This is a genomic window from Streptomyces sp. NPDC047061 (assembly GCF_040643955.1).
GTDB lineage: Bacteria > Actinomycetota > Actinomycetes > Streptomycetales > Streptomycetaceae > Streptomyces.
This window is the reverse complement of record NZ_JBEYVI010000051.1, coordinates 1-57,671: the sequence shown is the minus strand read 5'-3', so window position 1 is coordinate 57,671 and position 57,671 is coordinate 1. Positions and strand designations below refer to the sequence as shown.

General features: G+C 71.8%; 44 protein-coding genes and 1 riboswitch. Of the genes, 14 read left to right on the top strand and 30 right to left on the bottom strand.

The features are described from left to right. Positions 1-236 precede the first annotated feature (236 nt). From ABZ887_RS44245 to ABZ887_RS44235, 3 genes are all read right to left on the bottom strand, one after another. Positions 237-992, bottom strand: coding sequence for a M23 family metallopeptidase (locus ABZ887_RS44245; RefSeq protein ID WP_361303765.1), 756 nt, complete (start codon positions 990-992; stop codon positions 237-239). Positions 993-1,004: 12 nt separating this feature from the next. Further along, positions 1,005-1,168, bottom strand: a riboswitch (cyclic di-AMP (ydaO/yuaA leader). Positions 1,169-1,359: 191 nt separating this feature from the next. Continuing rightward, positions 1,360-2,748 carry a pitrilysin family protein gene (locus ABZ887_RS44240; RefSeq protein ID WP_361303762.1) on the bottom strand — a complete coding sequence of 463 codons (1,389 nt, stop codon included), beginning with the start codon at positions 2,746-2,748 and terminating at the stop codon, positions 1,360-1,362. After that, entirely contained in the window at positions 2,745-4,148 is a 1,404-nt protein-coding gene (locus tag ABZ887_RS44235) for a pitrilysin family protein (RefSeq protein ID WP_361303759.1), read from the bottom strand. Before ABZ887_RS44235 ends, ABZ887_RS44240 begins: the two co-directional genes overlap by 4 nt. A 279-nt stretch (positions 4,149-4,427) precedes the next feature. Between ABZ887_RS44235 and ABZ887_RS44230 the strand changes: the two genes are divergently transcribed. Further along, entirely contained in the window at positions 4,428-6,884 is a 2,457-nt protein-coding gene (locus ABZ887_RS44230; RefSeq protein WP_361303756.1) for a DNA topoisomerase IV subunit A, read from the top strand. Here the strand turns inward: ABZ887_RS44230 and ABZ887_RS44225 are convergent. From ABZ887_RS44225 to ABZ887_RS44185, 9 genes are all read right to left on the bottom strand, one after another. Next, the gene (locus ABZ887_RS44225) at positions 6,881-7,990 is read right to left on the bottom strand and encodes a GTP-binding protein (protein WP_361303753.1); all 1,110 of its coding nucleotides are present in this window, start codon (positions 7,988-7,990) and stop codon (positions 6,881-6,883) included. The two genes, ABZ887_RS44230 and ABZ887_RS44225, sit on opposite strands and share 4 nt — an antisense overlap. 83 nt (positions 7,991-8,073) lie before the next feature. Further along, positions 8,074-9,243: a citrate synthase gene (locus tag ABZ887_RS44220; protein WP_361303750.1), complete on the bottom strand. Its 1,170-nt coding sequence runs from the start codon at positions 9,241-9,243 to the stop codon at positions 8,074-8,076. 81 nt (positions 9,244-9,324) lie between these two features. Further along, complete coding sequence (locus ABZ887_RS44215) at positions 9,325-10,533, bottom strand: lactonase family protein (RefSeq protein ID WP_361303747.1); 1,209 nt, start codon at positions 10,531-10,533, stop codon at positions 9,325-9,327. Continuing rightward, complete coding sequence (locus ABZ887_RS44210) at positions 10,530-11,654, bottom strand: hypothetical protein (RefSeq protein ID WP_361303744.1); 1,125 nt, start codon at positions 11,652-11,654, stop codon at positions 10,530-10,532. The genes ABZ887_RS44215 and ABZ887_RS44210 overlap by 4 nt, the downstream gene beginning before the upstream one ends. Further along, the gene (locus tag ABZ887_RS44205) at positions 11,651-12,139 is read right to left on the bottom strand and encodes a DUF6379 domain-containing protein (RefSeq protein ID WP_361303741.1); all 489 of its coding nucleotides are present in this window, start codon (positions 12,137-12,139) and stop codon (positions 11,651-11,653) included. The genes ABZ887_RS44210 and ABZ887_RS44205 overlap by 4 nt, the downstream gene beginning before the upstream one ends. Before the next feature lie 58 nt (positions 12,140-12,197). After that, entirely contained in the window at positions 12,198-13,898 is a 1,701-nt protein-coding gene (locus ABZ887_RS44200) for a GMC family oxidoreductase (protein WP_361303738.1), read from the bottom strand. 384 nt (positions 13,899-14,282) lie between these two features. Next, on the bottom strand, positions 14,283-15,575 hold the full coding sequence (locus tag ABZ887_RS44195; RefSeq protein WP_361303735.1) for an MFS transporter: 1,293 nt from the start codon (positions 15,573-15,575) through the stop codon (positions 14,283-14,285). Positions 15,576-15,841: 266 nt separating this feature from the next. After that, complete coding sequence (locus ABZ887_RS44190) at positions 15,842-17,164, bottom strand: ROK family transcriptional regulator (RefSeq protein WP_361303732.1); 1,323 nt, start codon at positions 17,162-17,164, stop codon at positions 15,842-15,844. Positions 17,165-17,244: 80 nt separating this feature from the next. Then, complete coding sequence (locus ABZ887_RS44185; protein WP_361303729.1) at positions 17,245-18,282, bottom strand: sugar phosphate isomerase/epimerase family protein; 1,038 nt, start codon at positions 18,280-18,282, stop codon at positions 17,245-17,247. Positions 18,283-18,420: 138 nt separating this feature from the next. On the opposite strand from ABZ887_RS44185, the gene ABZ887_RS44180 reads away from it, so the two are divergent. Next, positions 18,421-19,533, top strand: a complete 1,113-nt coding sequence (locus tag ABZ887_RS44180) for a Gfo/Idh/MocA family oxidoreductase (protein WP_361303726.1) — start codon at positions 18,421-18,423, stop codon at positions 19,531-19,533. Between the two features lie 4 nt (positions 19,534-19,537). On the opposite strand, the gene ABZ887_RS44175 is transcribed toward ABZ887_RS44180, so the two are convergent. Further along, positions 19,538-20,827: an ROK family protein gene (locus ABZ887_RS44175; protein WP_361303723.1), complete on the bottom strand. Its 1,290-nt coding sequence runs from the start codon at positions 20,825-20,827 to the stop codon at positions 19,538-19,540. 91 nt (positions 20,828-20,918) lie between these two features. Between ABZ887_RS44175 and ABZ887_RS44170 the strand changes: the two genes are divergently transcribed. The 8 genes from ABZ887_RS44170 (at position 20,919) to ABZ887_RS44135 (ending at position 30,194) form a co-directional block, all read left to right on the top strand. Next, the gene (locus ABZ887_RS44170; protein ID WP_361303720.1) at positions 20,919-21,737 is read left to right on the top strand and encodes an IclR family transcriptional regulator; all 819 of its coding nucleotides are present in this window, start codon (positions 20,919-20,921) and stop codon (positions 21,735-21,737) included. Between the two features lie 379 nt (positions 21,738-22,116). Further along, positions 22,117-23,481, top strand: a complete 1,365-nt coding sequence (locus ABZ887_RS44165) for an aminomethyl transferase family protein (protein WP_361303717.1) — start codon at positions 22,117-22,119, stop codon at positions 23,479-23,481. Between the two features lie 100 nt (positions 23,482-23,581). Continuing rightward, positions 23,582-24,457, top strand: coding sequence for a methylenetetrahydrofolate reductase (locus tag ABZ887_RS44160; protein ID WP_361303827.1), 876 nt, complete (start codon positions 23,582-23,584; stop codon positions 24,455-24,457). Beyond that, a complete protein-coding gene (purU, locus tag ABZ887_RS44155; protein ID WP_361303714.1) occupies positions 24,454-25,356 on the top strand; it encodes a formyltetrahydrofolate deformylase in 903 nt (300 codons plus the stop codon). The genes ABZ887_RS44160 and purU overlap by 4 nt, the downstream gene beginning before the upstream one ends. A gap of 100 nt (positions 25,357-25,456) precedes the next feature. After that, positions 25,457-26,710 (top strand): citrate synthase, encoded by a 1,254-nt coding sequence (locus tag ABZ887_RS44150; protein ID WP_361303711.1) that lies wholly within the window; start codon positions 25,457-25,459, stop codon positions 26,708-26,710. Positions 26,711-26,805: 95 nt separating this feature from the next. Next, positions 26,806-27,750: a sucrase ferredoxin gene (locus tag ABZ887_RS44145; protein WP_361303708.1), complete on the top strand. Its 945-nt coding sequence runs from the start codon at positions 26,806-26,808 to the stop codon at positions 27,748-27,750. Between the two features lie 105 nt (positions 27,751-27,855). Continuing rightward, complete coding sequence (locus ABZ887_RS44140; RefSeq protein WP_361303705.1) at positions 27,856-29,517, top strand: sensor histidine kinase; 1,662 nt, start codon at positions 27,856-27,858, stop codon at positions 29,515-29,517. Beyond that, positions 29,514-30,194 (top strand): response regulator, encoded by a 681-nt coding sequence (locus tag ABZ887_RS44135; RefSeq protein ID WP_361303702.1) that lies wholly within the window; start codon positions 29,514-29,516, stop codon positions 30,192-30,194. Before ABZ887_RS44140 ends, ABZ887_RS44135 begins: the two co-directional genes overlap by 4 nt. A gap of 18 nt (positions 30,195-30,212) precedes the next feature. Here the strand turns inward: ABZ887_RS44135 and ABZ887_RS44130 are convergent, their stop codons facing one another. The 3 genes from ABZ887_RS44130 to ABZ887_RS44120 are packed head-to-tail and all read right to left on the bottom strand — an operon-like array spanning position 30,213 to position 32,987. Beyond that, complete coding sequence (locus ABZ887_RS44130) at positions 30,213-31,256, bottom strand: ABC transporter substrate-binding protein (protein ID WP_361303699.1); 1,044 nt, start codon at positions 31,254-31,256, stop codon at positions 30,213-30,215. Positions 31,257-31,315: 59 nt separating this feature from the next. Then, positions 31,316-32,182 carry an ABC transporter permease gene (locus ABZ887_RS44125; protein ID WP_361303696.1) on the bottom strand — a complete coding sequence of 289 codons (867 nt, stop codon included), beginning with the start codon at positions 32,180-32,182 and terminating at the stop codon, positions 31,316-31,318. Further along, positions 32,172-32,987, bottom strand: coding sequence for an ABC transporter ATP-binding protein (locus tag ABZ887_RS44120; protein ID WP_361303693.1), 816 nt, complete (start codon positions 32,985-32,987; stop codon positions 32,172-32,174). The genes ABZ887_RS44125 and ABZ887_RS44120 overlap by 11 nt, the downstream gene beginning before the upstream one ends. Positions 32,988-33,145: 158 nt before the next feature. Here ABZ887_RS44120 and ABZ887_RS44115 point away from each other — a divergent pair, with 158 nt between their 5' ends. Continuing rightward, a complete protein-coding gene (locus ABZ887_RS44115) occupies positions 33,146-33,838 on the top strand; it encodes a response regulator (RefSeq protein WP_361303690.1) in 693 nt (230 codons plus the stop codon). Between the two features lie 15 nt (positions 33,839-33,853). Here the strand turns inward: ABZ887_RS44115 and ABZ887_RS44110 are convergent, their stop codons facing one another. The 6 genes from ABZ887_RS44110 to ABZ887_RS44085 all read right to left on the bottom strand — a co-directional run bounded on the left by ABZ887_RS44110 (position 33,854) and on the right by ABZ887_RS44085 (position 41,070). Continuing rightward, the gene (locus tag ABZ887_RS44110) at positions 33,854-35,446 is read right to left on the bottom strand and encodes a cation acetate symporter (protein WP_361303687.1); all 1,593 of its coding nucleotides are present in this window, start codon (positions 35,444-35,446) and stop codon (positions 33,854-33,856) included. Then, the gene (locus ABZ887_RS44105; protein WP_361303684.1) at positions 35,443-36,009 is read right to left on the bottom strand and encodes a DUF485 domain-containing protein; all 567 of its coding nucleotides are present in this window, start codon (positions 36,007-36,009) and stop codon (positions 35,443-35,445) included. Before ABZ887_RS44105 ends, ABZ887_RS44110 begins: the two co-directional genes overlap by 4 nt. 69 nt (positions 36,010-36,078) lie before the next feature. Continuing rightward, complete coding sequence (locus ABZ887_RS44100) at positions 36,079-36,756, bottom strand: response regulator transcription factor (protein ID WP_361303681.1); 678 nt, start codon at positions 36,754-36,756, stop codon at positions 36,079-36,081. Continuing rightward, complete coding sequence (locus tag ABZ887_RS44095) at positions 36,753-37,904, bottom strand: histidine kinase (RefSeq protein WP_361303679.1); 1,152 nt, start codon at positions 37,902-37,904, stop codon at positions 36,753-36,755. Before ABZ887_RS44095 ends, ABZ887_RS44100 begins: the two co-directional genes overlap by 4 nt. Continuing rightward, positions 37,901-38,434, bottom strand: coding sequence for a DUF1453 domain-containing protein (locus tag ABZ887_RS44090; protein ID WP_361303676.1), 534 nt, complete (start codon positions 38,432-38,434; stop codon positions 37,901-37,903). The genes ABZ887_RS44095 and ABZ887_RS44090 overlap by 4 nt, the downstream gene beginning before the upstream one ends. 512 nt (positions 38,435-38,946) lie before the next feature. Next, positions 38,947-41,070, bottom strand: a complete 2,124-nt coding sequence (locus tag ABZ887_RS44085; RefSeq protein ID WP_361303673.1) for a DNA topoisomerase IV subunit B — start codon at positions 41,068-41,070, stop codon at positions 38,947-38,949. Positions 41,071-41,511: 441 nt separating this feature from the next. Between ABZ887_RS44085 and ABZ887_RS44080 the strand changes: the two genes are divergently transcribed. Next, positions 41,512-41,742, top strand: coding sequence for a hypothetical protein (locus ABZ887_RS44080; RefSeq protein WP_361303670.1), 231 nt, complete (start codon positions 41,512-41,514; stop codon positions 41,740-41,742). 100 nt (positions 41,743-41,842) lie between these two features. On the opposite strand, the gene ABZ887_RS44075 is transcribed toward ABZ887_RS44080, so the two are convergent. From ABZ887_RS44075 to ABZ887_RS44045, 7 genes are all read right to left on the bottom strand, one after another. Further along, positions 41,843-42,709 (bottom strand): serine protease, encoded by an 867-nt coding sequence (locus ABZ887_RS44075; RefSeq protein ID WP_361303667.1) that lies wholly within the window; start codon positions 42,707-42,709, stop codon positions 41,843-41,845. A 123-nt stretch (positions 42,710-42,832) separates the two neighbouring features. Then, positions 42,833-44,392, bottom strand: a complete 1,560-nt coding sequence (locus ABZ887_RS44070; RefSeq protein WP_361303664.1) for an RNA polymerase sigma factor — start codon at positions 44,390-44,392, stop codon at positions 42,833-42,835. Between the two features lie 529 nt (positions 44,393-44,921). After that, a complete protein-coding gene (locus ABZ887_RS44065) occupies positions 44,922-45,809 on the bottom strand; it encodes a FadR/GntR family transcriptional regulator (protein WP_361303661.1) in 888 nt (295 codons plus the stop codon). A gap of 162 nt (positions 45,810-45,971) precedes the next feature. Beyond that, complete coding sequence (locus ABZ887_RS44060; protein WP_361303658.1) at positions 45,972-48,725, bottom strand: ATP-binding cassette domain-containing protein; 2,754 nt, start codon at positions 48,723-48,725, stop codon at positions 45,972-45,974. A gap of 79 nt (positions 48,726-48,804) precedes the next feature. Continuing rightward, positions 48,805-49,563, bottom strand: coding sequence for an NUDIX hydrolase (locus ABZ887_RS44055; protein ID WP_089104332.1), 759 nt, complete (start codon positions 49,561-49,563; stop codon positions 48,805-48,807). Between the two features lie 201 nt (positions 49,564-49,764). Next, a complete protein-coding gene (locus ABZ887_RS44050) occupies positions 49,765-51,684 on the bottom strand; it encodes a glycogen debranching N-terminal domain-containing protein (RefSeq protein WP_361303824.1) in 1,920 nt (639 codons plus the stop codon). Positions 51,685-52,297: 613 nt separating this feature from the next. Then, positions 52,298-53,821, bottom strand: coding sequence for a DUF4192 domain-containing protein (locus ABZ887_RS44045; protein ID WP_361303655.1), 1,524 nt, complete (start codon positions 53,819-53,821; stop codon positions 52,298-52,300). Positions 53,822-53,952: 131 nt separating this feature from the next. On the opposite strand from ABZ887_RS44045, the gene ABZ887_RS44040 reads away from it, so the two are divergent. Next, complete coding sequence (locus tag ABZ887_RS44040) at positions 53,953-56,118, top strand: RecQ family ATP-dependent DNA helicase (protein ID WP_361303652.1); 2,166 nt, start codon at positions 53,953-53,955, stop codon at positions 56,116-56,118. Positions 56,119-56,404: 286 nt separating this feature from the next. After that, the gene (locus ABZ887_RS44035; protein WP_361303649.1) at positions 56,405-57,025 is read left to right on the top strand and encodes a hypothetical protein; all 621 of its coding nucleotides are present in this window, start codon (positions 56,405-56,407) and stop codon (positions 57,023-57,025) included. A gap of 200 nt (positions 57,026-57,225) precedes the next feature. Here ABZ887_RS44035 and ABZ887_RS44030 read toward each other — a convergent pair. After that, the coding region (locus tag ABZ887_RS44030; RefSeq protein ID WP_361303646.1) for a hypothetical protein at positions 57,226-57,671 on the bottom strand (446 nt) is incomplete at its 5' end.

Below are 57,671 nucleotides of genomic sequence, written 5' to 3'. Positions count from 1 at the left end.
GGCCGGAATCCAGGGATATATTTTGGACACCGGGTGCACGAAAACGACGAAAGCCCCGGCACAGGGGCCGGGGCTCCGGAAGATCTCACGGGTTGTCGTCGCCGCCCCTGAAGGGGCGCTGCGCGTGACGCCCCTGAAAGGGGCGCGGGGAACTGCGCGACCAGCCACGACGCACCCGCACCCGGCAAAGCGCGCTCGGTCCGTCGGTCTCGGCGCCGGACCCGCGTCCAGCTCCCTCAGACGTTCACGCCGTGCTTGCGGAGGTAGGCGACCGGGTCGACGTCGGAGCCGTAGTCCGGGGTGGTGCGGGCCTCGAAGTGAAGGTGCGGGCCGGTGGTGTTGCCGGTCGAACCGGAGAGGCCGATCTGCTGGCCGGGGGTGACCTTCTGGCCCACCGAGACGCCGATGGAGGAGAGGTGGCCGTACTGGGTGTACATGCCGTCGGCCATCTTGATGACGATCTCGTTGCCGTACGCCCCGCCCCAGCCGGTGGAGACGACCGTGCCGGTGCCGACGGCGTGCACGACCGTGCCGCCGGCGGCGTGGAAGTCGATGCCCGTGTGGGCGCCGGAGGACCACAGGGAGCCGCCGGTCTTGTAGCCGGTGGAGACGTAGGAGTCGCTGATCGGCGCGACGAAGGTGTTGAGGCGCTTGCGCTCGGCCGCGCGGGCCGCCCGCACCTCGGCCTCGTGCTCCTTCTTGGCCTCGGCGGCGGCCTCCTTGCGGGCGGCCTCCTCGGCGGCCTTGCGGTCGGCGGCGGCCTGCTGCGCCGCGGCCTGGGCGTCGATCTGCTCGACGACCGAGTCGCTGAGCGTGATGACCGGGGTGAGGCCGGTCTGCTCGACGGAGTTCTCGGCGGCGAGCGCCGGGGCGGCGGAGACGGTGCCGATGACACCGGTGGTGGTGAGGGCCGCGATACCGGCGGCCTGCGCGGTGGTGCGCTTCACCCGGCCGGGACGACGGTGCTTCCCGGAGGCGCACATGAACGCCATGTAGAGGCTGGTCCTTTCCTTCCCTCTCGCCTACCGGGTTAGCTGACGGGTTCGGAGCAGGAAGGTCTCCTACGGGCCCCCTCGCGACACGCGCGGGCGCCCGATTCACCCCAGGGACTGCGTGGGTCCCCGGCTCCCCTGGCTCGCGCCATGCGGGGACTCGGCGATGACTGTCCGGTGCCGCGGATGCGGCGCGGTGCCTGACGGACAGCCCGGAAGAACCTACGAGGCCGCTCTCCCCCCGCCCAAACGGAACGCGGTTTTTGTAGCGCATCCCACAGGGCAGACAGGCAACCTCCACCTCAATTCGGACATGCGAGAGCCCTGATGACCCGGCGGTCACCAGGGCTCTTCAGCCGCCTGTTCCCTACTCCGCGGCGACGACCGTGACTTCGCCGATGCCGAGGGCCTCGACGGGCTCCTTGATCTGCGCCGCGTCCCCGACGAGGACGGTCACCAGGCGGTCCACCGGGAAGGCGTTCACGACCGCCGCGGTGGCCTCCACGGTGCCGGTGGCGGCCAGTTGCCGGTACAGCGTGGCCTGGAAGTCGTCGGGCAGGTACTGCTCGACCTGGTCGGCCAGGGTGCCCGCGACGGCCGCCGCCGTCTCGTACTTGAGCGGCGCCACCCCGACGAGGTTCTGCACGGCCACGTCGCGCTCGGCGTCCGTGAGGCCGTCGGCGGCGAGCGTGCGCAGCACCGTCCACAGGTCCGACAGGGCCGGGCCGGTGTTCGGGGTGTCCACGGAGCCGCTGATGGCGAGCATCGAGACACCGGTGCCGTCCGGGGCGGACCGCAGGACCTGCCCGAAGGAGCGGACGCCGTAGGTGTAGCCCTTCTCCTCGCGCAGGACGCGGTCCAGGCGGGAGGTGAGGGTGCCGCCCAGGCAGTAGGTGCCGAGCACCTGGGCGGGCCAGACACGGTCGTGCCGGTCGGAACCGACGCGGCCGATGAGCAACTGGGTCTGGACGGCGCCCGGGCGGTCCACGATGACGACCCGGCCGGTGTCGTCGGCGGTCACGGACGGGACCGGGCGGGGCTGCCCGGTGGCGGCCCGCCAGGCGCCCAGGGTCTCGCCGAGCAGCTCGTCCAGGTCGATGCCGGTCAGGTCGCCGACGACGACCGCGGTGGCCGTGGCCGGGCGCACGTGCCGGTCGTAGAAGGCGCGGACGGCGGCCGCGTCGATCTTCTCGACGGTGTCCTCGGTGCCCTGGCGCGGGCGGGAGATCCGCGCGGTGGCCGGGAAGAGCTCCTTGTAGAGCTGCTTGGCGGCCCGGCGGCTGGGGTTGGCCAGCTCGTGCGGGATCTCGTCGAGGCGGTTGCGGACCAGCCGCTCGACCTCGCTGTCGGCGAAGGCGGGCGCCCTGAGCGCGTCGGACAGCAGCCCGAGGCCCTTGGCGAGCCGGGAGGCCGGGACCTCCAGGCTGATCCGGACGCCGGGGTGGTCGGCGTGCGCGTCGAGGGTGGCGCCGGCCCGCTCCAGCTCGGCGGCGTACTCCTCGGCGGAGTGCTTGTCGGTGCCCTCGGAGAAGGCGCGCGCCATGATGGTGGCGACGCCGTCCAGGCCGGCCGGCTCGGCGTCCAGGGGCGCGTCCAGGAGCACCTCGACGGCGACGACCTGCTGGCCCGGGCGGTGGCAGCGCAGCACGGTCAGGCCGTTGTCCAGGGTGCCGCGCTCCGGGGCGGGGAAGGCCCAGGGCTTGGCCTCGCCCGGCTGTGGCTGGGGGTGGAAGTCCATGGTGGCGAGCTCGGTCACTTGGCCGTCTCCTCGTTCTCGTTGCCGGCCTCTACGGTGGCTTCCTGCTCGGGGTCCTCGCCGCGGCCCGCCTCCTGGGTGTGCTCGGCGGACTCCGCGGACAGCGGCTCGTAGACGAGCACCGCGCGGTTGTCGGGACGCAGCCGGGCCTTGGCCACCTCCTGGACCTCCTCGGCGGTGACCGTCAGGACGCGCTGGACGGCGGTCAGGGCGAGCTGCGGGTCGCCGAACAGGACGGCGAAGCGGCACAGTTCGTCCGCGCGGCCCGCGACGGTGCCCAGCCGGTCCAGCCACTCGCGCTCCAACTGGGCCTGGGCGCGCTCCATTTCCTCGGGCGTCGGGCCCTCCTCGGCGAACCGGGCGAGCTCCTCGTCGATGGCGGTCTCGATGACCGGCACCTCGACGTCACCGGAGGTCTTCACGTCGAGCCAGCCCAGGGAGGGCGCCCCGGCCAGCCGCAGCAGGCCGAAGCCGGCGGCGACGGCCGTACGGTCGCGACGTACCAGGCGGTTGTAGAGGCGGGAGGACTCGCCGCCGCCGAGGACGGTGAGCGCCAGGTCGGCCGCGTCGGACACGCGCGTGCCGTCCTCCGGGAGCCGGTAGGCGGCCATCAGCGCCCGCGCCGGGACCTCCTCCACGACGACCTCGCGCAGCTGCCCGCCCATGATGTCGGGCAGCGAGCCGTCGCGCGGAGTCGGCTTGCCGTCGTGCGCCGGGATGGAGCCGAAGTACCTCTCGACCCAGGCGAGGGTCTGCTCCGGGTCGATGTCGCCGACGACCGACAGGACCGCGTTGTTGGGCGCGTAGTAGGTGCGGAAGAACGCGCGCGCGTCCTCCAGGGTGGCCGCGTCCAGGTCCGCCATCGAGCCGATCGGCGTGTGGTGGTAGGGGTGGCCCTCCGGGTAGGCGAGCGCGGTCAGTTTCTCGAACGCGGTGCCGTAGGGCACGTTGTCGTAGCGCTGGCGGCGCTCGTTCTTGACGACGTCCCGCTGGTTCTCCATCGACTCGTCGTCCAGGGCGGCGAGCAGGGAGCCCATCCGGTCGGCCTCCAGCCAGAGGGCGAGCTCCAGCTGGTGGGCGGGCATGGTTTCGAAGTAGTTGGTGCGCTCGAAGCTGGTGGTGCCGTTGAGCGAGCCGCCCGCGCCCTGGACGAGCTCGAAGTGGCCGTTGCCCTTCACCTGGGCGGAGCCCTGGAACATCAGGTGCTCGAAAAGGTGAGCCAGACCGGTACGGCCCTTGACTTCGTGCCGGGAACCGACGTCGTACCAGAGGCAGACCGCCGCGACCGGGGTCAGGTGGTCTTCGGAGAGCACCACGCGCAGACCGTTGGCCAAGCGGTGCTCGGTCGCTGCCAGGCCTCCGGAGCCTGTCTCGGCCGTGGTCGTGTGACCCATGGGCATGTACGTCCCTTCGCTCGCGGAAGCGGTCTCGAACCGCGGTTCTTCTGCCGGTCCTGCCACTGTATGCAAGCGTGCGGGGACCCGGCGAAGTTCCCGCACGACGTACGCCCAGAGCGGATCGTCCGGGCGGATCGCGTAGCCTGCGTCCCACCCGCCCTGTGACGGCTTCCGGCACCGGGGCGGGCCCGCGGAGACCGGGTCCTGGCCCGGGTTGTCAGTACCGCAGTCCACAATGGTCCGCGTCAGATCCGTTCACGCATGAGCAAGGAGCCGGCAGCGATGGCCCGCCGCAGCACGAAGACCCCGCCGCCCGACGACTCGTTCGAGGAGAGAATCCTCGACATCGACGTCGTGGACGAGATGCGCGGCTCCTACCTCGAGTACGCGTACTCGGTCATCTACTCGCGCGCCCTGCCGGACGCCCGCGACGGCCTCAAGCCGGTGCACCGGCGGATCGTCTACCAGATGAACGAGATGGGCGTGCGCCCCGACCGCGCCTACGTGAAGTGCGCGCGCGTGGTCGGCGAGGTGATGGGCAAGCTGCACCCGCACGGCGACGCGTCGATCTACGACGCGCTGGTGCGCATGGCCCAGCCGTTCTCGATGCGCGTCCCGCTGGTCGACGGCCACGGCAACTTCGGTTCGCTGGGCAACGACGACCCGCCGGCCGCCATGCGGTACACCGAGTGCCGGATGGCCGAGGCGACGAGCCTGATGACCGAGTCGATCGACGAGGACACGGTCGACTTCGCGCCCAACTACGACGGCCAGGAGCAGGAGCCGGTGGCGCTGCCGGCCGCGTTCCCGAACCTGCTGGTGAACGGCTCGTCGGGCATCGCCGTCGGCATGGCGACGAACATGCCGCCGCACAACCTCGGCGAGGTGATCTCGGCCGCGCGCCACCTGATCCGCTACCCGAACGCGGACCTGGAGACGCTGATGAAGCACGTCCCGGGTCCCGACCTGCCCACCGGCGGCCGGATCGTCGGCCTGGAGGGCGTCCGGGACGCGTACGAGACGGGCCGCGGCACCTTCAAGATCCGGGCCACGGTGGCGGTGGAGACGGTGACGGCCCGCCGCAAGGGCCTGGTCATCACCGAACTGCCGTTCACGGTCGGCCCCGAGAAGGTCATCGGCAAGATCAAGGACCTGGTCAACGCCAAGAAGCTGCAGGGCATCGCCGACGTCAAGGACCTCACCGACCGCGAGCACGGGCTGCGTCTGGTCGTCGAGATCAAGAACGGCTTCGTGCCCGAGGCAGTGCTGGAGCAGCTCTACAAGCTGACGCCGATGGAGGAGTCCTTCGGCATCAACAACGTGGCGCTGGTGGACGGCCAGCCGCTCACGCTGGGCCTGAAGGAGCTCCTCGAGGTCTACCTGGACCACCGGTTCGAGGTGGTCCGCCGGCGCAGCGAGTTCCGCCGCACCAAGCGCCGCGACCGGCTGCACCTGGTGGAGGGCCTGATCACGGCCCTCGTCGACATCGACGAGGTCATCCGGCTGATCCGCTCCAGCGAGAACAGCGCGGACGCCAAGCAGCGCCTGATGGAGCGCTTCTCGCTGTCGGAGATCCAGACGCAGTACATCCTGGACACCCCGCTGCGCCGTCTCACCAAGTACGACCGCATCGAGCTGGAGGCGGAGAAGGAGAAGCTCACCGCGGAGATCGCCGAGCTGACCCGGATCCTGGAGTCGGACGCGGAGCTGCGCAAGTTGGTCTCGGCCGAACTGGCCGCGGTCGCCAAGAAGTTCGGCACCGAGCGGCGCACGGTCCTGCTGGAGGCGTCCGGCGCCGTGGCGGCCGTGGTGCCGCTCCAGGTGGCCGACGACCCGTGCCGGGTGCTGCTGTCCTCGACGGGCCTGCTGGCGCGCACGACGAACGGCGAGCCGTTCCCGGCGGACACCGACGGCAGGCGCGCCAAGCACGACGTGATCGTCTCCGCGGTCCCCGCGACCGCGCGCGGCGAGGTCGGTGCGGTGACCTCGACGGGCCGCCTGCTGCGCATCAACGTCGTCGACCTCCCGCAGCTCCCCGACACGGCGACCGCCCCGAACCTCGCGGGCGGCGCGCCGCTCTCCGAGTTCCTCTCCCTGGAGGACGGCGAGTCGGTGGTCTGCCTGACCACGCTGGACGAGTCCTCGCCCGGCCTGGCGTTGGGCACCGAACAGGGCGTCGTGAAGCGCGTGGTGCCCGACTACCCGTCCAACAAGGACGAGTTGGAGGTCATCACCCTCAAGGAGGGCGACCGGATCGTCGGCGCGGTGGAACTGCGCACCGGCGAGGAGGACCTGGTCTTCATCACGGACGACGCGCAGTTGCTGCGCTACCAGGCCTCCCAGGTGCGTCCGCAGGGCCGTCCGGCGGGCGGCATGGCGGGCATCAAGCTCACGGAGGGCGCGAAGGTCATCTCCTTCACCGCGGTCGACCCGGCGGCCGACGCGGTGGTCTTCACGGTGGCCGGCTCGCGCGGCACGCTCGACGACTCGGTCCAGACGACGGCCAAGCTGACCCCGTTCGACCAGTACCCGCGCAAGGGCCGCGCCACCGGCGGCGTGCGCTGCCAGCGGTTCCTGAAGGGCGAGGACTGCCTGTCCTTCGCCTGGGCGGGCCCGGTCCCGGCGAAGGCGGCCCAGAAGGACGGCTCCCCGGCCGAGCTCCCGGAGCTCGACCCGCGCCGGGACGGCTCCGGCGTCTCGCTGCCGAAGACGGTGTCGGTGACGGCGGGCCCGGTCTAGGCCTCGTAGCCCTGCTCAGGGCCCTCGTCCAGACTCTGTACGTACCGCAGGACGCCCCACATGCCGTGCTCGTCGGCGTGTGGGGCGTCGTTCGTACACGCCTCCAGCTCCTTGTGCAGCGCGGCCGTGTCGATGCCGGAGCCGATCAGGACGAGTTGCGTGAGCCGCTCCTCCTCGCTCCCCCAGGCCTCCGGGTAGAAGCGCAGGAACCGCCCCACGGCATGCACGGCGTACCGGTTGGCCGTGTCGTACGGCCCCAGGTCGACGTACCCCTTGATCCGGTAGAGCCCCTCGGGGCGGCTGTCGAGGAAGGTCATCAGCCGACGGGGGTCCAGGGGCAGCGCGGCGGTGAAGGACAGGCTGCCGTAGGCGGTGTGCAGATGCCCCTCGTGCGTGCCGTCGTCGTGACCGTCGTGCGTGCCGTCGTCGTGACGGTCGTCGTCGTGGCGGTCGTGCAGGTCGTCGAAGGACAGCTGTCCGATGCGCTCCTCGCCGGGGCGGCAGTCGAACAGGAACCCGGGGTCGATGCGGCCGTAGGTCGCCGGGACGACGGCGGCCCCCCGGTCGCTGAGCGACCGCACGAGCCCGAGGACGCGCTCGCCGCCCTCCGCGGCCCGGTCGAGTTTGTTGACGACGACCAGGTCGGCCAGGGCGAGGTGCCGGTCGATCTCGGGGTGCTTCGCGCGCGTGCCGTCGAACTCCGCGGCGTCGACGACCTCGACGAGGCCGCCGTAGACGATTCCGGGATGCTCGCTGGCGAGCAGCATCCGGACGAGTTCCTGGGGTTCGGCGAGACCGCTCGCCTCGATGACGACGACGTCGACGCCGGTGCCAGGGCCCGCGAGCCGCTCCAGGTAGACGTCCAGTTCACTGGCGTCGACGGCGCAGCACAGGCAGCCGTTGCCGAGCGAGACGGTCGAGTCGCCGAGGGCCCCGGCCACGGCCATCGCGTCGATCTCGATGGCCCCGAAGTCGTTGACGATCGCCCCGATCCGGCTGCCTCCGCTGCGGTGCAGCAGGTGGTTGAGGAGCGTGGTCTTCCCGGACCCCAGGAATCCGGCGAGGACGACGACCGGGATCTGCCGGGGGGTGGGGCGGTGCTCCAACGGGGGCCTCTTTCGCGCGGGCGGGGGTGGCGGGCCGGTCCAGGATAGGAAACCTCCGGACCGGACAACGCGACCCGTTCCGGCTACGACGCGGTGACGGCGTCGGCCGCCCCCGGCTCCGGCCCCACATACCGGGCCACCGGTCGGATGATCTTCGAGTCCGTCGCCTGTTCCAGGATGTTGGCGCTCCAGCCGATCGCGCGGGCCGCCGCGAACGTGGGGGTGAACATCTCGCGGGGCAGGCCGCAGAGTTCCATGACCACGCCCGCGTAGAACTCGACGTTGGTGTGGAGTTCGCGGCCGGGCTTCAGCTCGGCGAGGATCCGCTCGACGTGGCGTTCGACCTCCACGGCGAACTCGACCCGCTCGCCGCCGAAGTCCTGGGCGATCTCGCGGAGCATCCGGGAACGGGGGTCCTCCGTGCGGTAGACCGCGTGCCCGAAGCCCATCACGCGGTCACCGGCGAGGACCCGCGCGCGGATCCACGGGTCGATCCGGTCGGGCGTCGCGATCGCGTCCAGGGTGTCCAGCGCACGGCTCGGCGCACCCCCGTGCAACGGCCCGGACAGGGCGCCGACGGCACCCACGAGGCAGGCCGCGACATCCGCGCCCGTCGACGCGATGACGCGTGCGGTGAACGTTGATGCATTGAATCCATGATCAATGGTGGAGATCAGGTATTGCTCGACCGCACGCGCCTGCCGGGGTTCCGGTTCCACGCCCGTCAGCATGTAGAGGTAGTCGGCCGCGTACGACAGGTCCTCGCGCGGTTCCACCGGGTCGAGCCCCTGCCCCAGCCGGTACAGCGCCGTGAGCAGGGTCGGTACGGCCGCGCAGGCGGCGACCGTGTCGGCGCGGCGCCGGTCCGCGTCGATGTCGTACACCGGCCGGAACCCCTGGGCCGCGCCGAGCAGCGAGAGGGCGGTGCGCAGGCCGGCCAGCGGGCCGGACGCGCGGCTCGCCGCGGCCACCGCGGGCAGGGCCGCCCGGACCTCGGTGGGCAGGCGCCGGAGCGCGGCGGTCTCGGCGGCGAAGGCCGCCGCGCGCTCCGGGCCCGGCAGTTCGCCGTGGACCAGGAGGTGCCAGACGTCCTCGAAGCCACGGGTGCGGGCGAGTTCGACCGCCGAATACTGGCGATAGTGGTAGAAGCCCTCGCTGCCCCGGACGTCGCCGACCTCGGTGTCCGTGACGACGACGCCGGCGAGCCCGCGCGGCACCTCGACAAGGGCCGACGCACTCCTGTTGACGGTCATGACCTGCCTCCGCTTTCCTCCTTGAACTTGATTCGACTGTCCATCATTGACGACATGGCTGTCAATGTTGATTGAATCAATCTATTGTCTCGTCAGCTGCGCGAACACGATGAACGCCGGTTGCGGGACGTGCGTCTCCGTCATCGGGGACAGCGCCCCGTCGTCTCCGTCGACCGCGTACGAGCGCACCAGGTCGGCCGGCCGGTCGGCGACGAGCAGGAACGTGCCCGACGGATCGAAGGTGAAGCTGCGGGCCGCGACGCCCGGGTGGAGGGAGCGGGCGATGCGGACGTCTCCCGCGCGGGTGAGCGTGCCGTCGTCGGCGACCCGGAACCAGGCGACGCAGTCCTCCCCGCGGTTGTTGACGTAGACGAACCTGCCGTTCGGGTGGACCCGTACCTCGGCCGGCTCGTTCAGGCCCTGGTGGTCGGGTGCGACGGTCGGGACCCGGTCGAGCGGGCGCAGCCGGCCCGACTCCCGGTCGAACGCGAACGACGCCAGGGCGGACGAGAACTCGCAGGTGACGTAGGCCCGGTCGGAGAGGGGGTCGAAGGCGATGTGCCGGGGGCCGGTCTCCGGCGGGCACGTGTGGGTGTGCACGAGGTCGAGCGTGTCGCCGAGCGCGTGGACGAGGATGCGGTCGGTGCCCTTGTCGGCCACCAGCACGTACCGGCCCGAGGGGTCGATGACCGCGCAGTGTGCGTGGGCGCTCGACTGGGCGTGTCCGCCGGCCTGCGGCGAGGAGTTCGGGTCCGGGCCGTGGCCGGGCAGCACCCGCACGTCCCGGAGCTCGCCGATCCGGCCGTCCGGTTCCAGGTCGTAGAGCAGCACGGTCGAGTCGTCGTAGAGATACCCCACGGTCCAGGTGCCGTCGTCCGCGCGGAAGACGTGTTCGACGTGGTCGAAGTCTCCGTGGTTGGCGGTCACGAGGACGCCCCGGCGCTCGTCGAGTGCGAGGTAGGTGGGCCGGGGGCCGGGCGCGGGGCGGGAGTTGAGCCAGGTGAGGCGGCCGTCCCGGGCGGACACGGACAGGGCGTGCACGCTGGCGGGCGGCTCGACCGGGCCACGGCCGTCGTTCTTGCGTTCGTCGACCGCGTACAGCGTCCGGGTCGACGGGGAGTAGGCGAGGTAGCAGGCTTCCCGGGGTTCGGTGACTCTGCTCAGCGGCGTGAGCTTTCCGCCGTCCGGGCTCACGGCGAGCACGGTGATGCCGCCCGCGCCGGCGTCGGAGGAGCTGCCGTAGCCGCCGACGCAGGCGATGAGGCGGGGTGTCGGTTCCGTGGTACTCATGCGGCCAGCAGCCTCCGCAGCATCTCCTGGTGGCGGCGGACCTGGTCCACCTCGTCCATCAGGTCTTCCCGGCCCCGGTCCTGGGAGTAACGCTGTCCCTCGTACTCGGAGTTGACGTAGCCGTCGAAGCCGCCGGCTTTCAGGGCGCCGATCGCGGCGTCGTAGTCGATGGCGATGTCCTGGTACTGGCCGGGGCGGCCGGGGATCTCGGACATGTTGTTGAACTTGCCGTGCACATGGATGACATGGGGGGCGATCTGGCGGAGCGTCTCGGCGGAGGTCCGGGAGAGCATCAGCGCCTCGGCCACGGTCCGGTAGTCGATGTCCCGGGGGTCCTGCACGCGGTCCCGGGCATACCGTTCGACCCCGTCGAACACCTCTCGGAACTCCGGCTGGCACTCCCCCGTGGTCAGGAACCGGTTGAAGTCGGAGCGCAGGTTGCCGGCGGTGTGGCGGTGGACCGCCGTCAGGTCGAAGGGGGCCTCGCCCCGGTGGATGTCCAGGGCGAGGTCGACCGACGCCTGGGAGGCCGTGGGCCGGGCACCTCGGCGTTCCAGCCACGCCAGCAGGACCTCCGAGGGACGGAACTGGAAGATCCCCAGGTCGGGCACGATGCCGAGGTGCCTGGTACCGGTGCGTTCGACGATGTCGAGGATGTCGCCGACCTCGGGGCCCTCCAGCCTCATGGGCTGGTGGATCTCCTTGCCGAGCCGGATGTCGAGCTGTTCGGCGAGTGGCAGGGCCGAGACGAGGATCTCGACGGGGACGACGGACAGGACCCGTACGTTGGCGAAGCCGAGGGACTTGGCGAGCCGGATGTCGTGGCGCAGCCGGTCGGCGCACTCCTCGTAGGTCATGACGTGGTCGCGGAACTGCAGGACGTCCATGCCTACGTCCATGGCGACGGGCCTGGTGCCGTAGGTCTCCATCCACCCGAACCACACGCGCCGGAAGTCCACGCCCGGGTCCGGGTAGCGCAGGGACATCTCGTCGACGAGCTCGATGCCGTCGGCGCCGCCGAGGTTCCGGCCGACCTCGCGGATCTGGTCCTCGAGGGTGAGTTCCTTGAAGAACTGGGACTGCTGATAGCTGTAGAGGGACACCCCGCGCTGGATGGTCATCGGGTCTCCTCCGGCTCGGTCGGCTCGGTCGGGCCGGTCAGGGTGAGGGTGTAGGCGACGATGTCGGGGGCCTTGTCGGAGCCCGCTCCGGAGCCCGGCTTCGGCGGGTGCTTCACCCATTCCTCGTCGGTGGGCAGGTAGCCGTAGGCGGCCAGGACGGACTGCTGGAAGCGGACCCTGTGCTCGCCGGGGGCGAGTCCGCCGGGGGCGGCGACGTGCAGGATCGCCTCGTCGTCGTAGTCCCAGTGTTCGTGGACGGCGGTGCGGATCTCGTCGAAGGTCCGGGGCGGCCGGGCGTTGATCTCGAAGGTCTGGGCGGTCGTGGGGTACTCGGTCCCGTCGACCTCGACGTAGTAGCCGTTGTGGAGGGAGAGGTAGCAGCCGCGGTAGTTCGCGTGGCGGACGGCGAGCGTGAAGCCCACCGTCCGGCCGTCGCGGACCTCGTTGCGCAGGCTGTCGGGGCGGATCAAGAAGTTTTCGAACATTCCTTGCACCAGGTGGGATCGCGGGGTGGTCGGAGGCGGGTGATCGCGGACGGCGCGGTCAGCGGTGGCCGTGGCTGTGACTGTGGCGGTGGAGCGATCCGTCCGCGTGCTCGCGGGCGATGAACTCGCAGGCGCGTGCGGTGAGGGCCATGATCGTCAGCGTCGGGCCGACCCCGCCGTTCGACACGTAGCAACTGGCGTCCGTGGCGAAGAGGTTGGGGACGTCCCAGGCCTGGTTGTGTGCGTTGAGGACGGACTTGGCCGGGTCGTCGCCCATCCGGGCGCCGCCGCACTCGTGGATCGCGGCGCCCATCGCGAGGCTCCGCCTGATCCCGAGCCGGAAGATCGCCCGGCTGACCGGGTCGGCGTCGGGCCAGATCCTCTTCGAGTCCAGGCCGAGTGCGGAGGCGGCGAAGTTGACCCGGTAGCCGCTCGCCTCGGCCATCTCGCGCAGGCCCCGGACCTGGGCGCGCATCAGGGCCCGCTCGTTGTCGGTGATCGCGAGGTGGATCCGTGGGATGGGGATGCCCCAGGCGTCGGTGCGGCGCGCGTGCAGCGTGATGCGATTGTCGTGGTAGGGCAGCATCTCGCCGAACCCCATCAGGCCGACGACACCGCCGGCGCCCTCCGGTACGGGCATCCGGCCTATCGTGCCCTGCACCGACCAGCCGCGGGCGAACGCGGGGTTGGCGGTCTTCGCGTCGACGTTGTCGAAGTGCGGGATGTAGACGCCGCCGATCGGCGGGTAGTACGGGTCCGGCGGAGCGGGGTCCTCCGGCGCCTCGGCCCCGGGGTGGTGCGGATCGTCGCCGAAGAGCAGGCTGGGGGTCTGGTCCATGAAGTAGCGGCCCAGCAGACCGGAGGAGTTGGCCAGGCCGGTGGGGTGCGCGGTGCCGCCGGAGTTGAGCAGCAGCCGGACCGTCTCGATGGCCGACGCGCACATCACCACGACGTCCGCGCGGACGCGGTGCTCGGTCCTGGTGTTCCGGTCGATGAAGACCGCACCGTCCGCGAGGCCCGTCTTCGGATTGATCGTGATCTTGTGCACGATCGCGTCCGTGCGCGTGGTCAGCCGTCCCGTCGCGCGGGCCGCGACGATCCCGAGCGGGACCCGGTGCAGGTTGGGGGCCGCGTAGCGCCACGGTACGACGTGGCGGTTCGCCCAGCGGCCCTCGACCGTGGCCTTGAACTCCTTCTCCGCCGTGGTCAGCGGAGACGGCCCGCGGTAGCTGCCGTCCGGGAGGTTGGGCAGCCCGTCGGCGGTGCCGTAGAGGCCCGTGAACTCCTCGACCCGGTCGTAGTACGGGGCGAGGTCCGCGTAGGAGAAGGGCCAGTCCTCGCCGTACCCGTCGCGTGACGCGGCCTTGAACTCGTGGTCGGAGGAGCGCAGCAGCACGCGTCCGTAGGCGTGCAGGCGTCCGCCGAGCTGACGGCCCCGGATCCAGAGGAACTCGCTGTCCGAGGCGTACGGGTGCTGCCAGTCGTTGACGAGGAACGGGCTGGTCTGGTCCTTGAACATGGCCCGGCGGGCCTGGATGTACTGCCCCCGCAGGCCGGAGCGGAGACGGCCGCCGAGGCCGATGCTCATCGCCTTGGGCGCGGACGGGGGCGCCGGGATGAAGTCGGCCTCGCCGATGTCGCGGCCGGCTTCCAGGAGGAGCACCTCCAGGCCCCGCTCGGTGAGTTCCTTGACGGCGATGCTGCCGGCCGCGCCGGAGCCGACGACCAGGGCGTCGTAGCGCTTGTCGAGGGAGGTCATGCCCGGCACCCGCCTTCGGCTGTCACGTCGTGGATGTCATGCGTGTCGGTGTCATGTGTGCGGATGTCACGTGTACCGATGTGACGTGTATGGATGTCGTGTGTCCTGTGCACAGTGGTTCGGCTCTCTCTGCTGCGAGGTCGCGGTCCGCCCGCCTGGGCGGCTCCGCGTGGACGGCGGTGGCGGTGGCCGCCGTCGGGCCGCGGACCTCGCGCAGGCCGAGCCGTCTGCTGCGCTCCCAGGCGCCGAGGGCAGGCGCCGGGACCGGACGGGGTCCCGTCCGCGGCGGCTTGCGGTCCGAGGCGTCGACTGGCTGCCGCATGGTCTCCACCTGTTTCCTCTCCGCTCGCTGGTCTGTTCCCGTCCGGTCCGGCATGGCTTCCCTCACGCCGGAAGGGGTGCGGCCTCCTGGTCGCGGGTCTGGCGGAACAGCACGCCCCAGAGCAGGGCCGCGAGCGCCGCCGTGGCAATGGGCAGGGACCAGACGGCGGTCCAGTCGCCCGGGGTGCCGTGCGCGCCCACGGTCGCGTTGTAGATCTCGCCGGAGACGAACGAGCCGATGAAGGCGCCGATGCCGGAGACGACGAGGATGAGCATCCCCTGGGCCTGGGCGGCGAGTTCGACCGGCGCGACCTGGCCGATGTACATGGCGGCGAGGACGAGGAAGAAGTCGTTGCAGATGCCCTGGAGCACGATCGCCGTGATCGCGAGCCAGTTGCCGCTGTTCGCCGCCTCGATGAAGAGGACGAACCGCAACCCCCACATGCACATGCCGGCGAAGATGGCCCACTTCATCCCGAAGCGCTTGAGCATGAACGGGATGGTGACGATGAAGGCGACCTCGGAGGCCTGTCCGAGGGCGAGCACACCGGCGACGTTGCCGATCCCGAGGGCTCCGAGGTAGGTGGACGCGTAGGTGTTGTAGACGCCGAGCGAGACGGAGGTGAGCACGGCGCAGCCCATCAGCACGGCGAAGTTGCGGTGCCGCAGCAGCCGGAACGCCTTGGCTCCCACCAGGTCGCCGAGGTCGAAGCGCACGCCCCGCGCGGGCGGCGGGGTGGCCGGCAGCGTGAAGGCGTAGAGGCCCAGGGCGAAGCCGGCGACGGCCGTCACGTAGAAGACGCCGACCGAGGCCGACAGGCCGAGCCAGCCCACGGCGAACCCGGCCACCACCCAGCCGACCGTGCCGAAGACCCGGATGTAGGGGAAGTGCCGCTTGTCCGAGCCGAGGTGCCGGAACGCGATCGCGTTCGCCAGGCCGAGGGTGGGCTGGAAGAACAGCATGTAGACGAAGATCAGGGCGAGCGCGAGGGTGCCGCTGCCGGCGCGTACGACGGCCGGCAGCGTCAGCATCACGGCGCCGCCCGCCAGATGCGCCACGCCGAGCCCCTTCTGCGAGGGGAGGAAACGGTCGCCGATGGCGCCGAGCAGCATCGGGGAGACGATCGCGGCGACCGCGGCCAGGGTGTAGGCCGTGCCGATGACGGAGGCCAGGCCGTTGGTGGCGAGGACCAGGCCGAAGGTGGCGAACCAGGAGCCGAAGACCACGAATTCGAGCAGCATCATCACGACGAGCTGTACGAATGTCCTCCTGGTGCCGCCGTGCGACTCTTCGGCCGCCGCAGGGGAGGGTGCGGCCGACTGTGACGCCTCATCAAAGCTCGTCGGGTGACTCATCATTGAGATCCTTTTGACAACCATTCGAGTTCTGAACGTTTTCTCACCGGTGCGGAGGGTCGACACAGTCGACTTCCTGGTGGTTTTCAGCGATCAGTGCCCGCAAGGGGGATGTTGTCGCGCCACAGGGGCCTGCTGCCCCGCGCGCCGAGCGCGTCTCGCGCTTACCAATAAGCGTCCCGCTTGGTGCGCGGCGGAGCCTGTTGCACTCCGCGACGCCCTAGCTCCCGGTTATCGTATGATTTCCGCAGTGTTTGTCAACGATTTCAGTCGCGATTATTCATATCTCGAATGATTCGCGGTTGACGAGCGGCTTTCGAGGGCTTCGCCCAGGCGGGAAGCGTGCTGACACCCTGTCCGGTCTCCGCGAGCACGGCGGCGACTCCGCCGAACAGGGTCGCGTCGTCGCCGAGCCGGGCCGGGCAGACCCGGATCGACGGGGACACGGCACGAAGGCTGTGCATCTCCACCGACGACTGAATGCCGTCGAACACCAGGGCGCCCGCCTCGCTCAGCGTCCCGCCGACGGCGATCACGCTGGGCGCCATGAGCTTGGCGGTACTGGCGAAGGCCCGGCCCAGATGGCGTCCGGCCTCGTACAGCACCCTGCGGCAGGCGGGGTCGCCGCGGCGCGCGCCGTCGACGACCTCGCGCAGGCTGCCGCGGGAGCTCCCGGACGCTTCGAGCGCGAGCAGGATCGACCGCTCGGACACGAACGTGGTGAGGCAGCCACGGCTGCCGCAGAAGCAGACCGGCCCGCCGGGTTCCAGGACGATGTGGCCGATCTCGCCGGCCAGGCCGTCGCCGCCGCGGTAGATCCGGCCGTCGATGACGAGCCCGCCGCCGACCCCCGCGGCGCACATGACATAGAGGAAGTCGGCGGCGCCCTGGCCCGCTCCCCAGGTCCACTCGGCCAGGGCGGCGAAGTTGGCGTCGTTCTCCGCGATCACGGGCATGCCGAGGTCGTCCTCCAGGGTCTTGGCGACCGGGAGGTCCGTCCACTCGGGGAACTGCAGCCGCGCCCAGGACGCGACGGCGCCGGTGGCGCGGGCGAGGGGCGCCTGCATGCCGACGGCGACGCCCGCGAGGTCCCGCGGGCCGAGGCCGGCCTCGGCGGTCAGGGAGCGCACCAGGTCGACCACGAGCGCGGGGCTGCCGCCCTCCCCCGGCAACGGCACGGAGGCGTCGAGGCGGACCCGGCCGCCGAAGTCGAAGAGCGCGGCACGCATCGCGTCGGCGTTCACCTGCACGGCGACGACGGCGGCGTGGCTGGCGACCAGGGCGACGAGCGACTCCCGGCCGTTGACCGGCCGCACCTCGGCCACGCCGTCCGCGCGCAGCGTCTTGACGATGGCGTTCACCGTCGCCGGCGACAGCTCGGTCCGGCGGGCCAGGGCCGCCTGCGAGGAGGGGCCGTCCAGGCGCAGGGCGTCGAGCACCCGCCGGACGTTCCCCTGCCGGACGCCGGACGCCGACCTGGCCGGCCTGGCCGACTTCGCCGACTTGGCCGACCTGGCCGACCTGGCGTCGTCGTCGCCGTGCGATGCGCTGCCGTGCGGTGTGCCGCTGTCATCCTCGCCGTGAGCCACGGGACGACGATACGACCCGCCGGTCGCGCCCCGCACCGGGCGGCCGTGGCCGGCGCCGGGCGGGGGGCGACCGGGCGGGGTCACTGGTTGCTGAACGCCGAGTCGAAGGCCGCCTTGGGCAGCGGCCACAGAGCGGAGCGGATCCGGCCCACGGCTTCCGCCGCGCCGTGCAGCCGGTCCATGCCCGCGTCCTCCCACTCCACGGAGATGGGGCCGTCGTAGCCGATGGCGGCCAGGGCGCGGAAGGCGTCCTCCCAGGGCATGTCGCCGTGGCCGACGGAGACGAAGTCCCAGCGCCGGCGCGGGTCGCCCCAGGGCAGGTGCGAGCCGAGGATCCCGGCGCGCCCGTACGGCGGCCGGACCCGGGTGTCCTTGCAGTCCACGTGGTAGATGCGGTCGGCGAAGTCCGTGATGAAGCCGACCGGGTCGACGCCCTGCCAGATCATGTGCGAGGGGTCCCAGTTGAAGCCGAAGGCCGGGCGGCGGCCGATCGCCTCGAGGGTGCGCTCGCTGGTCCAGTAGTCGTAGGCGATCTCGGACGGGTGGACCTCGTGGGCGAAGCGCACACCCTCGGCGTCGAAGACGTCGAGGATCGGGTTCCAGCGGCGCGCGAAGTCCTCGTACCCCTCGTCGATCACCGCCTGGGAGACCGGCGGGAACATCGCCACGTACTTCCAGATCTTCGAGCCGGTGAACCCGACGACGGTGTCGGCGCCGAGCCTGCGGGCCACCCGGGCGGCGCGCTTCATGTCCTCGGCGGCGCGCTGCCGGACGCCCTCCGGGTCGCCGTCGCCCCAGATCTCCGGGCGCAGGATCGCCTGGTGCCGGAAGTCGATCGGGTCGTCGCACACGGCCTGTCCGCCGAGGTGGTGGGAGATCGCCCAGACCTTCAGCCCGTACCGCTCCAGGACGGCCTGGCGCTGCGGCAGGTAGTCGGGGTCGGCCTCGGCGCGGGCCAGGTCCAGGTGGTCGCCGGAGGCCGCGATCTCCAGTCCGTCGTACCCCCACTCACCCGCCAGCCGCGCCACCTCCTCGAACGGCAGATCCGCCCACTGACCGGTGAAGAGGGTGACCGGCTGCCGGGCCGGTTCCCGGCTCTGTGCCTGGCTCTGGTTCATGTGCGGCCTCCTTGGCGTTTCCGACACTTTAGCTTACGGTGAGCAAAAGTCGACGTTGGCGGAGTCATCACTCTCCGTTTTTTCGACTTGTTCACGCGTTAGCTCCTGGAGCGAGAAGGAAGAGAAGAGGTGTGTGGCATGCGCGTCGCTGTCATCGGTACCGGCTTCATGGGGGCCGTGCATACCCGGTCCGCGCTCGTGGCGGGCGGCGAGGTGGTGGGCGTGGTCGGGTCGACGCCCGAGAAGGGCCGCCGGGCCGCCGCGGAGTTCGGGGCCGGCCAGGGCTTCGACTCGGTCGAGGACGTCCTGCGGCACGGGGTGGACGTGCTGCACGTGTGCACACCCAACGCCACGCACGCGGAGTTCTGCCGTGCGGCCCTCGCCGCCGGTGTCCCGGTCGTCTGCGAGAAACCGCTGGCCACCGACGCCGCAACCGCACGCGAACTCACCGAACTGGCGGCGGAGCGCGGGCTGGTCACCGCCGTGCCCTTCGTGTACCGGTACTACGCGTCCGTACGTGAGGCACGTGACCACATCCGGCGGCCGGGACACCGGCCGCCCTGGCTGATCCACGGCAGCTATCTGCAGGACTGGCTCGCCGACACGGAGGCCACCAACTGGCGGGTCGACCCGGCGGACGGCGGCGCCACGCGCGCGTTCGGGGACATCGGCGTCCACTGGTGCGATCTCGCCGAGTTCGTGACCGGACAGCGGATCACCCGGGTGAACGCGTCCTTCGCCCGCGCGGTCCCGGCCCGGCCCGGAGCGGACGGCACCCCGCGCCCCGTCGAGACCGAGGACGGCGCGGTCGTCCTCCTCGAGACCGACGCCGGTGCGATCGGATCGGTGGTGGTCAGCCAGGTCTCCGCCGGGTACAAGAACGCGCTGTCGTTCTCCTTCGACGGGCCGGACGCCAGCTACGCGTTCCGCCAGGAGACCCCCGAGTCGCTGTGGATCGGCGGCCGCGACGCCAACGAGGTGCTGCTGCGCGATCCGAACCGGGCCGGGGCCCCCGCCGGACGGGCGGCCCGCCTGCCGTCCGGGCATCCGCAGGGCTACTACGAGGCCTTCGCCGACTTCGTCGCCGACGCCTACGCGGCGGTCCGCGGCGAACAGGTCACCGGGATGCCGTCCTTCGCCGACGGACTGCGCGCGGCCGAGATCGCCCGGGCGGTCGTCGAGTCGGCCCGCGGCAGCGGCTGGGTCGACGTGCCGGCGGCGGGGCAGGGGCCGGCGGAGAAACGCTCCTGAGCCGCTACCGTGCCCCCGCCAGCGGCACGTCGAGCGGGAGCGGCTCGGTGAAGTCGCCGGTGTGTGCGCGGATCCCGCGGGGGCTGCCGTGCCGGAGCCACTGGTCGAGCAGTTCCGGGTGCAACAGCTCGTCGACGACCAGGGCCGCCGCTCCCACGACGCCCTCGGCGCGGTCGAGGTCGACCCGGGCGATGACGAGTTCGTCGGTGGCCAGCGGCAGCGACCGTCTGGCCACGACCTCCGCGACGGGGTCCCGGAACACGTCGCCCGCCTGGGCCAGCACGCCGGCCAGGTAGACCGTCGACGGGTTGAAGACACTGACGAGCGTCGCCAGCTGCCCGCCGACCAGCTCGCCCGCCCTGGTGACGAGTTCGGTGCTGACCCGGTCGCCGGCCCGGCAGCCGTCGAGCACGTCGGTGACGGCCAGCGGCGCCTCCGTGCGCTCCAGCCGCTCGGCCAGGAAGGCGCTCCGTCCCTCAAGGGCCGCGGCGCGTGCGTCCCGGGTGAGGGCCCAGCCACCGGCGAACGCCTCCAGGCACCCGAACTTGCCGCACCGGCACCGGTGGCGGGACTCCTCGGCGACGATGGTGTGCCCGAGGTCGCCGGCCGCGCCGCGCGCCCCCCGGTGCAGCCGGCCCCTGGACATCAGGCCGAGGCCGATCCCGGTGCTCGCCTTGACGAGCAGGATGTTGTCGCCCGCGGCCGCCCGGGTCCGGCTCCAGGCTCCCAGCGCCATCAGGTTGGCGTCGTTGTCGACCCAGGCCGGCACGTCGTAGTGGGCTTCGAGCCGGTCCCGGAGCGGGAAGCCGTGCCAGCCGGCCATGATCGGCGGCTGTACGGGCATCCCGCGCGCGAAGTCGACCGGCCCGGGTACGCCCACGCACACCCCCCACAGGCGCTGCCGCAGCTCCGGGTTCAGCAGCTGCCCCGCCACGTCGACCAGCGTGGCCAGGGACGCCTCGGGGCCCGACTCGATGCCCCACGGCACCCGCCGCTCGGCGAGCACGGTCCCGTCGAGGTCGGTCACCGCGGCGTTCAGATGGGTGGCGCCGAACACCGCGCCGAGGACGACACCTCGGCCGGAGGCGATCCGCAGGATGCGGGAGGGCCGTCCGCCGGTGGACGGGGCAGGCTCGCCCTCCGCCACCAGGCCGACCCGGATCGCGTGGTCCACCCGCTGCGTGATGATCGTCCGGCCCAGCCCGGTCTGCCGGCCGAGGTCGGGCCTGGTCACGGCCGTTCCGCTCCTGATCAGACTCAGGACCAGGGAGAGGGTACGGGTGTGGTCGGTCATGCAGTGAGCTTATGGTCCCGGCGACCTGTCGTCGCCGACGGCCGGGGCGGGAGGGCTCCACCCGCATGTCACCGCGTGCGAAGCTGACCGCATGGAACCGTCACCCGACCGGCTCGGCGAGATGCCGCCGTTGAGCGACCGCGCGGCACCGGCCTACCCCATCGCCTCGGTGGAGAACACGCTGCGCATCCTCCTGCTGCTGCGCGAGCGCGACCGCCTGACCCTCGCCGACGTCGCCGCCGAACTGGGTGTCGCCCGCTCCAGCGCACATCGCCTGATGGCGATGCTGTCCTACTACGACTTCGTGCGGCAGGACTCGGCGTCGCGTTCCTTCCGGCCCGGCGCCGCGCTGATCGACGTCGGTCTGGCCGCCGTACGCGCCCTCGACGTCCGGGCCCTGGCCAGGCCGGTGCTCACCGAACTCGCCGCGGCCACCGAGATGACCGCCCACCTCGCCCTCCCCCGGGGCCGGGACGTCCTCTACGTCGACGGCGTCGAGAGCCGTCGCACGATCAGGGCGGCCCTGCGCACCGGGGACTCGCTGCCCGCCCACGTCACCGGCGTCGGCAAGGCGCTGCTGGCGACCCTCACCGACGACCAGCTGCGCCAGTTGTACCGGGACGCGCCGCCGCAGGCCGTCACCGACCGGTCCGTCTCCACCGTGGCGGGCCTGCTGACGGAGATGCGGACCGCGCGGGCGGCCGGATACGCCGTCAACCGCGGCGAGAGCGAGCCCGGCGTACTGTCCGTCGGCGTGGCCGTCAGCCTGCCGGAACCGGGCATGTTCGCCGGTATCGGTCTGGTCTGCCCGGAGTTCTCGGTCGATGCCGAGTGGGAGTCGCGGATCGGGACCCAGCTGAAGGCCGCGGCCGCCGAACTGGCGAAAGAGATGAGCGCGTACCGCTTCTGACACCTCCTGCTCCCCCCCCTGGCCCCCTCTGACGCCTCGTGCCCTCCCCGGCCCCCTTCTGACGCCCCGTGCTCCACCCTGGCCCCTTCTGACGCCTCCTGAGCCGGCACACATCGCCGCCGCGCCCGAGAACGAGGCGGCCGCCGGCCTCCGGACCTCGCCCGCGTTCCTGTCACCGGCAGCACCGGCCGCCGATTGTTGACAATTTCGCCGCCCGCATATTGCGCAGGCCCCCCACGTCGCCTTACGGTTCTGTACAGCAGACCAGCATTCTGCACATCAGACGCCCGGTCGCGTCGAGCCGAACGCGGTGGCCCCTCCTCCGTGGCCCCGGCAGGACACCGCACCGCGCACACCGGTCGATCACGGAAGGCGGGACATGAGCCACGAGAGCGTCGAGCAGGGCATCCGGCGGGCGGGCGGAGCGTTGGCACTGCTGCGCAACTCCCCGATCCGCCCGCACACCTTTCCGGTCGCGGCGGAGTTCACCAACTGGCGTACCGAGCAGCGGGCCTGGCGGGAGTCGGTCGCGCTGCTGGACCAGTCGCACCACATGACGGACCTGTACATCGAGGGCCCCGACGCGCTGCGGCTGCTGTCGGACCTCGGCGTGAACAGCTTCGCGAGGTTCGGTCCGGGCCGTGCGAAGCAGTACGTCGCCGTCAACCACGACGGCCACCTCATCGGCGACGCCGTCCTGTTCCACCTGGAGGAGAACCGGTTCGACCTGGTCGGGCACCCGATGGTCCTCGACTGGGTGCAGTACCACCTGGAGACCGGCGAGTACGACGCCACGACCGAGCGCGACGACAACTCCTACGACCGGGAGCCCGGGCGACCGCCCAAGGTGTACCGGTACGAGGTGCAGGGCCCGAACGCGGTCGCCCTGCTGGAGAAGGCCACCGGAGCCCCTCTGCCGGCTGTGAAGTTCTTCCACATGACCACGTTCACCATCGCGGGCCGCCAGGTGCGCGCCCTGCGGCACGGCATGGCCGGGCAGCCCGGGTTCGAACTCTTCGGCCCCTGGGCGGAGGGGGAGGCGGTACTGGCGGCCCTCCTCGCCGCCGGCCCGGAGTTCGGCCTGGTCCGGGCCGGTGCCAAGGCGTACTCCACCGCCAACCTGGAGTCGGCCTGGGTGCCCGCGCCGTTCCCGGCCGTCTTCTCCGGCGCCAGCCGCAAGGGCTACCGCGAGTGGCTGCCCACCACCTCGATGGGCTCGCTGGGCGGCTCGATGGACTCCGAGGACATCGCCGACTACTACGTGACGCCGTACGACATCGGCTACGGCGGCATCGTCGCGTTCGACCACGACTTCGTCGGCCGCGCGGCCCTGGAGGAGATCGCGAAGAAGCCGCGCCGCACCAAGGTCACCCTGGTGTGGAACGCCGATGACGTGGCCGCCGCCGTCGGCTCGCTGTACCGGCCGGGCGAACTGCCCGCCAAGTTCATCGAGTTCCCCAAGGCCCGTTACGCCCTGCACCAGAGCGACAAGGTGCTCGTCGGCGGGGAGCTGGTCGGCATCTCCATGGATGTCGGCTACATAGCCAACGAGCGGGCCATGGTGTCGCTGGCCACGGTCGACCTCGCCCACAGCGAGCCGGGCACCGAGGTGACCGTGGTGTGGGGCGAGAGCCCCAACTCGGCCAAGCCGGGCGTCGAGGCGCACCGCCAGGTGGAGATCCGCGCGACGGTGGCGCCGGCCCCCTACGTCGGATACGCGCGCGGCGCCTACCGCGACCGCTAGGACCGCCGGTTCCACCAGTACCGGCAGAACCGGCAGAACCGGCGGAACCGGCGGAACCGCCCGGGCCACCTTCCCCGCGCCGATCCGAGCAAGGAGCATGATGACCCCTGTTTCCACACCCGCGCTCACCGGAGCGGCGCTGCTGCTACGGGACTTCTCCCTGGAGATGACGGGCAAGGACACCCCGAGACTGGAGGCCGCCGGGGAGTCCATCCCCGAGGGCACCCGCGTGAACGTGACGTACCTCGGCAACGAGGACCTGATGATGCGACGGGCGGCGGCCCGGTCCGCGCGGCGCCTCGGATTCGTCCCGGTCCCCCATGTCTCCGCACGCCGGCTGGGCTCGCGGCAGGACCTGGCGGAGTTCCTGTCCGCCCTGCAGGCCGACGGCACCGGGCAGAACGTCTTCGTCGTCGGCGGCGACCCGGCCCACCCGCACGGCCCCTACGGCGACTCCCTCTCCGTCATCCGTTCCGGACTGCTCCGGAAGTACGGCGTACAGCGGGCCGGGATCAGCGGCTACCCGGAAGGGCATCCGCAGATCCCGGAGACGGCACTGTGGACGGCCCTCGAACAGAAGGCGGCGGCCCTCGCCGAGGAGGGGCTGACCGGCGACGTCATCACCCAGTTCGGCTTCGACCCGGACGCGGTGCTCGACTGGATCGAGCGGCTGCGCGAGCGGGGCGTCGACCTGCCGGTCCGGGTCGGCGTGCCCGGTCCCGCCGGGGTCCGCAGGCTGCTGTCGTACGCCACCCGGTTCGGGGTCGGGACCGGCGCTTCCGTCGCCCGCAAGTACGGGCTGTCCCTGACCAACCTCATGGGCACGGCCGGACCCGACCGTTTCATCCGCGCCCTGGCCGAGCGGTACGACCCCACCGCGCACGGCGAGGTGAAGCTGCACTTCTACACCTTCGGCGGGCTGGGCGCGACCTCCGCGTGGATCGCCGGCTTCCGCACCGGGGAGGACCCGAAGTGACCGTCACCCGGCAGGCTCCGGCACTCGGGGCGCGCGGCTCCGCACCCGCGCATCAGGCCTCGCTGATCGTGCGCGGCACGGACCGCGTCGGAATCGTCGCCGCCGTCGGCTCCCTGCTCAGCAGCCACGGCGCCAACATCGTCTCGCTCGACCAGTACTCCGACCCGGCCACCGGGGCCTTCTTCCAGCGCACGATCTTCTCCCTCGACGGTCTGCGGGCCGCCCTGCCGGGCATCCGTGCGGAACTGGCGGAACGGCTGGCCAAGGACTTCGACCTCGACTTCACCCTGCGGGACCTGTCGGTGCCGAAACGGGTGGCCGTCTTCGCCTCCAGGTCCGACCACTGCCTGCTCGACCTGCTGTGGCGGCACCGGCGGGGCGAACTCCCGGTCAGCGTGGCCATGGTGATCTCGAACCACCCCGACACGGCCGAGGAGGTACGCGGCTTCGGCGTCCCCTTCTTCCACGTCCCCTCGACGGGGCCGGACAAGTCCGCGGCCGAGGCCGAACACCTGCGGCTGCTCAAGGACAACGTCGACTTCGTCGTCCTGGCCCGCTACATGCAGATCCTCTCCGGCGACTTCATCGAGCGGGCCGGGGTGCCGATCATCAACATCCACCACTCCTTCCTGCCCGCCTTCATCGGCGCCGGCCCGTACGCCAAGGCCAAGGAACGCGGTGTGAAGCTGATCGGCGCGACCGCGCACTACGTCACCGAGGACCTCGACGAAGGCCCGATCATCGAGCAGGACGTCGTCCGCGTCACCCACGCCGACACCGCCGCCGACCTCCGCCGCCGGGGCGCCGACGTCGAACGGGCCGTGCTCTCCCGCGCGGTGCTCTGGCACGCCGAGGACCGGGTCGTCCGGCACGGCAACCACACCATCGTCTTCACATGAGCCGCTCCCCGTCTTCGCATGAGCCGCTCCTCGCCGCTCAACACGATCTCTGTCAACATTGATCGAGTCAATCCATGCCGAAGCGGCTACGGTGACGCCCATGCGCGATCAACACCCCGCTCCCGGCAGTCCCGCGCGGCGGCTGAGCACCAGGGAGACCGCCGAACTGCTCGGCGTGAAGCCCGAGACCGTGTACGCCTATGTGAGCCGCGGCCAGCTCAGCAGCAGACGCGAGCCCGGGGGCCGCGCCAGCACCTTCGACGCCCGGGAGGTGGAGACGCTGGCCCGGCGCAACAGGCGGGAGGCCGCAGGGAGTCCGGGCTCCGGCGGTGATCTGTCGGTGCGCACCCGGATCACGCTGATCGACCAGGACCGGTACTTCTTCCGGGGGGTCGACGCCACGGAACTCGCCGCCCACCACTCCTACGAGGAAGTGGCCGAGTGGCTGTGGACGGGCCGCATGACCCGGGGCATGACCTTCACCGCCCCGGAGGCCACGGTCGCGGTCGCCCGCCGGACCGTCGACGCGCTGCCCGAGCACACCTCGCCCACCGACCGGCTGCGCGTCGCCACCATCGCCGCGGCCGCCGAGGACCCGCTCCGCTTCGACCTGTCCGAGGAGTCCGTCCTCGGCACCGCGCGCGTGCTGATCCCCACGCTCGTCGCCGCGCTCCCGGTGCAGCGCCGGCGGGGGCACGACGACGGCCCGCTCGCCCACCGCCTGTGGCGCCGGCTGACCGGCATCGACCCCAGCGACGCCGCGCTGCGGGTCCTGGACACCGCGCTCGCGCTGCTCGTCGACCACGACCTGGCCGCCTCCACCCTCGCGGTCCGGGTCGCGGCCTCCGCGCGTGCGCACGCCTACGCGGCCGTGTCGGCCGGGCTCGGCGTGCTCGAAGGCCCCCTGCACGGCGCCTCCAGCGGGCTCGCCCACCGGATGCTGGTAGACGTCCTCGACCAGGGCAGTGCCGTCACGGTGATCGCGGACGAGCTCCGCGCGGGCCGCCGCATCCCCGGCCTCGGCCACCGCCTCTACCAGGGCGAGGACCCACGCGCGCGTGCGCTGTTCGCGCTCCTTGAAGAGGTCCCGCGCGCGGAACCCGCCCTGCTCGCGGCCCGGGACGTCGTCGCCACGACCGCCCGGCACACCCCGCTGCACGCCAACGTCGACCTGGCGCTGGCCGTGTTCACGGCCTCCTGCGGCATGCCCGCCACCGCGGGCGAGACGATCTTCGCCGTCGCCCGGACGGCGGGCTGGATCGCCCACGCGCTGGAGGAGTACGGCGAACGCCCGCTGCGCATGCGTCCCAGCGGCCACTACGTGGGCCCGAAACCGCCACAGCCGCTGCCGTAACCGCCCCATCGGCAACCCCTTCGGCAACCCCCTCGAAGGCGCGAACGGACGAGGCCGGAAGTCACCCCGGGCAAAGTCAGGTTAGGCTCACCTCTGTGAGTAGGTGCGCAACCGTCTCCCGGATGCTCGACGAGCCCGTTTCGGGCACTGCCGCCACCGCGACGACGTGGCTGCTGCTGGAACAACCCGGCCCGTGGGGTCCCAAGGCGCTGACTTCGAGCCATCTGGACCCCGCGCTGGGCCGCGCCCTGGAGGCCGCCGCCAAGGGGACGGGCGTACGGATCGCGCTCATCCGCCGCCCCGGCCGCCACGCCGACCCCGGCACCCCCGCCGTACGCCAGGTGTACGTCGCCCACACGGTGCCCGGGAACGTCTGGCTGCACAGCGCCACCACCCGCGACCCGAGCCGGCTGCTCGCCCTCGACTTCGCCGCGCTCGGCGCGGGCGACCACCGTTCGTTCGACGCGGCGCTCGGCGGCCGGCCGCACCGGGGCAGCCCGCTCGCGCTCGTCTGCACCAACGGCAGGCGCGACCGCTGCTGCGCCCTGCTGGGCCGCCCGCTCGCCGCCGAACTGGCCGCGTCCGGCGTGGCGGGCACCTGGGAGGTCACCCATCTGGGTGGTCATCGCTTCTCGCCGACGCTGCTCGTCCTGCCCTACGGCTACGCGTACGGCCGCGCCGAGGCCCATGCCGTCAAGGAGGTCCTGCACGGCATCCAGGAGGACCGCGTGGTGCTGGAGGGGTGCCGCGGCTGCTCCGCCTGGGAACGGCCCGGCCAGGCGGCCGAACTGGCCGTGCGCGAGGCGGCGGGCGAGTACGCGGCGGGCGTGCTGAGCGTTGTACGGACCGAGGGCGCGGCCCCGCGCTGGGAGGTCACCGTCGCCCATGCCGACGGCCGCCGGTGGCGGGTGTGCGTGGCCCAGGGCGTCTCGCTGCCGCCGCGCCCGGAGAGCTGCGGGGTGTCGGTGCTGGGCTCGCCGGCCCGGATGGACGTGGTGTCGGTGCGGGAGCTGCGGACGACGACGGCACTGGCGAGCTGACCCCGGCCTCGCCCAAGAACTGGTCAAGAGATCCACAGGACTGGTCAAGAGATCCACGCCACACCCCCTTAAGCACGGCGTACCCGCGCACGTACCGTCGTGGGTATGAGCCCCACGCCCCCTGTGCGCCGTCTGCGTCCCCGGCTGCCCCGGAAGGTGTTCTCGCAGATCCTGCTGATGCAGCTGGCGATCGCCGCGGGCGTCGCCGTGCTCGCGACCGGGCTCTTCCTGGCCCCCCTGAGCAAGCAGCTGGACCAGGAGGCGATGCGCAGGGCGCTGGCGATCGCCCAGACCACGGCGCAGGACCCGCAGATCGCCGAGGGCGTGCTGACCACCGCACCGACCGTGAACGGGCCGGTGCAGAAGGAGGCGGAGCGGATCCGGAAGGCCACCCATGCCGAGTACATCGTGGTGATGGACCGGGGCGGGTTCCGCTGGTCGCACACCACGCCCTCGGAGATCGGCCGGCATGTGTCGACCGACCCCACGGAGGCACTGGACGGCAAGGAGGTCATGCAGATCGACAACGGCACCCTGGGCCGCTCCGCACGCGGCAAGGTGCCGCTGTACGACGCGCAGCACCGGATCATCGGGGCGGTCTCGGTCGGCATCGCCTACGACAGCGTGCGGGCCCGGCTGCTCGGCACCATCCCCGGGCTGTTCGCCTACGCCGGCGGTGCCCTCGCGGCCGGCGCGCTGGCCGCCTGGCTGATCTCCCGGCGGGTCCAGCGGCAGACCCGCGACCTGGCCTTCTCCGACATCTCGGCGCTGCTCGCGGAACGCGAGGCGATGCTGCACGGCATCCGGGAGGGCGTCGTCGCCCTCGACCGCGCCGGCCGCATCCGCCTCCTGAACGACGAGGCGAGACGGCTCCTCGGCATCGGTGACGAGGCCGTCGGCCGGTCCCCCGACGAGGCGCTCGGCGAAGGTCGTACGACCGATGTGCTGGCCGGCCGGGTGACCGGCACCGATCTGCTCACCGTGCGCGGCCAGCGGGTCCTGGTCGCCAACCGCATGCCCACCGACGACGGCGGCGCCGTCGCCACCCTGCGCGACCGCACCGAGCTGGAGCAGCTCGGCCGTGAACTCGACTCCACGCGCGGGCTGATCGACGCCCTGCGCGCCCAGGACCACGAGCACGCCAACCGCATGCACACCCTGCTCGGGCTGCTGGAACTGGAGATGTACGACGACGCCGTGGAGTTCGTCGGCGAGGTGGTCGGCGACCACCGGGTCACCGCCGAGCAGGTCACGGAGAAGATCCAGGACCCGCTGCTGGCCGCCCTGCTGGTCGGCAAGGCGACCGTCGCGGCCGAGCGCGGGGTCGCCCTGTGGGTGTCCGACCGCACCTGGCTCCCGGACCGGCTGATAGACCCCAGGGGCCTGGTGACAGTCGTGGGCAACCTGGTGGACAACGCGCTCGACGCGGTCGCCGGTACGCCGCACGCGCGGGTGGAGGTCGAGTTGTGCACGGAGGGCCGCGCGATCGTCCTCCGGGTGCGGGACACGGGGCCCGGGATCCCGGCGGCACAGCGGGAGCTGGTCTTCACCGACGGCTGGTCCACCAAGAAGCCGCCGACGCACGGCAAGCGCGGCATCGGGCTCTCCCTGGTGCGCCGGCTCGCCGAACGGCAGGGCGGCAGCGCGACCGTGGGCGAACCGGAAGGCGGGGGCGCCCAGTTCACGGTCGTGCTCCCCGAGGCGCTGACCGCGCCGGAACTGGAACGGGAGCCGGCGCTCGCCCCGGCCGAGGAGGAGGCGCGATGATCGAGGTCCTGGTCGTGGACGACGACACCCGGGTCGCCCGGGTCAACGCCGCCTACGTCGAGAAGGTGCCCGGCTTCCATGTGGCCGGCGAGGCCCACAACGCGGCCGAGGCCCTGCACCGGCTGGAGACCCTGCCCCGCCTCGACCTCGTCCTCATGGACCACTACCTGCCCGACGACACGGGCCTCGCGGTGGTCCAGGAGATGCGCCGGCGCGGCCACCAGACCGACGTGATCATGGTGACGGCGGCCCGGGACGTGTCGACCGTCCAGGCGGCGATGCGCCAGGGCGCCCTGCAGTACCTGGTCAAGCCGTTCGCGTTCGCGGGGCTGCGCGCCAAACTGGAGGCGTACGCGCAGCTGCGGCGCACCCTGGACGGCGGCGGCGAGGCCGAACAGGCCGAGGTGGACCGCATCTTCGGCGCGCTGTCCGCGCCGTCCGAGCCGGGGCTGCCCAAAGGGCACTCCCCCACCACCGCGGAGCTGGTGCGTCAGTCCCTGATGAACGCCGAGGGCCCGCTGTCGGCCCAGGAGATCGCCGAGCGGACGGGGGTGAGCCGCCAGACCGCCCAGCGCTATCTGAAGCTCCTGGAACGCACCGGGCGGGCCCGGCTGACCCTCAAGTACGGCGACGCGGGCCGCCCCGAACACCGTTACGTGTGGGCGACCCGCGGCTGAGACCCGCTCACCCGGCCGTCACTTGGCGGCCTCGACGAACTCGGTCGTGAAGGTCTTGCCCAGGTCGACATCGGCCTTCTGGATGTTCGGGTTGAACGCCTTGAGCACCTTCTCCACGGTCTCCGGGCCGTTCTCGGGCATCACCCCGTCGTCGGTGAACATCGGCAGCGTGCTCTCGATGGACTGCGTGTAGAGAGCCTTGTCGCCCTGGGAGTAGTCGGCGGGCATCTTGGCCGCGATCTCGGCGGCGCTGTGCGTGGACATCCACTTGAGCGTCTTGACGAATGCATTGACCAGCTTCTGGACGGTGTCCTTGTGACCGTTGACCCAGTTCGTCTGCATGTACAGGCTCGACGACGGGTACGGCCCGCCGAGCGCCTTCTGGGACCCCTCCGGCGTCCGCATGTCCAGCAGGACCTTGCCCGCCTTCTTGTCCAGGATCGTCGCGACGGTCGGGTCGGTGGTCATACCGCCGTCGATGGAGCCCTGCTGGAGCGCCGAGATGAAGGTCGCGCCCGCGCCGACGGCGACCGGCGAGAACTCGCTGACCTTGACCCCGTTCTTGACGGCGAGGTACTTGGTGAGGAAGTCGGTCGACGAGCCGAGGCTGGTGATGCCGAGCTTCTTGCCCTTGAAGTCCTTGGGCGAGGTGATGTCACCGGCCGCCTTGGTGGAGACGATCTCCACCTCGCCGGGCGCCCGCGAGAACTGCACGACGGACTCCACGGCCTTGCCCTTGGTCTGCAGGTCCAGCGTGTGGTCGTAGAAGCCGACCGTCCCCTGGACCTGCCCGGCGACCAGCGCCGTCTCGGCCTGGACGCCGGCCGGCTCGGTGAGCAGTTCCACGTTGAGGCCCTCGGCGTCGAAGTAGCCGAGCCGCTGGGTGAGCATCGCGGGCAGGTAGATGACCTTGTCCAGGCCACCGACCATGATCTTGACCTTCGTTCCCTTGCCGGAGCCGGTGGAGGTCGTGCTCGCCGCGTCGTTGGCGCAGGCGGTGAGGGAGGAGACGGCGAGCAGGCCGGCGGCGGCCAGGGTGCTGTATCTGGCGGACTTGCGCATGCGGTTCACGTCCTTGTGAGAAGGCGGTGCGGGGAGGAGCGGGGGAAGCGGGAGAGGGGTCAGCTGTCGGAGTCCGACGGCTTCCACCGGAAGATGCGGCGCTCGGCGAAGGTGAGCAGCCCTTCGGCGGCGAGGGCGACGACGGCGAGGATGACCATCGCGGCGTACACACCGGCCGCGTTGAAGGTGCCCTGCGACTGCGCGACGAGCAGGCCGATGCCCTTGGTGGCGCCGATGTACTCGCCGACGATGGCGCCGATGAGGGCGAAGCCGAAGCTGACGTGGAGGCTGGTGAAGATCCACGAGGTGGCGGACGGGATGACGACCTGGAGGGTCACCCTTCGGTCGCTCGCGCCGAGGATCCGGGCGTTGGCCACGAGGTTGCGGTCGACCTCGCGGGCACCCTGGAAGGCGTTGAAGAACACCGGGAAGAACACCAGCACGACGGCCGAGGCGACCTTGGAGGAGGCGCCGAGCCCGAACCAGATCACGAAGATCGGGGCGAGCACGATCCTGGGGATCGAGTTGAGCACCTTGATGTAGGGGCCGAGGACGTCGGCGAGGAAGGCGATCCGCCCGAGGGCGATGCCGAAGACCACACCGGCGATGACACCGATGACCCAGCCGAGCAGCGCCTCGTAGAGCGTGTACCAGATCTGCTCGCCCAGGGGGCCGAGTGCGGTGCCGTGGGTCACCCAGGTCCAGATCTGGTCCCAGATCTTCGACGGCATCGAGAAGTTGAACGGGTCGATGACCTCGGCCCGGGCCAGGACCTCCCAGAGGCCCAGGACGGCCACCAGGAGCAGCACGCGCACGGCGAACACGATCGCCTTGCGTCTGCGGGCGGCCTGGGCCCGCGACCGGGCCCGGTCCGGGCCGGCCTTGACCGTGTCGACGACCGGTGTGCTGAGCGTCTCAGGCGACATTGGCGGCACCCCTCTCACGGGTGATGCGGACCTCTTCGCCGAGGGACTCCCAGATCTCGCGGTAGATCTCGATGAACCGCGGCTCCAGACGTACCGACTCGACCTTGCGGGGGCGGGGCAGGTCGATCTCGAAGACCTGCTTCACGGTCGCGGGCCCGGCGGTCATGACGACGACCTTGTCGGCCAGCGCGATGGACTCCTCCAGGTCGTGGGTGACGAAGACGACCGAGGCGCCCGTGCCCTCCCACAGTCCGAGGAGCTCGTCCGACATCAGGGCCCGGGTCTGCACGTCGAGCGCGGAGAACGGCTCGTCCATGAGCAGGATCTCCGGGTCGTTGACGAAGGTCGCGGCGAGCGCCACGCGCTTGCGCTGGCCGCCGGAGAGCTGATGCGGGTAACGGTCCTCGAAGGCCGCGAGTCCGACCCGGGCCAGCCAGGCACGGGCCTTCTCCCGGGCCTCCGCCTTGGGCACGCCCCGGAAACGGGGTCCCGCCATCACGTTGGACAGCACGGTCCGCCAGGGGAAGGTGGCGTCCTGCTGGAAGACGAAGCCGACCTTGTCGCCGACGCCGGCGACCGGCTCGCCGGCCACCAGCACCTCGCCCTCGCTGGGCTCCTCCAGCCCGCTGACCAGCGTCAGCGTGGTGGACTTGCCACAACCCGTCGGCCCTACGACGGCCACGAACTCACCACGCCCCACGGTGAGGTCGAGGTCGCGGACAGCCGTGTGCAGACCCCCCGACGGGGTCTTGAAGATCTTGCTCGCGCCCCGCAGCTCGATGGCGGGGCTGGTGTCTGCGCTCATGGGCCGGGACGGTAGGTGCGACCCGGGCCACGGCAGCAGTCTTCTGGGCGCAAGCCGTTCTTTTGCTCGCAAGCATCTGTTGTGCTCTTTTTGCTCGCGCTACAACTGCGCAGACGAAACACGGGCTTAACGCTCGCCGGCCTTGAAGGAGAGGCCTGATGATTGACGTCCTGGTGGTCGACGACGACTTCCGCGTCGCCGAGATAAACGCCAAGTACGTGGGGAAGGTTCCCGGCTTCCGGGTGGCCGCCCGCGCGCACAGCGCCGCCCAGGCCCTGGCCGCCGTGAACCGCGGCACCATCGACCTGGTCCTGCTGGACCACTACCTGCCGGACCAGACCGGCCTCGAACTCGTCCACCGCATGCGGGAGCAGGGCCTCGGCACCGACGTCATCATGATCACGGCGGCCAGCGACGTGACCACCGTCCAGAAGGCGATGCGCCTGGGCGCCCTGCACTACCTGGTCAAGCCGTTCACCTTCGCCGCCCTGCGCACCCGCCTGGACTCCTACGCGGCCCTGCGCCGTACCGTCGACCGGGTCGGCGGCCGGGGCCTGACCGGCCAGGAGCAGGTCGACCGGATCTTCGGCGCCCTGCGCACCTCACCGGCACCGTCCGCACCCGGCCTGCCCAGCGGCCAGTCCGAGCCGACGACGGACCTCATCTGCGGCGTCCTGCACCGGGCCGACCATCCGCTCTCCGCCCACGAGGTCGCCGCCGAGACCGGCCTCAGCCGCTCCACCGCCCAGCGCTACCTCCGCCACCTGGAGCAGGCCGGCCGCCTCCGCCTCTCCCTGAAGTACGGCGACACGGGCCGCCCGGAGCACCGCTACGCCTGGGTGGTGCCGTAGCCGTCCCGGGGCGCTCTAGACGGCCCCCGCCCCGGTCAGTGACCGCACCTCCGTCTCCGCGTGCCTCGCCTCGTCCGGGACCTCGTCCGAGGTGACCGTGCCGAGCCAGCCGGCCAGGAAGCCGAGCGGGACGGAGACGATCCCCGGGTTCTGCAACGGGAAGTACTGGAAGTCCACCCCCGGGAACAGGGCACCCGCGCTCCCCGACACCACCGGGGACAGCACGACCAGCGCCAGCGCGGGCACCAGCCCGCCGTATACGGCCCACACCGCGCCGCGGGTCGTGAAGTTCCGCCAGAACAGCGAGTACAGCAGCACCGGCAGGTTCGCCGAGGCCGCCACCGCGAAGGCGAGCCCGACCAGGAACGCGACGTTCATGTCACGGGCCAGCAGGCCGAGGGCGATCGCCACGACACCGATACCGACCGCCGCCGTGCGCGCCACCGCGACCTCGCTGCGGTGCTTGGCGTGCGGCCTGCGCAGGGTGGCGTAGAGGTCGTGGGCGACGGACGCCGAGGAGGCAAGGGTGATCCCGGCGACCACGGCGAGGATCGTCGCGAAGGCGACGGCGGCGACGATCGCGAACAGAACCGTTCCACCCGTGGAGCCCGGGCCGCCGCCCAGATCGAGCGCCAGCAACGGCACCGCGGTGTTCCCCGACTCGTTCGACGCACGCACCGCATCCGGCCCGACCACGGCCGCAGCCCCGAAGCCGAGCACGAACGTCATCAGGTAGAAGCTCCCGATCAGCCCGATCGACCAGACCACCGAACGCCGCGCCGCCCGCGCGGTCGGCACCGTGTAGAAGCGGGACAGGATGTGCGGCAGACCCGCCGTGCCCAGCACCAGCGCCAGCCCCAGGCTGATGAAGTCCAGCCGCGCGCTCCAGCTCCCGCCGTACCTGAGCCCCGGCGCCAGGAACGCCCTCCCGTGCCCACTGCGCTCGGCGGCCGTGAACAGCAGCCGGTCGACGTCACCGTGGAACCGCAGCAGCACCAGCACGGTCAGCGCCACCGTCCCGCTCAGCAGCAGGACCGCCTTCACGATCTGGATCCAGGTGGTGGCCCGCATCCCTCCCAACGACACATAGACCACCATCAGCGCGCCGACCCCGATGACCGTCCACGCCTGCGCCGATTCGCTGGTCCGCCCGAGCAGCAGCGCGACCAGACTGCCCGCCCCCACCATTTGCGCCACCAAATAGAGAACGGACACCGTGACCGAGGACGTACCCACCGCGATCCGCACCGGCCGCTCGCTCATCCGCGCCGCGATCACGTCGGCGAGCGTGAACCGCCCGCAGTTCCGCACCAGTTCGGCCACCAGGAACAGCACGACCAGCCACGCCACCAGGAAGCCGACCGCATACAGCAGCCCGTCGTAGCCAAACAGCGCGATCAGCCCGGTCACTCCGAGGAAGGAGGCCGCCGACATGTAGTCGCCCGCGATGGCAAAACCATTCTCCATGGGCGAGAAGAGCCGCCCGCCGGCGTAGAACTCCTCCGCCGAACCGTGCCGCCTCCGGCTCACCCACGTGGTGATCCCCAGCGTCACGGCGACGAACACGCTGAACAGCAGTAGCGCCAGGGTCTGATGATCACCCGTCATGACGCACCACCCTGGACGCCCCGGGCACCCCGGGTCAGCTCCTGGGTGTCCCAGCGCAGCTCCAGCGCGGCGCGGTCCCTGCGCAACCGCGCATGCCGGGCGTAGGCCCAGGTGAGCAGGAACGTGGTGAGGAACTGCCCGAGCCCCGCGACCATCGCCACGTTCACCGCTCCGGCGACGGGCCGCGCCATCAGCCCGGGCGCCGTCGTGGCGGTCACCACGTACCCCACGTACCAGGTGAGGAAGACGGCGACCCCCGGCACCACGAACCTCCGGTAGCGGCTGCGCACCTCCTGGAAGGCCGCGCTGCGCTGCACCTCCAGATACACGTCACGGGCGCGAACAGCCGCCTCTTCCCGCCCCGTTCGCGCCCCCGGTACGGCGGGAGCCGGCCCTCCGGTGCCGTCCAGCTCGCCCCAGCCGGAGGCCAGTGCGTCGTACCAGGGGTCCTGGTACCTGACTTCTGGGGAGGCCGTGCCGTACTCGCCCTGGTCCTCGGGCCGCCCGGCCGAACTCTCGGAGCCGCCCCCGCCGTCGCGGTGACGCCCGTTGCTTGACTGCATGCCCAAGGATGGACAGATCGGGAAGATCCCCGACTCTTCTTCCCCTGGCTCTTCACCCCATCAGGTGACTCAATCCGCTGGTGGCCGCACCAATCCCTTCCCGTAGGCGTACCGCACAGCCTGTGCCCGGTCCTTGAGCCCCGTCTTCGCGAACAGGTTGTTGATGTGCGTCTTCACGGTCGCGGTGGAGACGTGCAGCTTCCGGGCGATCTCCTGGTTGGTGAACCCCTCGGCGATCAGCACCAGGACCTCGGTCTCCCGCGCGGTCAGCCCGTCCGGCGCCTCGGTGGCCACCGGCACCGGTTCGGGCTGCGACAGCCGCTCCAGCAGCCTCCGCTGGATGCTCGGCGACAGCCCCGCGTCTCCCGACAGCACGCTCTCCACCGCTCGCACGATCTCGTCGCCGCCCGCGTCCTTGGTCAGATAGCCACGGGCGCCGGCTCTCAGCGCCGGGAACAGCGACTCGTCGTCCGCGAACGTGGTCAGCACCACGACCTGGGTCCCGGGGTGCTCCGACCGGATCCGCCGGGTCGCCTCCACGCCGTCGCAGCGCGGCATCCTCAGGTCCATCAGCACCACGTCCGGGGCGAGTTCGGCGACCAGCCGGACCGCCTCCTCCCCGTCGCCCGCCGCTCCGACGACCTCCACGCCGGGCAGCAGCCCGAGGAGCATCACGATGCCCTCCCTGACCACTGTCTGGTCGTCTGCGACCACGACCCGCGCGGGCTTCTTCTCCCCCTCCGTCATACGGGCACCCTCAACCTCACCTCGAACCCCTCGTCATCACGTCCCGCTTCCAGCGATCCGCCCAGCAGCTCGGCCCGCTCCCGCATACCCAGCAGACCGTACCCGCCGCCGGCGCCGGTGAGTTCGCCGGGACGACCGCCCGAGTCGCGTACGTTCAGCGTCACCTCGTGCTCGTTGTAGTCCAGCCGGACACGGACCTTCGCTCCGTGCGCATGCTTGCGGACGTTCGTCAGCGCCTCCTGGGCGACGCGTCGTACGGTCTGCGACGCCTCCGCGGGGAGGGTTCTGCGTTCCCCGGTGACCGTGACCTCGGCACCGTCGGTCGCGCCGACGAGTTCGGTCAGGAAGTCCTCCAGCGGGGTGAGCTCCCCGCGCAGGGCGGACAGGGCCTGACGGGTCTCGGCGAGTCCGTCGCGCGCCATTCCCCGGGCGGCCACCACCCGTTCGAGGATCTGCTCCCGGTCGGCTCCGCGCTCGATCAGCAGCCGCGCGGCCTCCAGGTGCACCATCTGGGCGGAGAGGCTGTGGGCCAGCACGTCGTGGATCTCCCGTGCGATCCTGGCCCGCTCCACCAGCGCCGCCGACTCGGCCTCGGCCGCTCTCGCGGCGCGCTCCTGAGCGAGCAGCCGCTGGGCGCTGCCCCGGGCCTCGGCGTCGAGTCTCATGACATAGCCGGCGAGAGCCATGCCGACGACGGTGGCCGCGGTGGTCAGCCATACGTCGTTGTTGAACGCGGAGTACGAGGCCAGGCCCACCGACGCGACGGGCAGGGCGATCGCGACCGGCAGCCGCTCCAGGGCGGAGATGCCGCAGCCGCACCAGATCACGAGGGCCGGGCCCCGGAAGCCGGTGGTCTCCGCCACGACCGCGATGGCCAGAAGGACAGTGATCAGCGCCAGGGAGGGCACGAGCCGGTGGGCGTAGGTGGTCCGGAAGAATCCCCAGGAGACCACGGCGGTCACGACCACCCCCGCCACGGCCGCGGCCACGCCCCAGCCGTGGACGTGCGACTGGTTGAAGGCGCTCCACAGCAGCAGGGCGAGGACGAGCAGTCGCACGCCCCAGGCGAGGAAGCGCCGGGGCCGGGAGACCCCCGCACGGCTCAGCGCTTCTCTCGAGGGCCAGCGTGTCCAGGCGCTCTCCGTCACACGCCTTCCTTCCTGGTGGCCCGGGCCATGTCGTCACCGTACGCCCGGGTGGGGCCGCTCGCGGACGCGGCGGAGGGGAGCGACTGGGCACGCCAGACGAGGATGCCGGAGCGGACCAGCAGAGTGACCGCCAAGCCGAGCATCAGGGCCGAGCTGTCCTGATGGACGCCGACGACGGCTCCGAGGGCGTAGAGACCGACCCGCACGGCTATGCCCGCGAACCAGACGGCCGCACTGGCCTTGGTGCTCTTGGTCCAGACGACGCCGTCGGCTTCCGTCCACACCCGGGTCGTCCAGGCCCAGCCGGCGCCCATCCCCAGTCCCACCAGCACCTCGGTGGCGAGCAGCAGGGCGGACTCGGTGCGGTGATGGGCGTCGAGTATGCCGGGTTCGCGCAGCGCGACGACCGCGAGGATCACGGGAAGCAGCCACCAGCGCCGGCCAGTGCTGATCGGGCGGGCGCGGAACTGGCGCACGATCACCACGACGACGACGGCCACGATCAGCAACGCGTTGACGAGCCCGGACATCAGAGCCTCCGTGAGCGGGAAGGGCGGTGCCGGGAGCGGGAGCTGCCGACGCCTTCGACGCTACGGAAATGCGCAGGTCAGCAGATCGGAGCGGGGGTGGATCACGGGTGGATTCCAGCAAGCGGGATCTCTCCACCCCCGGGTGGAGAACCGCATGTGGGGCCGGATGGGCGGCGGACGGACCTTCGCCGAGTCGACCGGCCTCAATCGGACCGACGGGGCTCACACGGTCCGACGGGCTTCGCACGGACCGACGGGCGCCTCGCACGGACCGACGGGCGGAAATCTCGCGGAACAACCGGCAAGCATCCCCACAGGGCATCCACCGGCCGCCCCGCGCCGGCAACCGATCGGCGCTCGGCCGGACGATCGGCAGGTGTCCTTGCCCGAGGATCCGGCCGGACAGTGCCCCCCACCGCCGCCCGGCCCGCCCTGCACCGTCCCAACGCGCGTTGGCCCGCCGGCCGCCTCTGCAGCCGACGGACCAACGGGCCAACGGGCCAACGCAACCGCTATGCGTCGATACGCGACCGGTCCAACGTCGCCGCCGAGCTGGAGATGAACTCCTTGCGGGGAGCCACGTCGTTGCCCATCAGAAGGTCGAAGACCTGTTCGGCCGCATCGAGGTCGGAGAGGTTGATGCGGCGCAGGGTGCGGTGACGCGGGTCCATCGTCGTCTCGGCCAGCTGGTCGGCGTCCATCTCGCCGAGACCCTTGTAGCGCTGGATGGAGTCCTTGTACCGAATGCCCTTGCTCTGGAACTCCATGAGCTTGTCGCGCAGCTCGCGGTCCGAGTACGTGTACACGTACTTGTCCTGGCCCTTCTTGGGCTGGGTGATCTCGATGCGGTGCAGGGGCGGCACCGCGGCGAAGACCCGGCCGGCCTCGACCATGGGCCGCATGTAGCGCTGGAACAGCGTCAGCAGCAGGCAGCGGATGTGGGAGCCGTCGACGTCGGCGTCGGTCATCATGATGATCTTGCCGTAGCGGGCGGCGTCGATGTCGAAGGTACGGCCGGAGCCCGCCCCTATGACCTGGATGATCGCCCCGCACTCGGCGTTCTTCAGCATGTCCGTCACCGAGGACCGCTGGACGTTGAGGATCTTGCCGCGGATCGGCAGCAGCGCCTGGAACTCGGAGTTCCGGGCGAGCTTCGCCGTACCGAGCGCGGAGTCCCCCTCGACGATGAACAGCTCGCTGCGCTCGACGTCGTCGCTGCGGCAGTCGGCGAGCTTGGCGGGCAGGGACGAGGACTCCAGGGCCGTCTTGCGACGCTGCGCGTCCTTGTGCTGGCGGGCCGCGATGCGGGTCCGCGCGGCGGCGACCACCTTCTCCATGACCACGCGCGCCTGTGCGGCGGCGTCGCGCTTGGTGGAGGTGAGGAACGCCTTCAGTTCCTTGGTGATCACGCCGTTCACGATCCGGCGGGCCGCCGAGGTGCCGAGGACCTCCTTGGTCTGGCCCTCGAACTGCGGCTCGGCGAGCCGGACGGTGACGACGGCGGTGAGGCCCTCCAGCGCGTCGTCCTTGACGATGTCGTCCTCGGCGACGCGCAGCAGCTTCTTGGCGCGCAGCGCCTCGTTGAGGGTCTCGCGGACGGCCTGCTCGAAGCCGGCCACGTGGGTGCCGCCCTTGGGCGTGGCGATGATGTTGACGAACGACCTGACGTTCTGGTCGTAACCGGTGCCCCAGCGCAGCGCCACGTCGACGCCGAGTTCACGGGTGACCTCGGTGGGGGTCATCTGGCCGTGCTCGTCCAGGACCGGGACCGTCTCCTTGAACGTGCCCTGCCCGGAGAAGCGGAGGACGTCGCAGACCGGCTTGTCGGTGGCCAGGTACTCGCAGAACTCACTGATTCCGCCGTCGAAGCGGAACGACTCCTCGCCCTTGCTGCCGCCCTCGCCGAGGCCGTACTCGTCCCGGACGACGATGGTCAGACCCGGCACCAGGAACGCGGTCTGGCGGGCACGCTGGTGGAGCGTGTCCAGGGAGAGCTTGGCGTCCTTGAGGAAGATCTGCCGGTCGGCCCAGTAGCGCACGCGCGTGCCGCTGCGGGTCTTGGGCACCCTCTTGGTCTTGCGCAGCCCGCTCCCGGCCTCGAACTTTCCGTCCGGGCCGACGCCGGTGAAGGCCCCCGGCACACCGCGGCGGAAGCTGATGGCGTGCACACTGCCGCCGCGGTCGACCTCGACGTCGAGACGCGCGGAGAGCGCGTTGACCACGGAGGCACCGACGCCGTGCAGACCGCCGGAGGCGGCGTAGGAGCCGCCACCGAACTTGCCGCCGGCGTGCAGCTTGGTCATGACGACCTCGACGCCGGACAGACCGGTCTTGGGCTCGACGTCCACGGGGATGCCACGGCCGTTGTCCCGGACCTCGACGGAGCCGTCGTCGTGGAGGATGACGTCGATGTGGTCGCAGTAGCCACCGAGGGCCTCGTCCACGGCGTTGTCGATGATCTCCCACAGGCAGTGCATCAGACCGCGGCTGTCGGTCGAGCCGATGTACATGCCGGGACGCTTGCGCACGGCTTCGAGGCCCTCAAGGACGAGCAGGTGCCGCGCGGTGTAGTTGGAGCCGTCCCGGTCTGCTCCTGCCAGCAGCGCAGTGGACGGCACGGACGTATCGGCGGTCACGCGGTTCGCTCCTCGCTGAATTTCAATGGGGCCCCTTTGGGGTAAGGGGCTGGCTTCGGTCGCCGCTCAGAGGGTACCGAGGCCTGGTAGAGCCGTTGTAACGCCACCCTCGTCGTGAACTCACACTAGTCCAATGTCGTATACGTGTTCGATCCCTCGATGGAGTGAAGTACATATCACGTTCCCTTCGAGGCATGAACCATTTAGGCTCCGGGCACGTCCTCACAAACAACCGGCAACCCGGCCGGGAGGATGAGACCGATGAATCGCGCGAACCCGTAAGCACCTAAGACGACGCAATACGGCACATTCGCCGCCAACCGGCAGCAGACGGCCACCTCGAAAGATTTTTTTCGAGGAGAAGCCCCGAGCGGGAACGTTTTCGGGCTGGTTGGATGTTGACCCTGGTACGACAGCTCGTCGAGCTAGAGAAGAGGCGACGTGACTACTGTTCTGACCCCCGCGAGCCACCTGACGGCCGCCGATCGCTGCGACCGCTGCGGCGCCCAGGCATACCTGCGCGTCGTGCTGCTCAGCGGCGGAGAACTGCTCTTCTGCGCCCACCACGGTCGCAAGTTCGAGCCGGAACTCAAGAAGATCGCCGCTGAGATACAGGACGAGACGGAGCGGCTGACCTCCGTTCCTGCCATCGCCTCGGAAGATGAGCGCTGACCTCTCGCATCCACGACGAGCCAGCTCCGGCACAGGCCGGTGAAGGGCGGCCGCTCCTCCAGGGGAGCGGCCGCCCTTCGTCGTAGCCGCGCAGAGGCCGTCAGGAGCCCCTGTGGGGCCGGCGTGAGCCGCTGAGGGCACCGCCGGGGCCCAGCGCCCGTACGACCTCCGAGACGCGCGTGTAGACGCCGGGATTCCCCGGGCGCCCGCAGCCGCTCCCCCACGACACGAGCCCGATCAGCTTCCCGCCGGCGACCAGCGGCCCTCCGCTGTCGCCCTGGCAGGCATCCGGTCCGCCCCGGGTCTCGCCCGCGCACACCATCGACTCCGCCCGGTAGGTGCCGTCGGCGCCGCCGGGATAGGCACGCTCGCACGTCTCGTCGGGCAGCACATGGAGCCGTGCCGCGTACAGCCGGCGTGAGTAGTCCCCGCCGCCCGTGACGTCACCCCACCCCGAGACCAGGGCGCCGGTGCCGGAGCGGTAGGCGGTGTCCCCCCGGGGGGCCATCGCGATGACCGCGGCGCGGGGCAGGGTCTCGGCCAGGGTGAGGACGGCGAAGTCGCCGGTGTTGGCGTCGGGGTCGTAGCCCGGATTGACGCGGGCGACGGTGACGGGGATCTCCTGGCCCTGCGCGGCGAGCAGATCCGTGCGGCCCGCGATGACCTTGAGGTCGCGGACCGGGTCGGACGACCCGCCGACGACCTCGTCGGCCAGGCAGTGGGCCGCGGTCAGCACCGTGGTCCGGCCGATCGCCACTCCGCCGCAGAACTGACCGGCCCGCGTACCCCCGAACCGGTCACGACTGGACAGTGCGACCGTCCACGGGGCCTGTGAGACGTCGACGGGGAAGCCGCCGACCACGACGCTGTCGGCGACGGCGGAAGGCCCGGTGGCCAGCGGTATGGCCGTGGCGACGGCCGCCAGGATCAGCGGCCGGATCAGGACCGGGGCAACAGAACGGCGCATGCACGCTCCTCACTCTGGGTGGTACCTGGACACCCAGAGTCATCCAGCGCACCGCGACCCGCAGCACGAAGGCCCGGCTCCCCTACGAGGGGAGCCGGGCCTTCGACGTCGTACGACCGCGACCTAGTCGAGGTAGTCGCGCAGCACCTGGGAACGCGACGGGTGGCGCAGCTTCGACATGGTCTTGGACTCGATCTGGCGGATGCGCTCGCGCGTGACGCCGTAGACCTTGCCGATCTCGTCGAGGGTCTTCGGCTGACCGTCGGTGAGACCGAACCGCATGGACACGACGCCGGCCTCGCGCTCGGAGAGGGTGTCCAGCACCGAGTGCAGCTGCTCCTGGAGCAGTGTGAAGCTGACGGCGTCGGCGGGGACGACGGCCTCGGAGTCCTCGATGAGGTCACCGAACTCGCTGTCGCCGTCCTCACCCAGAGGGGTGTGCAGGGAGATGGGCTCGCGGCCGTACTTCTGGACCTCGATGACCTTCTCCGGGGTCATGTCGAGTTCCTTGGCCAGCTCCTCCGGGGTGGGCTCGCGGCCCAGGTCCTGGAGCATCTGGCGCTGCACGCGCGCGAGCTTGTTGATGACCTCGACCATGTGCACCGGGATACGGATGGTGCGGGCCTGGTCGGCCATCGCGCGGGTGATCGCCTGGCGGATCCACCAGGTGGCGTACGTGGAGAACTTGTAGCCCTTGGTGTAGTCGAACTTCTCGACCGCGCGGATCAGACCGAGGTTGCCCTCCTGGATGAGGTCCAGGAAGAGCATGCCGCGGCCGGTGTAGCGCTTGGCCAGGGAGACCACCAGACGGAGGTTGGCCTCCAGGAGGTGGTTCTTGGCGCGGCGGCCGTCCTCGGCGATGATCTCCAGCTCGCGCTTGAGCTTCGGGGCCAGCTTGTCGGCGTTGGCCAGCTTGTCCTCGGCGAACAGACCGGCCTCGATGCGCTTGGCGAGCTCGACCTCCTGCTCGGCGTTGAGCAGCGGGACCTTGCCGATCTGCTTGAGGTAGTCCTTGACCGGGTCGGCGGTGGCACCGGCTGCGGCGACCTGCTGCGCCGGCGCGTCGTCCTCGTCCTCGTCGGACAGCACGAAGCCCGCGCTCTCGGTGCCCTCGGGCTCCTCGGCGCCCGCCTTGACTTCCTCGAGAACCTCGTCCTCGAGAATCTCGGCGTCGTCCTTCTTGGCGGCGGTCTTCTTGGCCACCGTCTTCTTGGCGGCGGTGGTCGCGGTCTTCTTCGCGGCCGCCTTCTTGGCGGTGGTGGGGGCGGCCTTCTTGGCAACGGCCTTCTTCACGGGCGCCACCTCCTCGGCCGGGTCGTCGGCAACGTCGGCGGACGCCACGGCGGGGGCGGCCGTGGCGGTGGCCTTCCTGGTGGTCACCGTCTTCGCCGCGACCGTCTTGGTGGCGGTGCGCTTGGCCGGACTCTTCGCTGCGACGCTCTTACGGGTGCGCTTGGGCTCCGCGGCACTGACCATCAGCGTCACACCCTCTTCCTCAAGGATCTGGTTGAGGCTGCGCAGTACGTTCTTCCACTGAGTGGCCGGAATCTGGTCAGCTTCGAAGGCCCGACGCACATCGTCGCCGGCGATCTGCCCATCAGCCTTTCCCCGCTCAATGAGAGCCATGACAGAGACGGACTCGGCGATCTCCGGCGGGAGCGTACGGGATGTGCTGGCCGACACGAACAACCTCTCGGAACGTTGAAAAACGGCTTCCGGCCCCGTCCGGGACGGACTGGAGCCGACCGCCGGCTTGGGGATGGGCCGACGGCGCGGGCGGGGGGCCGGGAAGATTCACAGCGCCATGAATGGCGTCCGTATTCCCTCCGCGGCTGTCACCTCTTAGGTCATCGCGTTGTTCGCAAGAGCGTTACGCCCAATCTACGTGGCCCGAGTCACACCCCGTAAGCGCTCAAAAACGGTCAGATGTAGACAGAGGTTGCCGTTAATGATCTCTCCGGGCCGTTCGGACCGCCACGGAGCCTGCCACGGGGCAGCTACAGAGCCGATCGTACGACCGCTACGGAACCTGTCGCGCGACCGGTCGCCGCGCACCCCGACGACCCCGCCGCGCCGCCGGACCCCGCCGGAGCCTCAAGGGATCCGGCGGGGTCCGGCGGCGGCCGACGGCGGCCGACGGCGGACGCAGGCTCCCGGACCGACGGCGCCCCGAGCACGCGACAGTGACCGAGCACACCGCTCTCGACGCGGGTCAGTGCTCGCGCGGTGCGGGCACCACGCGCTCCACCTCGGGGTGGATGGTCAGCAGCTGACGCATCGCCGACTCGGCCGCGGTGCCGTCGCCGGTGCCGAGCGCGTCGACGATCCGCGCGTGCTGGGCCAGAGACGTCTCGTTCGGCCGCTCACAGCCGGTGACCGGGCCACCGGACACCTGGAGCGCCGCCGACACGATGCCGGAGAGGTGCTCCAGCATGCGGTTGCCCGCGATCTGGATGAGCAGCGAGTGGAACTCGGCGTCGGCGCGCGAGAAGGTCAGCGCATCACCCTGCGCCATGGCGTGACTCATGATCTCGACCATGTCGCACAGGCGCTGCTGGACGTCCTCACGCCCGTGCCCGGCCGCGAGGCGGGCGGCGAGCGGCTCGATCGTCCAGCGCAGCTCGCTGAGCTCGCGGCGCTGGTCGTCCCGCTGCGGCCCGAAGGCCCGCCACTCGATGATGTCCGGGTCGAGGAGGTTCCAGTCGCTGACGGGACGCACGCGCGTGCCGACGTTCGGGCGGGCGCTGACCAGGCCCTTGGCCTCCAGCACCCGGAGGGATTCACGGACGACGGTGCGGGAGACCTCGAAACGCTGGCCGATCTCCTCGGGAACCAGGGGGCGGTCCGCGCCCAGGTCGCCGGAGACGATCATCTGACCCAGCTGCTGGACGAGTTGGCCGTGCAGTCCGCGGCCGCGGCTGCCCGCGGCGCGCCGGCCCACACGGCCCAGCTCCGGATCCGCGCCCTCCCAGGAGGGCGTACCCACACGATCGGTGGCGGGGACCTCCGCATACGGGTAGCGGTCGAGTTCGCCCGGGCCGACCAGACCAGAGTCTGCGGAGCGGGCGGCGGTCATCATGGTGTGCGCAAGGGTACTCACGGATCCTTTGTCGGCGCTGCCTCCAACTCCCTTGAGGTCTTTGGTGAAAAGCACACGAAAGGGTGATCGCTCACCCCGTCGCAATTGACGCCTTATCGGAAAGAAATGGGCTTTCTGCGGGGAGTTGTGCACACGGCGGGATCAGGAGCGCCCGGTCCGCGGTCATCGGACCCTGGCCCGCAGGGTGCTGAACAGATACGCGCAGAGCAGCGCGGCCAGCGACAACGCCAGCGCACCACCGACGGGTTGGGCCAGCACCCGGGCCGCTCCGACCAGATAGCGCTCTCCCCCGAAGGGCCACTTCAGCAGGAACAGCTCCCGCATCCGATCAGGGAGTCCGGCGGCCATCCGTACCCCCGTCCCCTGCACAGCCTTGTGTACGACCGGCACGACGAGCACGGGTACGGCGAGCACCGCGGCGAGACCGCCCGTGGTGGACCGGAAGACACCCGCCGCCAGTACGCCGGCCCAGGCGCAGCCGACGACCAGCCCGAACCAACTCGCGGTCAGCGGGAACCAGTCGGCGGGAACCTGAGCGAGCTCCCGGCCGTAGACGAGGTAGAGCACTTCGGCGTCGCAGCCCAGGGTGAGGAACGAGAGCAGGACCGCGGTCGCTCCGGAGACCAGCAGTTTCGCGGTGAGCAGCCCCAGCCGGCGGGGCACGGTGCCGCGGTCCGCCGCCAGCGCGGGGTGGCGGAACTCGTCTCCGAAGGCCAGCGCCCCCAGCAGTCCCGCGCCGAGCGCCGCCGGGGGCAGCGGCAGCTCCCGCGGCCAGGCCGCGAACAGCCGGGCCTGTGGGGTGTGCCCGACCCGGGCCAGCAGCACGGCGGTGAGGGCGGACAGCAGCAGCACGGCACCGCAGGTGAGGAAGCCGGCACCGATCCCGGCGGCCCGGCGGAGTTCGTAGCGCAGGGGGCGGAGGGGGCTGGGGGCGGGGCGGACACAGATGGGGGGCGGAAGCGGGTACAGCGGGTCCGGATCGCCGGCGGCTTCGTCCCGGCGCGCGGTACCGCCAGGGGTCGAGGCCGACACCTCGCCGGCCGCCGGGGAAGCCTTGCGGGGCCGCGACCCCGGCTGCGGGTGCCCGGCGGACCGCTGCACGGCCGGGGCCTTGGAGGGTACGGCGTGAGCGGGCGGCCGGTCTACGGGGACGTCGGCGGTCACGGCGCGGCTCGCCGGCTCATCGCTGACGGCTGCAGCGGACACGGCGCGCGTCGGCAGCTCCACGGCCGGTTCTTCGACGGGGAGCGCGCGGGTCGACGGCCGGGCCTCGGTGATTTCGGCAGGTACGGCAGGTACGGCGTGGGACGGTGAGTGGGCCGCCAGGGCTTCGACGGGCACCGCGGCTTCCACGGACACCGCCCGGGTCGGCGACTGGGCGGAAGTGGCGGCGGGCGGCTGAGCGGGGACGGGGACGGCGGGCACTGTCCTGGTGGACCCGGCATGGCCGGAGGGCTCGGCGGAGCCGAGGGAGGCCGACCGCTTGGCCAGTGCGGGAGCGGCCGGAGGCTTGGCGGTCGCCGGAAGGGCCAACGGGTCGGTGTGCCGCGTGCGGGCGGAGAGCTCGGCGTCCGGGGTCACAGGCAGTGGCGTGACGGCCGGGTGGTCGGTGAGCTCCGCAGCGGCGCCGGAGGGCTGCTGTTCGGCCGCGCCGGAGGGTCCCACGTCGGCCGCCGACCGGCTTCGGACCTGCTCCTGGCCGGCGGCGCGCGGCTGCCGTACGGAGCCCGGGACGGTCGCGGGCTGCGAGCGGCCCAGCTCCGCCCTCGGCTGCGGGGTGACCGTCGGCGCGTCCGCATCCGTGCGCCGGTCCACGCGCGGCGCGTCCTGCCTGCCGGCACAAGGAGTCTCTTCAACGGCTCGCTGCGGACACGCCGGCCGGGCACCGGCCGCCGTGATCTGCTCGCCCTCACCTCCGTCCTCGCCGCGCCGCCGCTCGCGCGTCGGCCGTCCCTCGTCCGCCGCGCCCGGCTCCCCGGGGTCCGGCTCCCGCCGGACTGCCTCCGGCGCCTCGGCCGTCGGCGGTGCCGCCCCGGCGCCCGGACCCATGTCGCCTGTCTCGTCCGCGAGTTGGTGGACCAGGATGCCGTGCCGGAAGGCGGTCTCGCCGACTTCGGCGGTCGTACTGCCGTACACGGAGAGTCGGTTGCCGTCTTCCCGGACCACCTCAACCGAGCGGTGGTCGGTGCGGGCTTCCTTGCTGAGGACGGCGGCGAGCCGGGCGGCGTGGGGGCTGCGGACGGCGACGCGTGGGCGGAGCCGGGTGCGGGCGAACTCGCCGGCCTCCTGGTCCGCGACGAGCCTGCCGGCCTCCAGGGTGACGACCCGGTCGGCGGCGCGGGCGGCCTCCTTGGGGTCGGCGGTGGTGAACAGGACCGTGCCGCCCCGTGCCGCGTGTTCCCGGAGCATGCGGTGCAGCCAGTGGGCCTCACGGGTGGGGAGGCCGTCCGTGGGTTCGTCAAGGACGAGGGCGTGCGGGTCGGGGAGGAGGGCGCAGGCCAGCCCGAGCCGACGGTCCATGCCGTGCGACAGCGTGCCCAGGCGCTCCTCGCGCAGGCTGACGAGCCCGACCGCTTCGAGGACTTCGTCGGCACGCCGGGCCGGCACCCCGGTCGCAGCGCACAGCATGCGCAGATGACCGCGGACGGAGCGGGACGGATGGCCGGGGACATCGCCGAGGAGCACGCCGACCTCACGGGAGGGGTGGGCGATGCGGTGCAGGGGACAGCCCCTGAAGTAGGTGAGCCCACGACCCTGTTGGAGTTCGAGCATCAGTCTGAGCGCCGTGGTCTTGCCCGCGCCCGCCTCGCCCAGGAGTGCGGTGACGCGACGCTCGCCCGCTTCGAAGGTCACATCGTCGACGGCGGGCGGGTGCGCCTTGCGGGGATTGCTGGTCAGTCCGAAGGCCTGGATCACCTTAGGGAAGATAGCGCGGAATGACCGTTTTTCCAGGTATAGAAGGGTTTAATCCTGACCGAGTTCGCGCTGTCGGCGGTCACACCTCGGGTCGCAGCATCGGCGGGTTGAGCAGAGTGGCCCCGCCGGCCCGGAAGAGCTGGGCCGGGCGGCCGCCCTGGCGGGTGGTCGTACCGCCGGTGGGGACCAGGAAGCCGGGGGTGCCCGTCACCTTGCGATGAAAGTTGCGCGGGTCGAGCGCCACGCCCCACACCGCCTCGTAGACCCGGCGCAGCTCGCCGACCGTGAACTCCGGCGGGCAGAACGCGGTGGCCAGGGACGAGTATTCGATCTTGGAGCGGGCCCGTTCCACACCGTCGGACAGAATCTGGGCGTGGTCGAAGGCAAGCGGTGCGACGGGCTCGCCGTCCCGGCCGTAGCCGCCCTGCGCGAGCAGTTCCCCCACCGGCGCCCAGCGCGCGTTGCTGGCGTCACCGCCCGCGCGCGGCGCGGGGAGGTCGGGGGCCAGGGCGAGGTGGGCGACACTGACCACGCGCATCCGGGGGTCGCGCTTGGGGTCACCGTAGGTCGCCAGTTGCTCCAGGTGGGCTCCGCCCTCCTGGGCGGGCGCGTCGGGGTCATGGGCCCGCAGCCCGGTCTCCTCCGCGAGTTCCCGCGCCGCCGCCTGCGAAAGGTCCTCGTCGGCCCGCACGAAGCCGCCCGGCAGCGCCCAGCGCCCCTGGAACGGCGACTCGCCTCTGCGTACCGCCAACGCGCACAGGGCATGGCGGCGCACTGTCAGCACGACCAGGTCCACGGTGACGGCGAACGGCGGAAAGGCTGACGGGTCGTAGGGCATGCGGTGATCATAGTCGTCTGCCTGACGATAAACACTCCCTTCGGTGCTCACTCGGACGGCTGATCCACTTCGCTCCGGGCATGCGCCCCCGGTTCGCTCCCGCACGCGTTCTCCGTTCGGCCGTCCCTTCGTCTCGTCGCAGCTGTGACGCCGAACCGGCTGCTCCTCTCCCGGCAGGAGCTCTCATCTTCAGGTGGAAGCTCACATCCCCAGCTGCAGGCCGTCCGCGGCCTCCTCGACCATGGCCAGACCGAGCCGGCTGACCCGTACCGAGAAGGGCGCACCGGCCACCCTCAGTCCGGTCAACCCGAGTTCGCCGAGGGGCGCGCTGTGTACCGGGCGGAGGGTGACGGTTCCTGCCGGGGCGTCGGGGCGGATGCCGGCGAGCGCGGTGAGGAGCAGAACCCCGGCGGCAGCGGCCGTGGCCGCCGGACGGCAGGCCGCGGGGTGCGGAAGGGGAGCACTGCCCTCGGAGCGCTGCTCGCCGGCGAACATCTCCGGCAGCCGGTGACGGAAGTGCTCGGCCGCCGCCAGCAGGCCGCGCAGCAGCCCGCCCGCCTCCCTGTCGTAGCCCGCGGCTGCCAGCCCTGCGACGGCGAGTGCCGTCTCCTGGACCCGGACGGCGCCGGACCGATGGCCGAACGGGCTGTGACCCGTCTCCCTGGCTCCCAGGCCGCGCAGCCCCCACCCCGAGTCCATGGCGGGCCCGCCGAGCAGCCGGGCCAGTTGCTCGGTCTGCACCTTGTCGAGCAGACCGACGGCCAGTTCGCCCGCGCCGAGCAGGCCGGTGTCGAGAAGGTGGACGGCGGTCGAGCCGAGCTGGACCAGGGGGCGGCCGTCCGGGGTCAGGGCCGCCGCGGGACGGCCACCGCCTCGCTCGTCGACCCAGAAGTCCGCCCGGAACGCCTTCCTCAGCTCCGCGGCCCACTGCCGCAGCCCGGCACCGCCGGGCCGGTCGCAGGAGTCGAGAAGGTCGGCACCGAGCATTGCGGCACGATGGGCGTGGGCCTGGGTCTCGCCGCGCACGGGGCCGCCGGGCTGCGGGTCGCAGAGGTAGGTCCGGTCGCCCGCTGTGGCGCGCAGCCAGGTCAGGCAGCGCTCGGCGGCGGGCAGCAGTTCCCGCGTCTCCTGTTCCGGTAGCCCCCAGCGGCGGGCTTCCGCCAGCAGGACGGGGAAGTGCAGGGTGGCCTCCGTGCCCGTGCAGCCCGGTGGCAGGTGTGCTCCGGCGTCTCGGCGCGGGCCGGGGATCATGCCGGTCCGCGGTCCCGGACCGCGGAGTTGGGTGCGGGCCAGGGTGCGCAGTGTTCCTGCGGCGAGGCGGGTACCGAGAGGCAGGGTCATCCGGGCGGCGGCGAGTGCCTCGGCCGGGGACAGACCGCAGCGCCAGGGCGCCCCGGCGGCGAGGTAGCTGTCGGAGGGGTGTGCGGGGTCGCGGAGCAGCAGCGCCTGGAGGTCCTCGATGCTCTTGCTGAGCAGCGCTGCGGCCCTCGGGTCGTCGCCCGCGGCCCGGGCCGGTGCCAGCGGGCTGGTCGCGGCACGTCCCACCGCGCGCAGGGGGCCCGCGCCGTCCGGGCGGACCCGCAACTCCACAGTCGCCGTTCCGCCTGGTGGCAGTTCGAACTCCCAGCGCAGCAGTCCCGCCGAGGCCAGCGCATCGGAGGGCGGCGGGTCCGCCGTGACCGACGCGTTGCCGCTGGGGGTGGTCCAGCGCAGGCCGGAGTCGTGGACACTGGCCGGAAGTTCGGGTCCCGGGGTGCCGGAGGCGATGGCGCTCAGGTCGGCCAGGTCCGTGCCCAGGGCCGTCTCCAGCGGCAGGCGCAGCGGGTGGAGTGCGCAGTTGCGCAAGGTGATGCGCTCCGTGCCGTCGGCGTGCCGGATCCGTTCCACGACGACGTCCGGATCCGGTCGCGCCCCCGGGGAGGCCCGGAGCGTGCCGACGAAGCGGGCGGAGTCCGGCCCCGTCATCCGGGCCTGCACCGCGAGCGGCTCGCGGCCTGCGACACGGACCTGGCAGCGCGCGAGCAGCCGCCGGCCCGCACGATAAAACCCCTCCAGTCCCTGACCGGTCAACTGACCGTCTTCCGTGGAGATGGCGAGACCGGGCAACGCGACGCAGATCATGGCGGTGTGCGTGGGCGGCAGCCCGCCGGCGGGCCCCGGGCCCGGGGGAACGGGCCGGGAGGGGGTGGGTCGGGGGGCGCGGCTGCGTGGCTGCGCCGGGCCGCCCTCCGCCGGCGGGGGCCAGGGCGGGCCGTCCCGCAGTCGGCGGTTGTCGGCGGCGGTGGAGGGCGGAGTCGGCTGATGCATGGGGAGGCCTCTTCTGCGCGCTGTGCGCCTGTGCTGTGCCGGGCGCCGGACGGAGGGCTCCGGGGGGACGGGGGACGGTCGGCGGCACGGCCCGTCCAGGCGTTCCGCCACTCAGGTGAACGGAAAGGGACTCCTCCTGGTCACGCCCCCGCCGGCCGAAGCCGATCGAATGCCGGGGCTGTGCTACGTCGTTCGGCCCCGTCGGCCTGCGCCTGCGCCCGTGGCTGTGGCTGCGCCCGCGGCTGTGGCTGTGGCTGTTGACACCCAGGTCCGACAGGCCGGTCCGATGCCCGCCGCCGGGCAGGCGATCGCGGCGCCGCTCCCCTCCGAAGAGGTCCCGGGCCCAGCGGCCGACACCACCGGCCCAGGTCCGCCCGGTCGCCCGCCGCCCGCCGCCCGCCCCCCGCCGCCCATGATCGTCCCCCGTTCAGTCGTCCCTCTCGTTGGGGCCGTTCCCGGGCCGCCCGCCCTCGGGCGTGGTTGGGTCGCCACCCCCTGTCCCACTCGGCTCCGCCTTCTTCGCCGCACGCGTGCGCGTGTCACCCGGCCTGGACGAACCAGGGCGGGTGCGCTCCGAGCCCGCCTGTCGAGGCCGGGTGCCCTCCGACCGCGGCCTGCGGTCGTCGGCGGGGTCTGCGGTGCGCGGGCGGCGACGACGGCGGGCGTCGGACGCGGCGGCCCGCCCGTCGGCGGGGTCGGGGGCGGCGCCAGCGGGATGGAGTGGACCGGTGTCACCGGCTGTTGCCGTGCCGTCCGCCGGTACGCGGTCCGTACCTTCCGTGCGCTCCCTGCGCAGGCAGCGGCGGATCGACTCCGGATCCAAGCCCTCGTTGCAGGCCTGGTGGAGCAGCCGGGCGAAGAGGTAGTCGGGGTCCGCGCCCAGGGCCATCGCCAGGGCCTCCCGTGCCTCCAGGTCGTCACCGCTCGACCATGCGACCCAGCCCGCCAGGGTGAGGGGAGCGGCGGCGTGTTCGCCGTACGGGCCGACGCAGCGGCGGGCCAGGGCTCGCCACAGGCGCAGGGCCGGTCCGGCCTCGTCGCCCTCCATCCATGCGGCGGCGCGGTCGCGGGTCGTTCGGTCCTGTAGTCCGAGAATCAGCGTTGCGGCCTCTTCGTGGGAGAGCAGGGCGTCGTCACGGAGATCCGCCTGGTGGGTGCCGGACACGGGGGTGGCACCGGCGTACCGGTCGATGACCCTCCCGGCGAGGGTGATGGTCTCCTCGGCCACTTCCGCCCGGAAGGCGTCGTCGAGGATGCGGGGCACCAGTGCCATTCCGGCGCCGTCCAGGGCGATCTCCTGCTCCACGGCGCCGGTCTCCCAGGGGAGCAGCCTGGCCCGCAGCTCCCGCAGGCTGCCGCGCACCTGGATCCCGGCGTAGGTTGCGGCGGCCGCGAGCACGGAGGTGCCGGGCAGGCCCATGGGGGCGCCGTCGGGCGGGCAGCATTCCTCGGTCGGGCAGCAGTAGGACCAGAAGCGGCCGTCCGAGACACACAGTGCCTCGATCACGGGCACGTCGAGCCGACCGCACTCGGTGCGCAGCAGCTGGGCCAGTGGCATGAGCCGGCGCATCACGTCCCGGCCCGATTCGCCGGGTGCCGGTTCCTGGCAGACGTAGGCGACCATCTGCTCGGGCCTGACTCCCCGGCGCTCGCCGCCGGTCACCAGGCCCTGTACGAGCTGGCGTACTGCCGACTCCCAGTCGTCCTTGTTCGAGGGGATGCCGAGCCGGGCCCGGCCACCGAAGCGGCCGCGGCCGGCGCGGTCGTGGAGGGCCACCAGCACCATGCTGTCCTCGGGGCGGTATCCCAGCAGGTAGGGGAGGGCGTCCGCCAGTTCGGCCGGGGTGCGCAGGGTGACCTGGGTGTCGTGGGCGGATCGCCCGAGAGGAACCGCGCCTCGGGTGATGTCGCCGCTTTCGGAGGGTCCGGTGGTTTCGCTGTGATTCGTCATACGCAGACGATCTCGCGGATCTCGTGATTCCAGTTTGGCCTGTGGATAAGTCAAATCAGGGACACGCCAAAGCCGACTCCCGTGTCCACAGGCCAGCACGGCTGTCGGTCCCGTCCTGTTGTATGGGGCGTATGGAGCACACGAGCAACGCGGAACTCCGGGCCCGGGCGGACGCCGTCCTCGCCCGTCTCGTCGGGGACGACACGGGCACCGCCCGGCTGCGCGAGGACCAGTGGCGGGCGATCGAGGCGCTGGTCGCGGACCGGCGGCGGGCCCTGGTCGTCCAGCGCACCGGCTGGGGCAAGTCCGCGGTGTACTTCGTGGCGACCTCCCTGCTGCGGGCCTCGGGCAGCGGCCCGACGGTGATCGTCTCCCCGCTGCTCGCGCTCATGCGCAACCAGGTGGAGGCCGCGGCCCGGGCCGGCATCCACGCCCGCACCATCAACTCGTCCAACACGGAGGACTGGGAGTCGATCCAGACGGAGATCGCGGCCGGTGAGGTCGACGTCCTCCTCGTGTCCCCGGAGCGGCTCAACAATCCGGACTTCCGCGACCAGGTCCTGCCCAAGCTCGCAGCGGCGACCGGGCTGCTCGTCGTGGACGAGGCCCACTGCATCTCGGACTGGGGCCACGACTTCCGGCCCGACTACCGGCGGCTGCGCACGATGCTGGCCGACCTGCCGCCGGGGGTGCCGGTCCTGGCGACCACCGCCACGGCCAACGCGCGCGTGACCGCCGACGTGGCCGAGCAGCTCGGCACCGGCGGCACCTCGGACGCGCTGGTGCTGCGCGGTCCGCTGGACCGGGAGAGCCTCAGTCTGAACGTGCTGCGGCTGCCGGACGCCGCGCACCGGATGGCCTGGCTCGCGGACCACCTGGACGAACTGCCGGGTTCCGGCATCGTCTACACGCTCACCGTGGCCGCTGCCGAGGAGGTCACCGCGTTCCTGCGGCAGCGCGGGCACACCGTGGCGTCGTACACGGGGAAGACGGAGAACGCCGACCGGCAGCAGGCCGAGGACGACCTGCTCGGCAACCGGGTCAAGGCGCTGATCGCCACCTCCGCACTCGGTATGGGCTTCGACAAACCCGACCTCGGGTTCGTGGTGCATCTCGGCTCGCCCTCCTCCCCCATCGCCTACTACCAGCAGGTGGGCCGCGCGGGCCGCGGTGTCGAGCACGCCGAGGTACTGCTGCTGCCGGGCCGGGAGGACGAGGCGATCTGGGCCTACTTCGCCTCGCTCGCCTTCCCGTCGGAGGACCTGGTGCGGCGCACCCTGGATGTCCTCTCCCGGGCCGGCGGCCCCATGTCGCTGCCGGCGCTGGAGCCGCTGGTGGAGCTGCGCCGCTCCCGGCTGGAGTCCATGCTGAAGGTTCTCGACGTGGACGGCGCGGTCAGGCGGGTCAAGGGCGGCTGGGTCGCGACCGGGCAGCCGTGGACGTACGACGCGGAGCGTTACGCCTGGGTGGCGCGGCAGCGCGAGGCCGAGCAGCAGGCGATGCGCGCGTATGCGGCCACGTCGGACTGCCGGATGGAGTTTCTGCAACGCCAGTTGGACGACGAGGGCGCAAAGCCCTGCGGCCGCTGCGACAACTGCGCGCGGCCCCGCTTCGCGGCCGACGCCTCCTCGGCCGCGCTGGATGCGGCGCGGGTCGACCTGGGCCGCGCGGGCGTCGAGGTGGAACCCCGCCGGATGTGGCCGACCGGGCTGCCGGCGATCGGCATCGATCTCAGGGGACGTATTCCGGCCGGTGAACAGGCGTCGGCGGGGCGCGCCTTGGGACGGTTGTCGGACATCGGCTGGGGCAATCGGCTACGACCGCTGCTCGCTCCCCAGGCCGCGGACGCGCCCGTGCCGGACGATGTCGCCCGTGCCGTGGTGGAGGTGCTGGCCGACTGGGCGAAGGGGCCCGGCGGCTGGGCTCCTGGCGCGGCCGACGCACAGCCGCGCCCCGTGGGCGTCGTCACCGTCGCCTCGCGCTCCAGGCCCCGGCTCATCCAGTCGCTGGGCGCGCGCATCTCGGAGGTCGGCAGACTGCCCCTGCTGGGTTCCGTGGAGTACGCGGGCGACGTGCCCCGGGTCTCGCGCAGCAACAGTGCCCAGCGCCTCAAGGCCCTCGACGGTGCGCTGACCGTGCCGCCCGGCCTCGCCACCGCTCTCGCCGAGGTCCAGGGACCGGTCCTGCTGGTGGACGACTTCACCGAGACCGGCTGGACCCTGGGGGTTGCGGCTCGGATGCTCCGCAGGTCCGGAGCGCGCGGGGTGTTGCCGCTGGTCCTCGCCGTGCAGGCCTGACCGGCCCGCTCCTGTTCGAATACGGCACCGGGTGCAGCGCACGAACGTGCCGCGCTCGAACGTCCCAGGGGTCGCCGGACGCCTCATCGGGTAGGGATATAAGCCACGGACCACCAGATAACAGTCGGTGGCCCCATTTGCTCGTTGCCGCATCCAAGTTCGACAGGAAGAATTGAGGTCCGCTCCCCGCACGGCTCGTCCGTGATCCGGTTGGGCTTTGCTGCGGTGCGCGCGGCCCCGAATCCGATCTCGCCCGCAGTGTGGGCGCGTAGCCGAAGGGAGGAACGTGACCTTCGGATTCGCTCCGTCCTCGGCGGCATCGTTGTCGACGTCCGCGTCCGCCGCTTCCGCCAGTCGTCTGCTCGAGCCCGCGGAGTGGGCCGACGCCGGAATACCGCTGCTGCGCAACCCCCGCGAGGTCGTCAGCGGCCTGCATGCCCGGCATCGCCCCCGTCCGGGCACCGCGGTCGTCGCCGTCCTCGATCCGGAGGAACGGCTGTGTGCCAGTGCCTCCTTCGGCCGGCGCTCGGCCCCGGCCGACGGCTGGATGTTCCGCAACGCGCTGCTGGCCCAGTTGCGCCGGGTCATCCCGCACGACCTGCGCCGGCGCACCCCGGTGCGGACCGCCGTACTGCTCTACTGCCGCGACGGGGACGCGCGTTGGACCGAGGAGGACGGTGCCTGGATGTGGGGGCTGCGGGACGCCTGCACTCTGCACGGGCTGCGCTGCGGGTCCTACATCACGCTGACGCACGACGGCTGGCAGGTGCTCGGCGAGGGTCGCGGCGGGCGGCGCCCCAACGCCGACTCGCCTCCCGAACCCTTCGCCCTGTCGGAGGCCCCGCCACTGTCGCCGCGTACCGGAGGCGCCGTCTCCGAGGTACTGCGCCGCGCGGCCGCCCGCTGAGCCACCGGCTCCCACCAGGGGGACACCCGGGCCGGGCACGGCGCCCTGGACCTGGCCTGCGGCGCGCCGGGCGGTCACGCTTCACTCCACGACGGGCAGTGGCACCCACCCGTCGTCCGGGCACGCCAGAGGCACCACTGTGCGAGTCACCGCCACGGCTCCTTCGGTACCTCCGGAGTCCCGGAGGTGCCGGAGACAGCTCAGACGCCCGCGCCCAGCACCGAGTTGATGTCCTGCGGGTCGCCGCAGACGATCAGCAGGGCGCCGGCCCGGGAGAGGGCCAGCGGCAGGGCGGTGGCGGCGACGGTGTCAGGGCCGCCGTTGACGGCGACGACCACCACCGAGCGGGTCCCGGCACGGGAGGCGACGGCGGCGTCCATGTAGAAGACGTCGTCGCCCGCGTCGTGCTGGGCCCAGTAGGAGGCTTCGCCGAAGGACAGTTCGTGGTCGGCCCACGGGTGCTGCGCACCAGTGGTGATCACCAGCACGTCGCCGGGGGCACGACCCGATTCCAGGAGCAGGTCCACTGCTTCCTCGGCAGCGGGGGGGGGGGGGGCGAGGCTGGGGGGGGACAGCGGGGAGGGGGGGGGGGGCGGGGGGGCGGCGGGGGGGGCGCGGGGCGCGCGGGGGCGGGGGGGGCGGGCGG

Bases quoted from the DNA above. Each gene is read 5' to 3' on its own strand.
- ABZ887_RS44245 (WP_361303765.1), bottom strand. From the start codon at position 992: ATGGCGTTCATGTGCGCCTCCGGGAAGCACCGTCGTCCCGGCCGGGTG.
- ABZ887_RS44235 (WP_361303759.1), bottom strand. From the start codon at position 4,148: ATGCCCATGGGTCACACGACCACGGCCGAGACAGGCTCCGGAGGCCTG.
- ABZ887_RS44230 (WP_361303756.1), top strand. From the start codon at position 4,428: ATGGCCCGCCGCAGCACGAAGACCCCGCCGCCCGACGACTCGTTCGAG.
- ABZ887_RS44220 (WP_361303750.1), bottom strand. From the start codon at position 9,243: ATGACCGTCAACAGGAGTGCGTCGGCCCTTGTCGAGGTGCCGCGCGGG.
- ABZ887_RS44215 (WP_361303747.1), bottom strand. From the start codon at position 10,533: ATGAGTACCACGGAACCGACACCCCGCCTCATCGCCTGCGTCGGCGGC.
- ABZ887_RS44210 (WP_361303744.1), bottom strand. From the start codon at position 11,654: ATGACCATCCAGCGCGGGGTGTCCCTCTACAGCTATCAGCAGTCCCAG.
- ABZ887_RS44205 (WP_361303741.1), bottom strand. From the start codon at position 12,139: ATGTTCGAAAACTTCTTGATCCGCCCCGACAGCCTGCGCAACGAGGTC.
- ABZ887_RS44200 (WP_361303738.1), bottom strand. From the start codon at position 13,898: ATGACCTCCCTCGACAAGCGCTACGACGCCCTGGTCGTCGGCTCCGGC.
- ABZ887_RS44195 (WP_361303735.1), bottom strand. From the start codon at position 15,575: ATGAGTCACCCGACGAGCTTTGATGAGGCGTCACAGTCGGCCGCACCC.
- ABZ887_RS44185 (WP_361303729.1), bottom strand. From the start codon at position 18,282: ATGAACCAGAGCCAGGCACAGAGCCGGGAACCGGCCCGGCAGCCGGTC.
- ABZ887_RS44180 (WP_361303726.1), top strand. From the start codon at position 18,421: ATGCGCGTCGCTGTCATCGGTACCGGCTTCATGGGGGCCGTGCATACC.
- ABZ887_RS44175 (WP_361303723.1), bottom strand. From the start codon at position 20,827: ATGACCGACCACACCCGTACCCTCTCCCTGGTCCTGAGTCTGATCAGG.
- ABZ887_RS44170 (WP_361303720.1), top strand. From the start codon at position 20,919: ATGGAACCGTCACCCGACCGGCTCGGCGAGATGCCGCCGTTGAGCGAC.
- ABZ887_RS44165 (WP_361303717.1), top strand. From the start codon at position 22,117: ATGAGCCACGAGAGCGTCGAGCAGGGCATCCGGCGGGCGGGCGGAGCG.
- ABZ887_RS44160 (WP_361303827.1), top strand. From the start codon at position 23,582: ATGACCCCTGTTTCCACACCCGCGCTCACCGGAGCGGCGCTGCTGCTA.
- ABZ887_RS44150 (WP_361303711.1), top strand. From the start codon at position 25,457: ATGCGCGATCAACACCCCGCTCCCGGCAGTCCCGCGCGGCGGCTGAGC.
- ABZ887_RS44140 (WP_361303705.1), top strand. From the start codon at position 27,856: ATGAGCCCCACGCCCCCTGTGCGCCGTCTGCGTCCCCGGCTGCCCCGG.
- ABZ887_RS44135 (WP_361303702.1), top strand. From the start codon at position 29,514: ATGATCGAGGTCCTGGTCGTGGACGACGACACCCGGGTCGCCCGGGTC.
- ABZ887_RS44130 (WP_361303699.1), bottom strand. From the start codon at position 31,256: ATGCGCAAGTCCGCCAGATACAGCACCCTGGCCGCCGCCGGCCTGCTC.
- ABZ887_RS44125 (WP_361303696.1), bottom strand. From the start codon at position 32,182: ATGTCGCCTGAGACGCTCAGCACACCGGTCGTCGACACGGTCAAGGCC.
- ABZ887_RS44120 (WP_361303693.1), bottom strand. From the start codon at position 32,987: ATGAGCGCAGACACCAGCCCCGCCATCGAGCTGCGGGGCGCGAGCAAG.
- ABZ887_RS44115 (WP_361303690.1), top strand. From the start codon at position 33,146: ATGATTGACGTCCTGGTGGTCGACGACGACTTCCGCGTCGCCGAGATA.
- ABZ887_RS44110 (WP_361303687.1), bottom strand. From the start codon at position 35,446: ATGACGGGTGATCATCAGACCCTGGCGCTACTGCTGTTCAGCGTGTTC.
- ABZ887_RS44105 (WP_361303684.1), bottom strand. From the start codon at position 36,009: ATGCAGTCAAGCAACGGGCGTCACCGCGACGGCGGGGGCGGCTCCGAG.
- ABZ887_RS44100 (WP_361303681.1), bottom strand. From the start codon at position 36,756: ATGACGGAGGGGGAGAAGAAGCCCGCGCGGGTCGTGGTCGCAGACGAC.
- ABZ887_RS44090 (WP_361303676.1), bottom strand. From the start codon at position 38,434: ATGTCCGGGCTCGTCAACGCGTTGCTGATCGTGGCCGTCGTCGTCGTG.
- ABZ887_RS44075 (WP_361303667.1), bottom strand. From the start codon at position 42,709: ATGCGCCGTTCTGTTGCCCCGGTCCTGATCCGGCCGCTGATCCTGGCG.
- ABZ887_RS44055 (WP_089104332.1), bottom strand. From the start codon at position 49,563: ATGCCCTACGACCCGTCAGCCTTTCCGCCGTTCGCCGTCACCGTGGAC.
- ABZ887_RS44050 (WP_361303824.1), bottom strand. From the start codon at position 51,684: ATGATCTGCGTCGCGTTGCCCGGTCTCGCCATCTCCACGGAAGACGGT.
- ABZ887_RS44045 (WP_361303655.1), bottom strand. From the start codon at position 53,821: ATGACGAATCACAGCGAAACCACCGGACCCTCCGAAAGCGGCGACATC.
- ABZ887_RS44040 (WP_361303652.1), top strand. From the start codon at position 53,953: ATGGAGCACACGAGCAACGCGGAACTCCGGGCCCGGGCGGACGCCGTC.